This is a genomic window from Nocardia aegles (assembly GCF_052545135.1).
Genome location: NZ_JBQWRI010000015.1, coordinates 1 through 57,671, shown reverse-complemented (window position 1 = coordinate 57,671; position 57,671 = coordinate 1). Strand labels below are relative to the sequence as shown.

General features: G+C 63.9%; 55 protein-coding genes and 1 pseudogene (1 of these 56 running past the window's edge). 40 read left to right on the top strand and 16 right to left on the bottom strand.

Annotation, left to right across the window (positions count from 1 at the left end; translation table 11 throughout):
• The 5 genes from ACT89H_RS27755 to gltX all read left to right on the top strand — a co-directional run.
• Positions 1 to 227 carry the 3' portion of a WXG100 family type VII secretion target gene (locus ACT89H_RS27755; protein WP_445111623.1) on the top strand. 88 nt of this gene lie to the left of the window's left edge, so 227 of the gene's 315 nt are visible here — the last part of the coding sequence; its start codon lies beyond the left edge, outside the window; the stop codon is at positions 225 to 227.
• 1 nt (position 228) lies between these two features.
• On the top strand, positions 229 to 6,471 hold the full coding sequence (locus ACT89H_RS27750; protein ID WP_445111622.1) for a toxin glutamine deamidase domain-containing protein: 6,243 nt from the start codon (positions 229 to 231) through the stop codon (positions 6,469 to 6,471).
• Positions 6,472 to 6,665: 194 nt separating this feature from the next.
• Positions 6,666 to 7,157: a DUF6301 family protein gene (locus ACT89H_RS27745; RefSeq protein WP_445111621.1), complete on the top strand. Its 492-nt coding sequence runs from the start codon at positions 6,666 to 6,668 to the stop codon at positions 7,155 to 7,157.
• A complete protein-coding gene (locus ACT89H_RS27740) occupies positions 7,061 to 8,131 on the top strand; it encodes a DUF6301 family protein (protein ID WP_445111620.1) in 1,071 nt (356 codons plus the stop codon). The genes ACT89H_RS27745 and ACT89H_RS27740 overlap by 97 nt, the downstream gene beginning before the upstream one ends.
• A 699-nt stretch (positions 8,132 to 8,830) precedes the next feature.
• Positions 8,831 to 10,234, top strand: coding sequence for a glutamate--tRNA ligase (gltX, locus tag ACT89H_RS27735; protein WP_445111619.1), 1,404 nt, complete (start codon positions 8,831 to 8,833; stop codon positions 10,232 to 10,234).
• Positions 10,235 to 10,257: 23 nt separating this feature from the next.
• On the opposite strand, the gene ACT89H_RS27730 is transcribed toward gltX, so the two are convergent.
• Together ACT89H_RS27730 and ACT89H_RS27725 are read right to left on the bottom strand one after the other, a co-directional pair.
• A complete protein-coding gene (locus ACT89H_RS27730) occupies positions 10,258 to 10,404 on the bottom strand; it encodes a hypothetical protein (RefSeq protein WP_445111618.1) in 147 nt (48 codons plus the stop codon).
• The gene (locus ACT89H_RS27725) at positions 10,401 to 10,721 is read right to left on the bottom strand and encodes a WXG100 family type VII secretion target (protein WP_445111617.1); all 321 of its coding nucleotides are present in this window, start codon (positions 10,719 to 10,721) and stop codon (positions 10,401 to 10,403) included. The genes ACT89H_RS27730 and ACT89H_RS27725 overlap by 4 nt, the downstream gene beginning before the upstream one ends.
• Before the next feature lie 593 nt (positions 10,722 to 11,314).
• Between ACT89H_RS27725 and ACT89H_RS27720 the strand changes: the two genes are divergently transcribed.
• Positions 11,315 to 11,992: a nucleoside/nucleotide kinase family protein gene (locus ACT89H_RS27720; RefSeq protein WP_445111616.1), complete on the top strand. Its 678-nt coding sequence runs from the start codon at positions 11,315 to 11,317 to the stop codon at positions 11,990 to 11,992.
• Here ACT89H_RS27720 and ACT89H_RS27715 read toward each other — a convergent pair.
• From ACT89H_RS27715 to ACT89H_RS27700, 4 genes are all read right to left on the bottom strand, one after another.
• Entirely contained in the window at positions 11,976 to 12,848 is an 873-nt protein-coding gene (locus ACT89H_RS27715; protein WP_445111615.1) for a PfkB family carbohydrate kinase, read from the bottom strand. The two genes, ACT89H_RS27720 and ACT89H_RS27715, sit on opposite strands and share 17 nt — an antisense overlap.
• A gap of 16 nt (positions 12,849 to 12,864) precedes the next feature.
• Positions 12,865 to 13,413, bottom strand: coding sequence for a hypothetical protein (locus ACT89H_RS27710; RefSeq protein ID WP_445111614.1), 549 nt, complete (start codon positions 13,411 to 13,413; stop codon positions 12,865 to 12,867).
• Between the two features lie 208 nt (positions 13,414 to 13,621).
• Positions 13,622 to 14,023: a DUF397 domain-containing protein gene (locus tag ACT89H_RS27705; RefSeq protein ID WP_445111613.1), complete on the bottom strand. Its 402-nt coding sequence runs from the start codon at positions 14,021 to 14,023 to the stop codon at positions 13,622 to 13,624.
• A complete protein-coding gene (locus tag ACT89H_RS27700; protein ID WP_445111612.1) occupies positions 14,020 to 14,901 on the bottom strand; it encodes a helix-turn-helix domain-containing protein in 882 nt (293 codons plus the stop codon). The genes ACT89H_RS27705 and ACT89H_RS27700 overlap by 4 nt, the downstream gene beginning before the upstream one ends.
• 578 nt (positions 14,902 to 15,479) lie before the next feature.
• Here ACT89H_RS27700 and ACT89H_RS27695 point away from each other — a divergent pair.
• The 12 genes from ACT89H_RS27695 to aspS all read left to right on the top strand — a co-directional run bounded on the left by ACT89H_RS27695 (position 15,480) and on the right by aspS (position 27,386).
• Positions 15,480 to 15,941, top strand: a complete 462-nt coding sequence (locus ACT89H_RS27695) for a hypothetical protein (protein WP_445111611.1) — start codon at positions 15,480 to 15,482, stop codon at positions 15,939 to 15,941.
• Positions 15,942 to 16,335: 394 nt separating this feature from the next.
• Complete coding sequence (locus ACT89H_RS27690; protein ID WP_445111610.1) at positions 16,336 to 16,557, top strand: hypothetical protein; 222 nt, start codon at positions 16,336 to 16,338, stop codon at positions 16,555 to 16,557.
• 263 nt (positions 16,558 to 16,820) lie between these two features.
• Positions 16,821 to 17,069 (top strand): hypothetical protein, encoded by a 249-nt coding sequence (locus ACT89H_RS27685; RefSeq protein WP_445111609.1) that lies wholly within the window; start codon positions 16,821 to 16,823, stop codon positions 17,067 to 17,069.
• A gap of 94 nt (positions 17,070 to 17,163) precedes the next feature.
• Positions 17,164 to 17,502 (top strand): hypothetical protein, encoded by a 339-nt coding sequence (locus ACT89H_RS27680; RefSeq protein WP_445111608.1) that lies wholly within the window; start codon positions 17,164 to 17,166, stop codon positions 17,500 to 17,502.
• Positions 17,503 to 17,530: 28 nt separating this feature from the next.
• A complete protein-coding gene (locus ACT89H_RS27675) occupies positions 17,531 to 17,854 on the top strand; it encodes a hypothetical protein (protein WP_445111607.1) in 324 nt (107 codons plus the stop codon).
• Positions 17,855 to 17,947: 93 nt separating this feature from the next.
• Positions 17,948 to 18,928: a radical SAM/SPASM domain-containing protein gene (locus ACT89H_RS27670; RefSeq protein ID WP_445111606.1), complete on the top strand. Its 981-nt coding sequence runs from the start codon at positions 17,948 to 17,950 to the stop codon at positions 18,926 to 18,928.
• 127 nt (positions 18,929 to 19,055) lie between these two features.
• On the top strand, positions 19,056 to 19,376 hold the full coding sequence (locus ACT89H_RS27665; RefSeq protein WP_445111605.1) for a cupin domain-containing protein: 321 nt from the start codon (positions 19,056 to 19,058) through the stop codon (positions 19,374 to 19,376).
• Between the two features lie 92 nt (positions 19,377 to 19,468).
• Entirely contained in the window at positions 19,469 to 20,611 is a 1,143-nt protein-coding gene (locus ACT89H_RS27660; RefSeq protein WP_445111604.1) for a 3-dehydroquinate synthase family protein, read from the top strand.
• The gene (locus ACT89H_RS27655) at positions 20,598 to 23,219 is read left to right on the top strand and encodes an OB-fold nucleic acid binding domain-containing protein (protein WP_445111603.1); all 2,622 of its coding nucleotides are present in this window, start codon (positions 20,598 to 20,600) and stop codon (positions 23,217 to 23,219) included. Before ACT89H_RS27660 ends, ACT89H_RS27655 begins: the two co-directional genes overlap by 14 nt.
• Before the next feature lie 101 nt (positions 23,220 to 23,320).
• Positions 23,321 to 24,004 (top strand): class I SAM-dependent methyltransferase, encoded by a 684-nt coding sequence (locus ACT89H_RS27650; protein WP_445111602.1) that lies wholly within the window; start codon positions 23,321 to 23,323, stop codon positions 24,002 to 24,004.
• Positions 24,005 to 24,035: 31 nt separating this feature from the next.
• Complete coding sequence (locus ACT89H_RS27645) at positions 24,036 to 25,340, top strand: DegT/DnrJ/EryC1/StrS family aminotransferase (protein ID WP_445111601.1); 1,305 nt, start codon at positions 24,036 to 24,038, stop codon at positions 25,338 to 25,340.
• 288 nt (positions 25,341 to 25,628) lie between these two features.
• Positions 25,629 to 27,386, top strand: a complete 1,758-nt coding sequence (aspS, locus tag ACT89H_RS27640; protein WP_445111600.1) for an aspartate--tRNA ligase — start codon at positions 25,629 to 25,631, stop codon at positions 27,384 to 27,386.
• 120 nt (positions 27,387 to 27,506) lie between these two features.
• Here aspS and ACT89H_RS27635 read toward each other — a convergent pair whose 3' ends face one another.
• Positions 27,507 to 27,635, bottom strand: a complete 129-nt coding sequence (locus tag ACT89H_RS27635) for a hypothetical protein (protein WP_445111599.1) — start codon at positions 27,633 to 27,635, stop codon at positions 27,507 to 27,509.
• A gap of 401 nt (positions 27,636 to 28,036) precedes the next feature.
• Between ACT89H_RS27635 and ACT89H_RS27630 the strand changes: the two genes are divergently transcribed.
• The 5 genes and pseudogenes from ACT89H_RS27630 to ACT89H_RS27610 all read left to right on the top strand — a co-directional run.
• Positions 28,037 to 28,318 (top strand): hypothetical protein, encoded by a 282-nt coding sequence (locus ACT89H_RS27630; protein ID WP_445111598.1) that lies wholly within the window; start codon positions 28,037 to 28,039, stop codon positions 28,316 to 28,318.
• 4 nt (positions 28,319 to 28,322) lie between these two features.
• Entirely contained in the window at positions 28,323 to 29,048 is a 726-nt protein-coding gene (locus tag ACT89H_RS27625; protein ID WP_445111597.1) for a class I SAM-dependent methyltransferase, read from the top strand.
• A gap of 26 nt (positions 29,049 to 29,074) precedes the next feature.
• The gene (locus ACT89H_RS27620; protein WP_445111596.1) at positions 29,075 to 29,656 is read left to right on the top strand and encodes a P-loop nucleotide/nucleoside kinase family protein; all 582 of its coding nucleotides are present in this window, start codon (positions 29,075 to 29,077) and stop codon (positions 29,654 to 29,656) included.
• Between the two features lie 261 nt (positions 29,657 to 29,917).
• A complete protein-coding gene (locus tag ACT89H_RS27615) occupies positions 29,918 to 30,466 on the top strand; it encodes a hypothetical protein (protein ID WP_445111595.1) in 549 nt (182 codons plus the stop codon).
• 123 nt (positions 30,467 to 30,589) lie between these two features.
• Positions 30,590 to 30,895, top strand: a pseudogene (locus ACT89H_RS27610) (GFA family protein); the annotation flags it as partial.
• Between the two features lie 174 nt (positions 30,896 to 31,069).
• On the opposite strand, the gene ACT89H_RS27605 reads toward ACT89H_RS27610, so the two are convergent.
• Positions 31,070 to 31,366, bottom strand: coding sequence for a hypothetical protein (locus ACT89H_RS27605; protein ID WP_445111594.1), 297 nt, complete (start codon positions 31,364 to 31,366; stop codon positions 31,070 to 31,072).
• Positions 31,367 to 31,510: 144 nt separating this feature from the next.
• Complete coding sequence (locus ACT89H_RS27600) at positions 31,511 to 31,831, bottom strand: hypothetical protein (RefSeq protein ID WP_445111593.1); 321 nt, start codon at positions 31,829 to 31,831, stop codon at positions 31,511 to 31,513.
• A gap of 7 nt (positions 31,832 to 31,838) precedes the next feature.
• Between ACT89H_RS27600 and ACT89H_RS27595 the strand changes: the two genes are divergently transcribed.
• The 13 genes from ACT89H_RS27595 (at position 31,839) to ACT89H_RS27535 (ending at position 46,307) form a co-directional block, all read left to right on the top strand.
• Entirely contained in the window at positions 31,839 to 32,210 is a 372-nt protein-coding gene (locus ACT89H_RS27595) for a hypothetical protein (RefSeq protein WP_445111592.1), read from the top strand.
• A gap of 293 nt (positions 32,211 to 32,503) precedes the next feature.
• Entirely contained in the window at positions 32,504 to 32,746 is a 243-nt protein-coding gene (locus tag ACT89H_RS27590; RefSeq protein ID WP_445111591.1) for a hypothetical protein, read from the top strand.
• Between the two features lie 48 nt (positions 32,747 to 32,794).
• Positions 32,795 to 33,850: a hypothetical protein gene (locus tag ACT89H_RS27585; RefSeq protein WP_445111590.1), complete on the top strand. Its 1,056-nt coding sequence runs from the start codon at positions 32,795 to 32,797 to the stop codon at positions 33,848 to 33,850.
• A 944-nt stretch (positions 33,851 to 34,794) separates the two neighbouring features.
• Positions 34,795 to 35,028, top strand: coding sequence for a hypothetical protein (locus ACT89H_RS27580; protein ID WP_445111589.1), 234 nt, complete (start codon positions 34,795 to 34,797; stop codon positions 35,026 to 35,028).
• A 172-nt stretch (positions 35,029 to 35,200) separates the two neighbouring features.
• Positions 35,201 to 37,789 carry a helix-turn-helix transcriptional regulator gene (locus ACT89H_RS27575; protein WP_445111640.1) on the top strand — a complete coding sequence of 863 codons (2,589 nt, stop codon included), beginning with the start codon at positions 35,201 to 35,203 and terminating at the stop codon, positions 37,787 to 37,789.
• Positions 37,790 to 38,151: 362 nt separating this feature from the next.
• A complete protein-coding gene (locus ACT89H_RS27570) occupies positions 38,152 to 38,505 on the top strand; it encodes a hypothetical protein (RefSeq protein WP_445111588.1) in 354 nt (117 codons plus the stop codon).
• Between the two features lie 52 nt (positions 38,506 to 38,557).
• A complete protein-coding gene (locus tag ACT89H_RS27565; protein WP_445111587.1) occupies positions 38,558 to 38,881 on the top strand; it encodes a hypothetical protein in 324 nt (107 codons plus the stop codon).
• A gap of 91 nt (positions 38,882 to 38,972) precedes the next feature.
• On the top strand, positions 38,973 to 39,884 hold the full coding sequence (locus tag ACT89H_RS27560; RefSeq protein WP_445111586.1) for a thermonuclease family protein: 912 nt from the start codon (positions 38,973 to 38,975) through the stop codon (positions 39,882 to 39,884).
• A gap of 98 nt (positions 39,885 to 39,982) precedes the next feature.
• Entirely contained in the window at positions 39,983 to 41,155 is a 1,173-nt protein-coding gene (locus tag ACT89H_RS27555) for a hypothetical protein (RefSeq protein ID WP_445111585.1), read from the top strand.
• 149 nt (positions 41,156 to 41,304) lie between these two features.
• Positions 41,305 to 43,374, top strand: coding sequence for a hypothetical protein (locus ACT89H_RS27550; RefSeq protein ID WP_445111584.1), 2,070 nt, complete (start codon positions 41,305 to 41,307; stop codon positions 43,372 to 43,374).
• Between the two features lie 133 nt (positions 43,375 to 43,507).
• Positions 43,508 to 45,544 (top strand): hypothetical protein, encoded by a 2,037-nt coding sequence (locus ACT89H_RS27545; protein ID WP_445111583.1) that lies wholly within the window; start codon positions 43,508 to 43,510, stop codon positions 45,542 to 45,544.
• Positions 45,541 to 45,969, top strand: a complete 429-nt coding sequence (locus tag ACT89H_RS27540; RefSeq protein WP_445111582.1) for a hypothetical protein — start codon at positions 45,541 to 45,543, stop codon at positions 45,967 to 45,969. Before ACT89H_RS27545 ends, ACT89H_RS27540 begins: the two co-directional genes overlap by 4 nt.
• A 29-nt stretch (positions 45,970 to 45,998) precedes the next feature.
• Positions 45,999 to 46,307, top strand: a complete 309-nt coding sequence (locus tag ACT89H_RS27535; protein ID WP_445111581.1) for a GFA family protein — start codon at positions 45,999 to 46,001, stop codon at positions 46,305 to 46,307.
• Between the two features lie 53 nt (positions 46,308 to 46,360).
• On the opposite strand, the gene ACT89H_RS27530 is transcribed toward ACT89H_RS27535, so the two are convergent.
• Positions 46,361 to 46,984: a TauD/TfdA dioxygenase family protein gene (locus tag ACT89H_RS27530; RefSeq protein WP_445111580.1), complete on the bottom strand. Its 624-nt coding sequence runs from the start codon at positions 46,982 to 46,984 to the stop codon at positions 46,361 to 46,363.
• A gap of 26 nt (positions 46,985 to 47,010) precedes the next feature.
• Here ACT89H_RS27530 and ACT89H_RS27525 point away from each other — a divergent pair, with 26 nt between their 5' ends.
• Positions 47,011 to 48,027 carry a YhaZ family DNA alkylation repair protein gene (locus ACT89H_RS27525; protein ID WP_445111579.1) on the top strand — a complete coding sequence of 339 codons (1,017 nt, stop codon included), beginning with the start codon at positions 47,011 to 47,013 and terminating at the stop codon, positions 48,025 to 48,027.
• Here the strand turns inward: ACT89H_RS27525 and ACT89H_RS27520 are convergent.
• The 5 genes from ACT89H_RS27520 to ACT89H_RS27500 form a co-directional block, all read right to left on the bottom strand.
• On the bottom strand, positions 47,923 to 48,240 hold the full coding sequence (locus ACT89H_RS27520; RefSeq protein ID WP_445111578.1) for an arginine deiminase family protein: 318 nt from the start codon (positions 48,238 to 48,240) through the stop codon (positions 47,923 to 47,925). The two genes, ACT89H_RS27525 and ACT89H_RS27520, sit on opposite strands and share 105 nt — an antisense overlap.
• 30 nt (positions 48,241 to 48,270) lie before the next feature.
• Positions 48,271 to 48,924: a dimethylarginine dimethylaminohydrolase family protein gene (locus ACT89H_RS27515; protein WP_445111577.1), complete on the bottom strand. Its 654-nt coding sequence runs from the start codon at positions 48,922 to 48,924 to the stop codon at positions 48,271 to 48,273.
• 1,152 nt (positions 48,925 to 50,076) lie between these two features.
• Positions 50,077 to 50,964, bottom strand: a complete 888-nt coding sequence (locus ACT89H_RS27510) for a hypothetical protein (RefSeq protein ID WP_445111576.1) — start codon at positions 50,962 to 50,964, stop codon at positions 50,077 to 50,079.
• A gap of 426 nt (positions 50,965 to 51,390) precedes the next feature.
• Positions 51,391 to 52,209, bottom strand: a complete 819-nt coding sequence (locus ACT89H_RS27505; RefSeq protein ID WP_445111575.1) for a hypothetical protein — start codon at positions 52,207 to 52,209, stop codon at positions 51,391 to 51,393.
• Between the two features lie 287 nt (positions 52,210 to 52,496).
• The gene (locus ACT89H_RS27500; protein ID WP_445111574.1) at positions 52,497 to 52,958 is read right to left on the bottom strand and encodes a hypothetical protein; all 462 of its coding nucleotides are present in this window, start codon (positions 52,956 to 52,958) and stop codon (positions 52,497 to 52,499) included.
• Between the two features lie 1,096 nt (positions 52,959 to 54,054).
• Here ACT89H_RS27500 and ACT89H_RS27495 point away from each other — a divergent pair.
• Together ACT89H_RS27495 and ACT89H_RS27490 are read left to right on the top strand one after the other, a co-directional pair.
• Positions 54,055 to 55,014, top strand: a complete 960-nt coding sequence (locus ACT89H_RS27495) for a YncE family protein (protein ID WP_445111573.1) — start codon at positions 54,055 to 54,057, stop codon at positions 55,012 to 55,014.
• Positions 55,015 to 55,410: 396 nt separating this feature from the next.
• Positions 55,411 to 55,578 carry a hypothetical protein gene (locus tag ACT89H_RS27490; protein WP_445111572.1) on the top strand — a complete coding sequence of 56 codons (168 nt, stop codon included), beginning with the start codon at positions 55,411 to 55,413 and terminating at the stop codon, positions 55,576 to 55,578.
• A 287-nt stretch (positions 55,579 to 55,865) separates the two neighbouring features.
• On the opposite strand, the gene ACT89H_RS27485 is transcribed toward ACT89H_RS27490, so the two are convergent.
• Complete coding sequence (locus ACT89H_RS27485) at positions 55,866 to 56,477, bottom strand: hypothetical protein (RefSeq protein ID WP_445111571.1); 612 nt, start codon at positions 56,475 to 56,477, stop codon at positions 55,866 to 55,868.
• 364 nt (positions 56,478 to 56,841) lie between these two features.
• Between ACT89H_RS27485 and ACT89H_RS27480 the strand changes: the two genes are divergently transcribed.
• Positions 56,842 to 57,048, top strand: coding sequence for a TniB family NTP-binding protein (locus ACT89H_RS27480; protein ID WP_445111570.1), 207 nt, complete (start codon positions 56,842 to 56,844; stop codon positions 57,046 to 57,048).
• Positions 57,049 to 57,671: the final 623 nt, after the last annotated feature.

Genomic DNA, 57,671 nt, shown 5'->3' with positions numbered 1-57,671 from the left:
CTGACTTGCGGCGAGTTATCGAGGCTGAAGGTACGTGCTGGGGTTCGGACAAGATCGGACAGTCCTTCGCCAAGGATTATGTGCCCGGTGCGGACGACGGGTTGAAAGGGACAGACGGCCTGGCGAAGGTACTGACGAATCTCGGTGACAGCGTCGTCCTCATCGCCGACAAGGTGCAGGCTCAAGATCAATCGACTGCTGACAGCGTGAACCAGATCAAGCCGTGACATGGGCATAGAGCTACCGGGCGAACTGCAGTGGGTTGCCAAATGGGTTGTCGGCGCCGGTGACTGGCCCGAGGGGGACGAAACCGCCATGCGGCGTGTCGCTCACGCATGGGACGCCTTGGCCACCGTGCTGGACAGCGAGATCGAGGCTGACGCCGACGGTGCGCTACGAGACGTCCTCGCCGCGCTTGATAGCGGGAAGACACATGACGCGCTCGCCGACTATCGGCGGCAAATCGCCGGTCCAGACGGGTCACTGCCCGCGTTGATCAAGCGATGCCAATCCCTGGCCGACAGCCTGAACGACGGCGCCAATGACATCGAGCACACCAAGATGGTCATCATCGGGGCACTCGTTATCTTCGCCGCGCAGGCGCTATGGGCTCTAGGGGTCGCTGCGACAGGGATCGGTGCCCCCGCCGCGGCAGCCGCCGAGGTAGCCGCCCGGGTCGCGACTCAGATCACGATCCGGATGGCGATCAGACAGCTTATCCAACGCATGCTGACGCGGGCTGCGGCCAAAGCGGCCGCCCGTGCCGCGTTGAAGGGTGTGGGCTGGGGCATCCTGCAAAGCGGTGGTGTGGACCTGGGCGCCCGCATTGTGCAGATCGCCGACGGTCACCGTGACGGATTGAGCGCCAAGGACTGGAATCAAGTCGGTCTCGGCACCTTGACCGGAACCGTCGCCGGCGCGATCGGAGGCGGGCTCGGCGCCAGCGGCCTCGGAAGCAACGCAGTCGACGCGGCAAGCTCCAGACTCGGCAAAGCCGCCATCCAAACTGGGGTCGACGGAGCCGTCGGCACAGCCGCTTACGCAGCAGGCACCGCAGCGACGGTGCCCCTGGGCGGCAACTTCGAGTTCGGTGCACCGATGGTGACCTCGTCCGTCGCCAACGGTGCCATTTTCGCCGTCGGCGCGGGGGCCCACCACAACCCCGACTCGGCTGCTCCGAGCATCGACCATGACGCCGCGCAGCACCTCGACCTCAGCAGTCCCCAAGACATTGGCACCAAGCCGTCTCCGACCATCGAGGCAGAGCGAGCGCCAGCAGCTACGACCGAGACCAAACCAAGTCCTTCACCAACGGCCGTCGAGCACTCCCCACTCGAGGCACCGCGATCTCCCGCCCAGCATGACGTCACTACGGCGCCGGCCTCGACGGGCACTGAAGCAGTTCGTCCGGATCACCAGCACGACAGTCCATCGGCGACCACCGCGGACATGACCAGTCGGCCGACAACCCACAGCGACGCCTCGCCCATCCCGACGCAACCGCCCGCGCATACGGACGCGATGCCGTCGGGCCATCACGAAACCACGCCGCCGCCACAGGAACAGCCCTCGGCGTCCCTGACCGACAGTCACAGCAGCGGTACGAGGATGGAACGCCTACCGGACGGTTCCACGCTGCTGTCCGGACACGGCTCACTGGACATCGAAACCATTTTGCATCCGCCCAGCCCCGAGGCGCCTCGCACCCTCGATACGCCGACCGTCGAACCGGACGCGCCGCCGTTGGGCGTGAACGCCCCAGCGTCAACGCCTCACGAGGCGGTTGTTCCCAGGTCGATCAGCGATGTTTCTGACGTCGTCTCCGGCGCACCGACGTCGCCAAGCCACCCGAACACGACCGCGGTCGACCCTGTGACGTCGGCTGCTGTGGCTGATGGTCCCTCGATACCGACAACCTCTTCTGTGAGCCCGTCATCCACTCTCGACCTGAGTGCACCTGCACAGGAGGTCAACCGACCGAGCGCACCCAGTCACGCTGTGCCCGCGGATCCTCCACAAGCTGGACCGCCCGCCTCAACTGCGGTTCCACCGGCAGCCCCGCGTGCTGACATCCCCACGGCGGCGAGACCCGAGGCTCGGGCGCCGCAAGCTGCCGTGCCGGCGCCAGCCTCAACGCCGAGAAGCGTTGCACATGATGCCGGGTCCACTCCCGCTCGGTCTCTTCACGAGTCCGAGCTCCGGCCACAGGCTTCGGAGCTGCGGCCGGAGTCTGATCGGCCGACCACGACGATTCCAGAGCGCAGGCCCCCTCGGGAGGACTCCTCCGTCGCTCGGCCGCATGATTCTCATCAGCCGCCGCGTGATCCCGGCGCTCCGGCTCAACACCCTGCCCCTCGCGAGGCACCGCATGTCAGCGAAGCTCGCCCTGAGCGGGAGCACTACCGACAGCAGGCCGATGACGACAGCCGCCTGACTTCGGTCACGCCGCGCGGACGCTCGAACGAAGATGCCGCCTACGACGTGCATCGGTTCACCGATAACCTGGATGACCCGGTCGCGCTGATCAGCATCCAGGTGCATCTCTCACATGGTGACCACATATCCCCGCAGGAACTACAGCAGGTCCTGGAAAGCGCCCAGCTCGGCGCCGACCGAGCGTTCAACAGCGGTGAGCGACTTCTCAGCGGCGACCGCCTGCTGGTGGATATCGTGCACACCGAGGACCCGGCCGCCGCACACCTGCACATCAATGTCGACCATGCGCCGACCGGTCCGAACACCTGGCACCCGAACGACCCCCCCGACGTCCTCGCTGACCACATCCGCCACCAACTCGGCCTACCCACCGATGCCGGGCACACCCCAGGCCTCGACGCGGTCGATCTGCGCCACATCAGCGACGACCTCGCCCGCGCCAACACCCCGTCCCGGTTCCAGGACCTGCCCCAAACGCGGGTTGTCGGCAACGGTCGACTGAATCACCTCGAGAATCCAGCCTTCCAGGCCGCGGTCGAGGATGCGCTGCGCGACGGCAACCGCTTCCTGGTTGGAGCCGATCCCCGCACCAACCCCTACGGGCAGCTGATCAACGACGGCGGGCCGGAAAATCCGGGGCGCAGCAACAACTGCGTCGAACAAGCGCTGGCCGCGATCTCCTCCTTCCACGGCGACCCGCAGGTCGGGGTCCCGAGGTGGGCCGATGTGCTGGCAGACGGAACACTCGATCGCACCGGAGGTGAAGAGGGGGGACTGGAACGCGCTACCGAATGGCTCGGGGGTGAGTGGCAAAACTTCGATCATCAGGGCAAGACCATCCAGGAACAGTTCGACGCACTCCACCAATGGATTGCACATCTGGGCCCGGGATCGTCGGCACTGATCGTCAACGAATGGCACGCCCGCGACGTCAACACAGGTGAATTGCGCTACCACCCCGACGGCTCGCCGGTGGTCGACGGCTCGCACGCCACCGTCATCGTCTACCCCTACGACGCCAGTGGACCCGTATGGTGGGATCCGCAGCAGCGACTGCTATCAGATACACCACCGGCCTACATGTCCGCGAACTCATCGTCGCTCTGGTTCATGACAAACGGCCCCGATGGAGGAATCGACAGTGCCAGAACAGCTTCAGACGCGGGAGCAAGTGGAACAGTATCTGGCACGCATCTTCCCGACCGATCAACAGTTCCAGATACTGAGGACCGAGTACGGGTGGGTCTGTCGGAGGACGCTGACGCCAGAGGAGACCGCCAAGGGGATGGGACTCGGGCTGGGGAACTACGTGATCAACGCCCAGACCGGGATAGTGACAGCGCATTCGAGCCTTCCCCCGCACGTGATCGGGCAGATGTACGACGAAGCGATCCGGAACGGACAACCGATCCAGGGCAGCCAGGTCTACCCGCCCCAGTGGCGCGTGAGCATCCAGCGCATACAGGAAGATCAACAGACGATCGAGTACCAGCTCGAAGCCCAGTCGATGGCGCAACCCCCAGAACCGACCATCTCGCACCAATTGCTGATCGACAAGCACACCCTGTCCTACCAACCGACCGACACCACCTCGGCGAACGCAGTGGCCTGGGCAGAGATGCGCAACCGGGTGGACGGGACCTGGCCGGAGCACGGGACGTTCGAGTACTAAACCCATTCGGCGCAGCGCCCAACGAGGTACCCACCCCGAGATCGGCGCAGGTGCCGGATATCGCGCCGCCAGGCCACACTGAACCGGGCGGACCAGATAGGGATCCGCACGAGCGGCCCAATGAACGGGACCCGCACTCTTCCTCAGAGGGATCCAACTCCTCACGTGACAATCCGACCCCGCCGGGCATGTACCGCGGCGATGACGGCTTGCTTCACCGGCCGGGCGACCGCGCGGACTCTTATCGAGATCCTGACGGCAGGTGGCACCGCCTCGGCGATCGAGAAGGCACCTACCGCGATAGAGCCTTTCAGCTGAGGGACGGCAGTGGCTGGGTCAGTGATCCCGCGGTCAGAGAAGACATCGCGTTCCTGGCAGACAAGGGTCCAGCCCAAGCGCATGAAGTAGCGAACCCAGAGATAAGGTCGAGGCTCGACGAGCTGGCTGGCGAGGCTACCCGGCAAGACCGCGACCGCGCTGCTGTCGCCGAAGTGGTCAAAGCCCACATGAGGGAGTTCGGTGTCGACAAGATCGACCAGCTGAGCGAGAACAAGCTCGCAGGATTCGTCAAAGACCACGAAGGCCGCATCGTCAATGATCCCGTCCTCAGCGACCAAGAGAAGCTGGCCAAGCTCGAGCGGTTGCACGAGATGCGGGACAACGCCAGGGACTACAACCGCCTCGGCACGGAGAAGGTGCTCACCTCGAAAGAAATGGGGGGGTTGGGGGGCATCGCACATGTCACCGAACGCCCCGAGGCGGTACTGCTGACCCCGTTCGAGAACGCGATAGATGGACGCGACACCTTCGACGTCACCGGTTTCATCAGTCATCCGCCCACGCTGATCGTTGATGAGTGCAAGGGCGGCACTTCACAGCTGGGTGCTGCCGATACCGAAAAAGGACGCGCCCAGCAGGGCTCTCGCGAGTACGCCGAGCGCACCGCGGCCATCGAAAAAAACCTCCAGCGACTGCTGTCGGAAACACCCGAGCAGATGCGTGAGCGTGGCCTGGATCCGAACAGCCCGGAAGGGCAACAGTTCTTGAAAGCTCGCGAGCAGCTGCTCCGCGCCCACGCCGACGGAACGCTTCAGGTCGAATACAACCTTGTTCACGTATCCCGCGACGGCACCATCAACGTCGCGCAATTCAATATCGAACGCGACGGGCAGCCCTTCTCGCCTGAACTGCTCGGTGGCATTGACAAGTCCCGTGCCTACGAGCTCGTCACTGCACAAGAACGGGAACAGCACATTGCACAGGCGATAGAGGCGCAAAGGGCGAGGCTGCTGGAGTCGCTGGACCCCCGCGATCGTGACGTTGTGCAAAACGCCGTCGAACGCGCGCTGGAGGCGGTCGACCCTGCCGAACTATCACAGCTTCGGGCTCAAGCGATCGAAGCGATCGAAAAATTCCGAGAAACACTTGGGCAGGATGTGGGGCAAGTCAGCAGGGAGATACTCAAGGCGCGCCAACAATTGGAACAGGCGCAGGCCCTCGAGGTACTCCGTGGTACTGAGGCATTGAATAGCCTGAATCTCGACCCACACTTGAAGCAGGTTGCCGCAGAACTGCTGCGAGTCGACGTGAACGGCAGAGATCGCGGGATAGCGGCAGGCTTGGACAGTGCGCATCGGGAGGTCATTGCCGCGCTGAAGCAGCACGTATTGGACGCCAGGGACGCCCAATCAGCAGCCTCTGCACGCGCTGTAGAACAGGCGCTCGAGCAGGCCAAACAGCTGGTGTGGAGTCAGGAACAAGTTCCTGGCTTGGACATGGCGAGACTGCTGGAGGCTCATCACCTGATCGAGCATGTGGAACAGGTTCAGCGCATTGAGCGTGAGAACAATGCCAACGTTCTCAACCTGATGAAGGCGGCGCCCGAGCATGCGCAGGAAGTGCTGCAAGCGCTGGAAATCGACCGGACAGATGCGATCGGACAAGTAAGAGACGCTGTCACCAGAGAGGTTGTCCAGCAGCACAACCTGCTTGTCGAGCAGAACCCTGCGTTGAGGATTGCGGAGGGACGGGAATCGTCATTCGACGCCAAAGCGTATTTGCTGTGCCTCGAGCACACCCCGAGTCGCTTCGACCGCGACACGAACGCATTTGTCTATGAGTTGCCCGGCCGGGAACCTATCCATGTCCCCTATGACTCGCGCGCCGCGCATTTGGCGCGTGCCTCACAAGCTATCCAACGTGGGCTCTCTATCGACCACGCCGCCCTGATTCACTTAGCCCGAATAAGCCAGGCTGCTCCTGCTCACGAGGCAGTTCGAACCGTTCCGACGGCGGATGAGCTGCGGGTGCGTCGTCACCACCACGAGCTGGCGCGCGAACGCGGCCTGCAGCGGGAGCGGTGAGGTGAAGGTAAGTAAATATTACCAATATGGAGGACCGCCTACGGCCCCCGCTATAAAATTTAGCATAGTAAGTAAACAAAACTGGGGCGAATAAGGGGAGTATTGAGACTTCTGTTGATGGCTACCAGGAGGAAAATTGACCTGTTCGAGACACGGTGGCAGGGATAAATTCGCACACAATGTAAGGTCGTCCTGTGACTGAATGGCGAGCGCTCACCGATACGGAGATCGTCGAGTTGGCGACCCGGCTCCTGTCCCTGGATTGGTCCTGGCGGATGGCTGATATCCCTCAGCTGGCCGCCGAATTCGGCTGGCAGGTCCAGAGTCTGCGGGAGCGATCAGCCATCCTCGACGTCGGCTTCGGGATGGCGAGCGGCGGGGTGCAAGGCCGCGCCGACCACGCCGAAGTGATCGAGGTGGCAGTGACTGCCAGGACAACTAGTGACCCAGCTGGCCACGCATCGCTGCGCGACGCCTTCGCGCGGATGGTGTCGGCACTTACTGATGAACTGGGCGCACCGTCGAAGCAACTCCCAGGCGAAGAACCCGAAGTCCGGTGGGCTAGGGAGAAGACGACGCTCCAACTGGTATGCCTCGGAACGACGGTCTGCCTGTACTTGGTGACCAACTCGTGGCTTGCCATGCACGACAAGACCGTCGAGCTGCAAGAACAAGGACAGATATGAACAGCTGGGCGGAGTTCGCCGACGGCCTGACACAGCACCTGGCCACGTTGTCTGCTGGGACGGTCGTCATCATCGGTGAGGCAGACCAACCGAAGGAGCGCCGCCGCTTCGTCCAGTTCCGGCAACTCGACACCATGATCTGGGCAGAGCTGCCCGGCGACAGCTGGCTTGCCCCCGACGTGCAGGTCGGAGACTCTGGCAGCCAGATTATCGAGGGTGTTGGCTGGCAGCGACCAGACGCCGACCACTGTGACAACTGGTGGTACGAGTTGCGCTGGCCGGCCTCTTCGGACAGCTATCGGCAGTTGGCGGAGAGGATAGTCACTGGTCTCCGTGACGGTTTTCGAATCACGGATCCGACCACGCTGGTGTACCAGGCATGGAGCGAGCGCGGCGGCGAGATCGATCTGCCGCTTCTCGGTCTATCGACGAGGCAGGCACACACCACAGCGAGCGTTGCTCCGAGCTCGGAGGAGCTCACCGCCGGTTGGCGAGTCATGAGGAGCTCGGACGTCGTCGAACTCGCCCTGCAGCTGCAGTCGTTGGTCTGGTCGTGGCGGATGGAAAACCTGATGCACCTGCTGGCGGAATTCAACTGGCGGGATCCGATCATCCAGTCGAGTGACTGGGTTCGCTTCGACAACGGCCTCGGCCCGGGCAGTTGTGACGTGATCGGCAGCGCCGGTCACGCCGAACGTATCGAAATAGCCTTGACCACACTGGCTCCCGACGATACCGCCGGTCGAGCTGCGGTACACGAGGCGTTCGGAGAAGCCGCGGCCGCGCTGACCGCCACGATCGGAGAACCGACCGCGGAGATCGTCGACTCGATCCCCGAGATCCGCTGGACCGGCAAGGAAACAACACTGCTGTTGACCGACCTGGACCTTATGGTGCGACTGTGCGTGGTCACGAACGCATGGCTGACCCACTACGACGAGGCGAACAACCTGCAGCAACGGCGCACTACCTGACCCACGGCTCCTCAATTCCTGTCAAGACCTATCGAACTTCGAAGTCCAGTAGAGGCGTTCAGTGTCTGGCATGAAATAAAATAACGGTTCACCGAGTCATCGAGCATAGGACCGACGAGGGCGCGTGGTTGGTTGCGGCAGGGAGGTCCCCGGCCCTCTACAGTCCCCCTCGGTGGACCGCAGAGCCGACGGACGCGGCGGCGATCGGATCGGACGGGGATTGCGCCGACTACACGCCCCCGCCCCGCGAACAGTGCCCATTCGCCCATTCGAATGGAGCGTCGAGACGGCTCATCCGTGCCGATGAGCGCACAGCAGGAAGGAGTCGGCCGACTGGTCTCCCGGTATCGGCACCTGGTACAGACGCAAGTCTGGGCACACATCGGCGGCCGCCCGCGATCGACAGGCTAGTCGTCTGGCAGTGGACGCGTGCTTTCCCAATATGCTGACGGCAGACGCCGTGGAGAGCCTGGTGCCTGGATGCACACAGCCAGGTTCGGCGAGCGGCTCGCAGAACGGACCGGCGGCAACACCGACAGCGCGCTGCGGACCGACTAAACCACCCGCACCGCGCGTACGCATCACGATTCGGGCTCGGGCCCCCACTGGTGATTGCCGGATGCTCGGCAATCCCGCGATCGGGTCTCAACCTGCGAGTACCTGGGTGATCCTGGCGAGATGGCCGGGTACGGTTGCCGAGTGACTATTCGTGTTCGTTTCGCACCGTCCCCGACGGGGATGTTCCATGTCGGCGGCGCCCGGTCGGCGCTGTTCAACTGGGCGGTCGCTCGCCAAGCTGGCGGGCAGTTCATGCTGCGTATCGAGGACACCGATCAGGCCCGCAACAAGCCCGAGTGGGTTCAGGGCATCATCTCCGCGCTGGCGACGATCGGGATCTCGGAGGCCGATTCGGCGTTCGAGGGCCCGTACTTCCAGTCGGCGAACGCCGAGTCGCACCGTGATGCGGCGGCGCAGCTGCGTACCGCCGGACGCGCCTACCACTGCGACTGCTCCCGCGAGCAGGTCACCGAGCGCACCGGCAAGCCCGATGCGGGGTATGACGGGCATTGCCGCGAGCGCGGTCTGGAGTACGCGCTCGGCCGGGCGCTACGGTTCCGTACTCCGGACGACGGGGAGACCGTTGTCGCGGACCGGATTCGTGGTGTGACCGCGTTCCCGAACCGCGCGATCGAGGATTTCGTCATCGCTCGCGGTGATGGCACTCCGCTGTTCCTGCTGGCCAATGTGGTCGATGACGTCGATGAGCGGATCACCGAGGTGATTCGGGGTGAGGAGCATCTGTCGAACACCCCGAAGCAGCAGCTGCTATGGGAGGCGCTGGGGCACACGCCGCCGGTGTGGGCGCATCTTCCGGTGATCGTCAACGAGAAGCGTCAGAAGCTGTCCAAGCGCCGCGACAAGGTCGCCCTGGAGGATTACATCGCCGAGGGTTACCTGCCCGACGCCATGGTCAACTACCTGATGCTGCTGGGATGGGGACCGCGTGAGGGCGGCCGGGAGATCCGCCCCTACACCGAGCTGGAAGCCCAGTTCGACATCGCCGATGTCACGAAGGCGTCCGCCTTTTTCGATGTGGCGAAGCTGCGGGCGTTCAACGGCGAATACATTCGCGCCCTGGATATTTCGGCATTCATCGATGCGTGCGGGCCGTGGCTTCGTGCTCCGCGCGCACCGTGGCGGGAGGAGGCGTTCGACGCGAAGGTCTTCGCCGCGGTGGCGCCGTTGGCGCAGTCCCGGATCGCGGTGCTCGGCGAGATCACCGGCAATGTCGACTTCCTGTTCCTGGATGAGCCGGTGGTCGATGAGGCGGCGTGGTCGAAGGCGATGAAGCCCGGCGCTGCGGAGATGCTTGGTGCGGCCGCCACGCGGTTGGCCGGCGCGGAGTGGACGGCTGAGGCGATCCGCGCGGCGATCGAGGCCGCTGCCGGTGAGCTGGGCTTGAAGCTGGGTAAGGCGCAGGCACCGGTGCGGGTCGCGGTGACCGGCCGCACCGTCGGTCTGCCGTTGTTCGAGTCGCTCGAAGTGCTGGGCCGGGATCGGACCCTGGCGCGCATCGAGGCGGCCATCGCGAAGCTTGGGTGACCGCCTCGGATCCCGGTTGTAGTTCAGCGGAGGTCGATCAGCCTGTGCTCGGTGGTGTGGCGGTCCACCTCGACCAGCCAGTCCTCGACCCTGTGACCGAACGTCGCCATCTTGGCCACCGCGTCATCGAGCTGCTCGAGATCGACACGGTAGCGATCACTGTCGGTCACGGCAGATCCAATCCCCTCAGCCCCGTGATCGCGTCCCGGTTTGCCGCATCTCGCATCTCGTATCGGGTAGCGGCTTCAGCTAGGCTCGCCGCGGACTGTTCCAACGCGTCGATCACGGTGCCGGCGCCGCGTTTCCACTCCACCCACGACTCGTCATAGGCACTGGCCGCTACGCCTTGCCACCCATCGGCGAGGAGCTCCCGACCGATCGTGTCGTCGATCGTCTTCAACTCTTCTCGGATGGCTTGGGCCTTGTCCGCGGCAAACCGAGCGGCCTCCCGTAGCCGCGCGACCTCGACGTGGAGTTCCTCGGACATCCCCGTCTCCCCTCCCTCATCAAGCCCAGATCGCCCTTGCACTATAGGACGCGTATCGGGTGTGTGAAGATCTTCCGGCACCACCACGGCCCCGGCTGTAACCGCCCATGTCCGGCGGGCGCGACCACCTGGGGTTCGCGCCAGCCGTGACCGGATTCGTCACGGCGGCGGTCCCGCTATCTGCGACGCAACCGGCGGCACCATCGGCGGTCGAACCACCGACGTGCAGCCCATGTTCCGGCCGGTATCGACACCGGCGACGAGGCACTGCACAAGCGCTTCTGCACAGCGTGCGATCACAGGCCGAGAGGTGGGATTGCGAATGTGTTCATCGAGCTGGCAACTGTGGTGACAGGTGTGCCATTGCGTACCCGGTCCGGTATGCGGATCTTGATCGTCGAGGGGCAGGGCGTTGCCAGTCGCTACCTGCGAGACACGGAACGACGCACAGACGTCCGTCGGTGTCGACGGTGACCGGTTGCGAGATCAGCAGCTCATGAAGCGGCGCAGGGCGGCGAAGTTCACCTGCCGGGCCTGCTGCTGGTTGGTACCGTGGTCGCACCGACGTGGTTCTCGTGGCAAAGGAATCCAGGATGAGGTCAGGCTCCGAAGTCTCCGTGACTGAGCTCGCGGCCGACGTAGTTGCCCGCATTCCGAACGGGCGGCGGTACGTACTCGGAATAGCGGGACCTCCCGCGGCAGGCAAGTCGACGCTGTCGCAGAACCTGGCCGCAGCCGTCCGGGCCGAGCACGGTATAGCTGCCGAGATCGCCCCGATGGACGGGTTCCACATGACCTCCGCCGAGTTGGACGTGGTCGGTGCCCGGCACCGCAAGGGCCAGCCCGATACCTTCGACGTCGCGGGTTTCGTCGGGCGGCTGAAACTGCTGCGCGGGGCGCCGCTGGGGCAGCGCGTCCCGTGGCCGATCTACGATCGCGGCCTGCATGACCCGGTGCCCGACGCTATTACCTTCGCCGCGCAGCGCCTGGCGGTCGTGGAGGGCAACTATCTGTTGCTCGATCAGCCCGGCTGGATCGAGGTCCGCGCCCAGCTCGATGAGGTGTGGTACCTCGATGCCGAGGACAACGTCATCGAGCGGAGATTGACCGACCGGCACCTGCTCGGTGGGAAGACGATCGAGCAGGCGAAGACCAAGATCACCGGCAGCGACATGCCGAACGCCCGCTTGATCGCGGTCACACGGGACAGCGCCAGTACTGTGCTGCGCGAAATCGACGGGCGCTACATCATTATCAGGGCAGATCGTTAGCCCAGTTGCGTGTCCCGAAGCTACGGCACGACAGCGTCGACACCGCGGATGCGCGGGTCAGCGCGTCGACGAGGTCCCGGCTCTGGCTGTAATAGGCGCAGAAGGCGCCGTGCAGGATGTCGCCGGCGCCGAGTGTGTCGGCGGGCCCGGTGATCGGGGTGATCTCGATGCTGCCGTGCTGGCCGTCCGCGGCGAATAGGATCGGGTACGGGCCTTGCGTGACCGCAGCGTGTTTCGGCCCCGCCGAACGTAGGTAGTCGATCAGCGCCGTGCGGTCGCCGTGGAAGCCGGGCGGGGAGAATGCCGCGGAGCAGATCGCGATATCGGTCAGCGGCAGAAGCTGATCGTGGATCGGTTTCCAGCGGCCGGCGTCGAGGACGACCGGCACGTCGAGGGCGTTCGCTTTGCGCGCGATGCCCATGGCCAGCTGGGGATGGTGACCGTCGACCAAGACGATCGAGGCATTCTCGACGTAGTCGGCGAGGTCGGCGGTGTAGGGCGCCTGTATTCGCGCCGCGTCGAGGCCGACGATGGTGCGTGAGCCTGCCTCGAGCGCGACCACGATCGAGGATACCGGCGGTTTGCTGCTGCTCTCGGGTGTCGCGTCGACGACGTTGACGTGCTGGCTGGTCAGATCGTGGCGGACGAGATCGGTGAGTGGGTGGCGGCCGAGCGCGGTGATCAGCGTCGTGGGCCTGCCCGACACGATCGCGCAGGCCACTGCGGCGTTCGCGGCTGGTCCGCCGGCACCGAGGAACTGATCCCTGGCTTGGGTTTTCGTGTCCTCGCCGGGGTATCGGTCGACGGCGTAGGCGATATCGAGGGTGGACAGACCCACGAACAGCGCGTCGGGCACGGGGGCTCCTTTCGGGTCAGCGGGTCAGCAGGTGTTCGAGGGCGGCGGTCTGCTCGGAGTAGGTGCGCACGCTGAGCACGGCCGCGAATTCCTGGTGTGCCGCGTGGTCCTGAAGACCAGCCCAGTGCTTGGCCAGATACCAGCTGGCGTCGGTCGTGCCGTAGGGGCCGAGTCCGGCGCAGAAGAACCAGTATCGGTCCGGGTGTAGCTGCGGCGCGGGACGCACGCGGGCGATGAGTCCGATGTTGCGGTTGTCGTCGGAGTTGTAGGAGTTGCCGTCGGCCAGTTGCAGGTACTCGAGATATCCCCCGGCCGAGGGCGGGTTGTCCTTGATGGTGAACAGCGGATCTCGAGTGGTCTCGAGGTACATGTGGGTGCAGTCGTTGGAGCTGAGCCCGAAGGAGATGTAGGGCCGGTCGCAGGCCGCCACGACATCGCGATCACACTGTATATCGACGGCGAGGCCGTCGTGGTGCTGGACCATCGACATCACATACCGCATCCCGCGGACATCGTTTTCGGCCAGCGCGACCGGCACGTCGATGCGGTGCGCGGCGTTGAACACGCTCCTCCAGCTCTCCGGGAACGGTTGCGGTGCGCTGTTGATACAGCCTGACCGGGCCACGGAATCCGCGGGCCCGGTCAGTGGGTCGAAATTCGGGAGGCCGGCGGCTAGTCCGGCTTCTCTCTGTTGTGTTCGTTGAAGGGTCGCGCCGCGCCGATCGGCGGGGCGGTGGCGCTGGGCTGCCGCGCCAACTCCGTTGGCTTGCCTCCTAGACCCCAGTGAACTGGTCCTCTGCTGCTTTCCACTGGTCGGCCAGGTCATCGAACTCACCCTCGGTCACTGCCTCGGAGAAGTACAACCACTCGGTCGGCGTGTAGTCCAAGGTGATGCCGTCGGCGGATTGAAGCGTGGCTGATCCATCAGTGTGGACGGTGATAGCGGGCTCCGAAGGGGCTTCGGAGCGGCCAGTTACAACGTCGAGAAACTGGCGCCACTGGGCGACGGTCACGGGGATGATCGGCTGCGCCTCGGGGTCGTTGCTCGGGTCGCGCAGATATTTGCTGTCCCTGATCAGGATCGTCGTGCCGTTGGCTTTGACCTCCACGCAGCTCCCCCCGCCTCCGTTGCTGCGGCGAGCCTTCCGCCAGGTGGCGGCGTCGTTGGTGGTCATCGTGCAAATCCTTCCAATGCTGAGGTAATGAGGGTCTTGGAGTCCGAGGCGCTGAGCGCTTTCTTGTTGATGTCGCGCCAGACCTGCTCATATGCGGTGAACTCGCCGTGCTTCTGCAAGTACATCGCGCCGGTGAGCGTATCCACATAAGCAAGTGGCGGTTCGATGGGTTCGCCGCTCGGATCGTCCGGGAAGCTGAGTAACTGGAACGAGGTTCCCGCAGTCATGCCGCCGTGAACACCGGCGTCCCAGGGCAGGATTCGGACCGATATGTTCGGCTTGCTGGCCATCTCAAGTATGTGCTCAAGCTGCCGGGTCATGAGTCCTATGTCTCCGACCGGCCGACGTAGCACCGCTTCGTTGAGCACGGTTTCGAGGCGAAGCGGCGTCTCTCGGGTGAGTACGCTCTGACGCTCCATGCGGACCTGAACCCGTTGCTTGAGCTGTTCCGGCGGGTTGAATCCGGCTGGGACGCTGTACAGCAGTTCGGCGTATTCCTCGGTCTGAAGCAGACCGGGGACCAGCTCGGATTCGTAGATCCGGATCGTGGTGGCGGAGTCCTCCATGATGACGAACAGGCCGAACCACTCGGGTAGCTCGGTGTTGGTGTAGTCGTGCCACCACGATTTGGAACGGCCGTTGCGGGTCTCTGCGGCGAGCGCGAGCAAGAGCCGCCGGTCTTCCTCACTCGCCTCGTAGAGGTCGAGCAGGGCTTTCATGTTCGGCACGGTGTACCGCACGGCTTCGTGACCGTCTTCCATCCGCACGATGGTCGATCGGCTGATACCGAGCGCGTGGGAGACCTGATCTTGGGAGCGTTTGCCCCGCAGTCTGGTCAGGCGGCGGCCGATGTGCCGCCGGATGAGCGCGGTGCCCACCGTATCCAGTGCCACGTAAGCCCTCCAATCACGCCGAAGTTGTGTCACGCAAATTAAACAACGACACACCTTCCGCTCACAAGACTACTCCGCGCCAGGCTGACGCAGGTCGAAGCAGAATCCGTCCCGTCTGGGATCAAATGGCATTTTCTGACACAGACTGATTTCGAGCATTGTTTTCTCGGTCCGAGTGTAGAACACTTGCGTTGTGGCCGGAGTCACCCCGGCGCTCCGCAAACAGGCAGGGGATGCGATGGCTGTGAGGATCGAATCGGGTGGGTTTTTGCTGGTCAGGCCATCGAGCCGCCACGTAGGGGGGTGGTGCCGGTGGCCCTCCAAGTAATCCCCCAACGGCTGATGCTCAGCGACGTAACGACTCACCAGGCGCGCTATGTCGGCGGGGATATCTGGGAGCTTTCGTGCCTTCCGGGTCGCCAGCTCACCACCGAGCAGGCCGCCGCCGCGCTTCGAGCCGCTGAGGAATCGACGGCCCTACTCGCATGGATGAGGCCGCGAGCGCTGGAACTGGGCTTGACCGAACGCGAGCTGTTCGGGTTCGTGACCACGGGGGAGTGTGATTGGCCCCGGCCATCGGCCCCCGATGCCCCGACCGTGCGGAGCCGACTCGGGCGGCGGTGGTCACTTGGCGGGGGTGCGGCGTGAACGTCAGGCCGCTGATCTACGGGTACCTGCGTGCTGATCTGGCGCAGCACGCGAGCCAGCTCGAGGAATGGGAACGCCAGATTCGCGAGTTCGCCAGCGCCGAAGGTTTCGATGTCGGGACCGTGTTCCGTGAGCCGCCGGACCGGATGTGGTCCGCGTTCGCCTCGCTGATGATCGAACTGAAGCGCTCCGAGTGCCATGACGTAGCCGTGCCGGCGCTGTCGCACGTGCTCCGGCTGGGTTCGGCGTCGCCGAACGGTCTGGTGGAGCTTCTACGCGCTGAGGCGCACGCCTTTGTGTGGGTCGCCGATCCGGCCGCGAGCCGCGTCGGCTTGAATGCCACGGAGCCGCTGATGCTCCGGCGGAATGGGGGATGACGAGTAGATGCGTTCGCTTTCAACAGTTTTGACGCTGACTGATGTCATTGCGGAGGTAGGCGGGCACCGGGAGGTCTGCCGCCGAGTAGGGCAGTTCGCGGCCTCTGGTGAGATCGCCCGCGCGGCGGTGGTCGCCGCCGAACTGTGCCTTCACGTGCCGGTCCGCCGGATCGGTACGGCCGCGGTAGCGGCCGCCGTCTGGCGGAGGCGCTGATGTTCGAGGATGGCGCGGACAGGCCCGCGACGGTGATCGACACCGCCGAACTCGTATTGGTGGCCACCGACACCGCCAACACCGGCGGCGAGACCCGGGCGGCCTCGGCGCTGCGGTTCTGGCGGCTGCCGATCGAACCGGGCGCGGGGCGGATGCGGGCCCTCGTTACGGGCGCGGCGAATGCGGGCACGTCGCCCCTGCGCCGGCTGCGCGTGCGTGCTCCTCGACGGCACGGTGCTGCTCGAAGTCACCTTCCTGGACGTCGAGCCGAACGACTTCGAACCCGAGCTGATGCCCGCCGGGGCGGATTGGTCCTGGCGGCGAGACAGCAGCGGCCGGTGGTGCTTGTGCGACCGGATCGACCTGCCCCCGCGACGTATACACGAACGAATTACGCAGTGAGAGCGAGGAATAAGTGATGGGCGCTGTGATGGCGACGACAAGAATCAGCGAGGTCGATGGAGATCGGGCCGAATGGTCGATTCTCGGTTCTGTGGTGCACGTGCGGGCGGTTCGCCTCGCCGACGGCACCGAGACAGCGTTCGAGCCGCCGTTAGAGCTGGGCCAGGCGCTCACGCAGATGCCTCGGAAGCTCTGGGACGAAGTGCTTTTCAGATACGGCCTGGCCCGGCGCAGCGCCCAAGACTCGCAGGGGGGGTTCGGTCATGATCGCCCCCGGAGATCCCGGTACGCAGCTACCTCTACAGATAGAGCGGGACGATTCGCCACCCGAGATCAACGTTCAGGAGATGCGAGCGCTGCTCGAAGGGCTCAAGCAGTGGGATGGGACCACCAGCCAGGCTGAACCCGCCGGGGACGGTGAGCAACAGGATATCCGCTCACTGATGGACGAGTCGATGGCAGCGTTCGCGGAGCTGGGCATCCGCGTCGAGTACCGGCCTCGACCTCGCTGACGCACGGTGCGGGCCGGTCGGCGTCGCAGACCTGACGACCACCCTGGTCATTTCTGAGTCCAATCAACCAACCCACCGCAGGGAACGAACCATCATGAGATCATCAGCAGCCTTGGGCTACATCCGTCACGACGAGTCCGGTACACGTCAACCATGGGATGAGACAGAGATCCGACGCGCCGCCCAGGATTGGGGCTACAGCCTGATCAAAATCGTCGTGTTCGGCGACGACACGGACCATCCGGCGATGCGCCTGCAGAACGTGGCACGCAACATGACCCGGGTGCACGGGGTGGAGATCTCGGCCGTGCTCACCCCGAACCTCGAGCATCTCGACGGTGACGCGGGGCCGGTCATCGAGTGGTGTGACGAGGTGGTCACCGTGGCGGACGGGGCGAGCTACAGCCGTCTCGGATCAGATGTCATCGTCTAATGCCGGGTGGCACCTGGGCCTGGTCATCGTGGTCACGCTGGTGTTCGCCGGGGCGATTTCTCGCGCCGCGTGGCTGATGTACAAGGATCGGCCCGATGACGAGCTGAACGGTCAGATCACATCAACATACGACCCCGCCGACTACGCCGACTTCGGTGTGAGCGCCGCCGAGATTCTGTCCAGGCTCGGGCTTGAATACGACGGCGGTGTCGGCGCGATGCGAGTGCCGGGTCCACGAATTCGTCGTTCTCGCCCCAGAACTGGGTATCGGGGACACCGACACTGTGGGCATGTGCGATGGCTTCGTCGCGGTCCGGCGGCGTTTGAAAACCCTTCGGTGTCGCATCCGTGATGTGAGAGACTGAAAACGCCCAATCATGAAGGGGCGCAAGGTGAAAGAGCACCATCTAGAGCTGCTGTGGTTCCGCGCATCCGGGAGGTATATGTGAGTTCGCCGAAAATTTCTCAGCTCGATGATGTGCTAGAGCCGCGCGGTGCAGCTGCCCTGTCCCAGATCGCCGACGATGCTGGGTTCCGCGAGCAGCTGTCGACCGACCCGGGCGCCGCGCTCGACGAGTCCGACCCGACGAGCGGCGAGAAGGCCCGCGTGCCTGGTCCTTCGGTGGTTGAGCTGGAAGTCTGCTCACGCTGCAACCGGGCGTGCTCGTATTGTCCGGTCTCACTGAACCCTCGCCCAAAAGTCCCTGTACGCATGTCGGACGAGGTTTTTCGTGCCGCAATCGGTCAGCTCGCGGACATCTCGTTCTCTGGCCGAATCTCGTACCACCTCTACAATGAACCTCTGCTCCGCAAGGATCTACCGCGACTCGTCCAGCACGTCAATACTACGATTCCTGATGCGTTGCAATTATTGAACACAAATGGCGATCTTCTCGATGATGGAAAGTATGCCGAGTTGCGGCGAGCCGGGATGGATTACTTTTATGTCACCCGCCATTCCGAAGGTCCGTACCCTGATCGAGAATTCCAAATTGTTCAGTATTCACAGGATCTGACGCTGACCAACCGCGGCGGCACTTTGGAGCATCTGCCGAGTGCATCGGCGCAGACCGCCCGAACCCCCTGTTTCGCTCCATCGGAGATGCTGATCGTCACCGTCGCCGGTGACGTGCTGCTGTGCTATGAAGATGCCGAGCGTGGGCATGTCTTGGGCAATGTATTGGACTCATCGATTTCCGAAATATGGGTCACTCACCGATTCAATACGATCCGCGCACGCTTGCGGGCCGGGGATCGTTCGGTCTTTGCCATGTGTAGCGCTTGTTCTAATGTGTCACATCACCGTCCTGGACTGTCCGCGTTGGAAGATCCCGTTCTGAGGTCGGCCAATCTGGATCGTTCGGACGCCGACGCGGTGTCGATTCTCAAGCAGCGGTCTATATCCGCCAGGCTGAGCGGCATTTGACGACCTTTAACCAGAAGCGTCACGAGTATGGGAGCCGAGTATTAACGAGTCAACGACAACAGGCGCACGACAATTCTATTCGTCGCCCGTTATCTGCAATCTGTACAGTCTCCAGCTATCGCCCGAGGTGGCCCATTTCGGGGACGGCGAAGTCCTCGCGAAACGTATCGTCACCGGTGCGGACTTGGCTGGGGGATGTAATTTCATCGATTACGTCGAGATCCCGCCCGGGGTATCCATCGGCGACCATCGCCACACGGAGGCCGAGGAGGAGTTCTATCTTTTTCTCAGCGGAGCAGGTTTGATGCGACTCGAGGATGATGTATTCGAGGTCGCCGCAGGAGACCTCGTGCGAAATAAGCCCAACGGTCTTCACGGATTGACGAATAACGGTCCGGAGATAATCAGGTTGTTCGTCTTCGAACTGGCCGTCCGCAGTACCCACTAACCACGTAAGGCGAAATCGTGAATACAACCACGGCCGTGGGGCGTGCCCCGAGGGCGGCGACATTGCTCAGTAGGAATGGTGACACTCTATCGATGCGTTCCACGCTGGAACGTCACCACAGTGTTACGTTCAGCCGATCGATACTGAATCCGAACAACCCTGTGTTGCGTGACTGTATAGATTGCCGAGACGCGCTGATCGTCTGTACACCGTCGGTCGATCGACTTTATGGGCGACAGATTCACTCATATGTTTCCACCTTGTCAAAAGGGGCACGTTCGAAAATTGTCGTGGTGCCTTGCACGGAATCAACCAAGTCGATCCACGCGGCCGTAGAGGTGTGCGAACACGCTGCTGCGGCCGGATCGGGGCGAACGTCGCCCATCGTCGCTATCGGTGGTGGTGTTTGCACTGATGTGGTTGGCCTGGCTGCCGCGCTACACCACCGAGGTGTACCGCACATCAAAGTGCCAACCACGCTGATCGGCATTATCGACGCGGGAATAGGCATTAAAAATGCTGTCAACCTCGCAGGCCGCAAGAGCGGATTGGGGACGTTCCACCCTCCCGAGCACTCGTTGCTGGACCCGGCGTTCTTGCGCACGCTTCCGGACCGTCACATACGAAACGGCATGGCTGAGATCGCTAAAGTCGCGATCATCGGGGATCGCTCATTGTTCGATCTGCTGACCGAGCATGGCCGTGATCTAGTCGACTCGCGCTTCTCCTCGTTGGATGACTCCGCGGCCGTGGAAGTGCTCCGGCTCTCCGTCGCTGGAATGCTGTCGGAGCTGTCGTCCAACCTCTTTGAAACCGCCGACTATCGACGGCGAATGGACTTCGGTCATACTTTCAGCCCGTATACGGAAGTCGCTTCTAATTACACGGTCCTGCACGGCGAAGCTGTCGCCATGGACATCGCTCTGTCCACACAGATCGCCAATAGTGTCGGGCTCCTGTCGGACGACGACAGCGACGACATTCTGTCGCTGCTGGAAGCCCTCGGGCTTGCTCTGACCTGGCCGTCAACCTCGATCGACGACCTCTGGGCGAGTCTGCATGCCATCACCGAACACCGCAATGGAGACCTTCATCTGGTGGTGCCGGCAGGGATCGCGTCGTGTCAGTATCTCGGGCTCGACGTCATCGGCCCCGCTTTGCTCAGTAACGCACAGATGAAGTTGTCCCGGCGAACGCTCGCCGAAGAGCTGAGCAGTCACCATGCTGCGAGCTGAAGAACCACACCCCTACCGCACGCATCGCTGTGGCGAGATGGCGACCCTGCACAGCGACCGTCAGGTCCGGCTCGCAGGACGGATCGTTGCGATCCGAAACATGGGCAGGATGGTCTTCCTCGTGCTGCGCGACGACACAGGCGAGATCCAACTCGTCGCCCGCGGAGTCGAACTCTGCTCTCAATGTCAACAGCTGGAAGTCGGTTGGGCCGTCAGCGTGGACGGTCGCCTGATCTCCAGACGCCCGCATGAGGTCAACCCCAACCATCCGACCGGCCACATGGAAATCCACGTCGCGTCGATCAGGCTGGTGGCCAGGACCCGCGAGAGGTCGGTGTCTGGCTCGGATCTGGGCCGCGTGCGCGTCGAGTCGGCAATTCGGGAGGTGCTGAAATCCCGCGATTTCACCGAACTGGGAGACGATCTGGCAATCGCGGACGGTGTCGAACTCGAACGGGTGTACCGGATACGCACGATGCTGATTGCCGAGCACACGGCACCGGCGGGGTGCCGGCGTACCAGGCTCGCCGAGATCGACTGTGCGTTCGCTACTTTGGAGGACCTGACCTCCGTAGTGAGGGATCTGGCCCTCACCTGTGGCCAATCCCTATCGGTCCACAGGTGCGCAGATGAAAGTCCGTTTGGGGATGAAGGCAGCATGGCTGCCCAAGGCATGACGATGCTGGTAGGACTGCCCACCGCCGGGCACCCGCTATTTGCCGGTCACGATGTCAGACTCACTGCGTTGGCGGAGCTGATGAACGGCCGCGGCGACCCCGAGGTAGCCCAATGTGTACTTCTCCTGGCCACAGGGCGGGTCGTAGGGGCGGGCGCGGTCCGAACCACCGCCGACGCTGCATTCGGGACCGATGTCGTTGACCCGCTGGTGCGCAGCGAGATCATGGATCGAAAGGCGAGCTGGGATCGGATGGCTCCGCCGGCGGGCGCCTGGTTCAGCCTGGATCTGACTCGGATGATCGAGGGTGCGCAGACGGAGAACCCGTTGAGTGCTGCCCAGGCCGGTCACGACTTGGCCTCACTCCTGCGGATATCCGGATCATCGGCATCGGATCCAATCGGCACTGAGGACTTGGAGCTTTCAGCGCGCCGCATCGAACGCTGGGACATCGAGGCATCTGCCGCGATGGCACGTTCCAGGACTGCGGCCGTGAACCGTTCTGGCAGACGCGGTTTCGGCGATCTCCTCAATGACTTCGCGATGAGTGAGGACGTGTGCGAGCGGCTGTTCGATCTCTTCCCGGCCGTCGGCGACAAACTTGAACACCTGCCCGAAGGCGAACGGTTCGAATGGATCTGGTCGATTCTGGGGAGTGAGTCGGTGCGCGGCGCGCTGCGAGATACGCGCGCCCAGGACGTGATGCGAAGGGCCGTGGAACTCCGGATCATCACAGAACCGCGCCAGATCACCTATATTGACGTTGGCTCCCTCGACGGCTTGCATCGAACTCTCGACCTATATCCGACCGATGGGCCCGCCTCGATCCTGCCGCTGCTCCGGCAGGTATTGGCACACTCACCCGCATCCTTCACGAGTCTCGTCGAAGCGCTCGCCGGTGGGGATGCCGACACCGCGGAACAGGTAACTCACCTACTAGCCGCGGACGGCTCGACGATGGTGCGCGCCGCAGCCGAGCGATGGTTATCCGCACCGGCTCTGTTGCCGATCGTATTGCGGGCGATGCATGAAAGAGTTCCACTAGGTTCGGTGGCCCAGGTAATCCGAGGGCTCGGGCAACGGATCTTCCCCAATCAGCCAGTCGAGCCACACGAATTGCGCACCGCGTTCATCGGGGCGAGCGAGAAAGAGATTCCCGAAGTCCTGGATGTCATCGGTGAATCCGAACCCGGCGAATTATGTATCGGAATCTTGCAGCACCTATTCCGTCCGGTAAGTCAGACTTACATCCAGACGCGAGACACACTCCGACTCACAGCAGATTGCACTCACCACGTATCGGCGAGCGGCCTGACCCCCGGCGGGGAGCACTGGTCCGCCGAACAGCGATGTTACACGTTCGGGGTACCCGGAAGCGCTGGTGGTGCGATCAGGCTGTATCTGTCCAAGAACAGGGCGTCCGCGCTGGCAAAGGCGTCCGTGGGCATCTGCACGGCCGGCGACCTCTCGCTGTATCACCGTTCCGATCACCATCACCTCAATATGGTCGACTCCTCCCACGGCGTGGTTATCGGCAATGCCCAATTGCATGTGCTGACTATCGAAGATCGACAGGTGTTGCTGATTCGATCGGTGAACATCTCCAACGCACATCTGGCGTCCGGCGCTACCCGTTGGCTGGTCGAAGCAACACTGCGCGCGTGTGTCGAGTTGGCCGCGCACAGTGGACTTGCAGGAGTTCATCTAGGCGAAGGACTCTGCTTTTGGCATCTGGATTCCAGCCGACCGCAAATACGAGCCGTGCTGGATTCGCTTCGTCAACAACTGCCGTGCCACAACCTCGATGCCCCATTCTTCCTGTTTCGATTCGGACAGGTCGACGTCGAAATCACCAAGACGTACCGCCTTTGGGACAGACACCGTACCCACGGCCAACCCCCATTGCACCAACTCCTGAAAGTAGCGACATGATTACCCCTCCGACGCTGGACCCGACATCCGCGACCCCCTACGGAAGGTTCGCCGCCGCGTATACCGCGGGTGCCGAGCGACGCTTCAGCGAGGAAATGGCAGTGTTCGCGTTGCAGGCAGCCAACGTCGGGCCGGGCGGCCCCTGCACCTCCGTAGTCGACGTCGCATGCGGGATCGGGGCGGCCTGCGAATACTTCGCGACTACCGGCCTACGAACAATCGGTGTCGACGCCTCCCCTGAGATGCTGGAACAGGCACGCAACTCCGCCAAGAACAGAGGACAACAGATCGACTACATCGAACAAGACATGCGCCACCTGAGCGTCGCAACCAAGGTCGACCTGGTCACCTGCATGTACGACAGTCTGAATTTCATGCTGGTCATCGACGATCTCGAGCAAGCCTTCGACCGTGCGCGCCGGGCGCTGCGCGATGGCGGCCACTACGTCTTCGACATGTACACCCCACGCGGACTAGCCGAAGTCTGGGCATCCGTCGACCAAGTTCACACCATGCATCCCGAGCACTTCGTAGCTACACGCACGGCCTGGAATCCACAGCAGTCGACAAACACCAAGACTCTGTGGGGATTCGATCTCATCGACGGCCAATGGCACCACTGGACCGAACAGCACACCATTCGCGCCTACCCCTTCGACGAAACCGAGAAGGCATTGCGGACCGCGGGTTTCCAACTGCTCCGCGCCGTCGACTGGGCCCGACCACAGCCCAAGCCTGTCTCGGAGTCGACAACCCGAATTGCGTTCGTAGCCAGGGCCAACTGACCGCGGGCCAGGACAGGAAGGACTCTATCCGATGAGTGAACAATTGGCGATCTTAGGCGGACATCCGGTCCGACAGCGCGAGTGGCCGAAATGGCCCCGCTCTGATCACGACACACTGACGGCGATTCGAGAAGTACTGGAGTCCAGTCGTTGGGCCGTCAGCGGGGCCAACGATGGCCGAGTGTGCTTCGAGCGCAGATTTGCCCAAGCCTTCGCAGACTTTAACGAGATCCGCTTCTGCACACCCACCGCTTCGGGGACAGCGGCACTGACGATCGCGCTCCAGGCGCTTGGCGTCGGCCGGGGCGATGAAGTGATCGTTCCAGGGCTGACTTGGGTCGCCTGCGCATCTGCTGTGGTCAATATCGGTGCTGTGCCCGTATTGGCGGATATCGATGCCGCCACACTGGCTATCAGCCCACAGCGTGTGGCCGAGTCCATCTCCGACAGAACCGCAGCGATCCTCATCGTCCATCCGTTCAACAGCGTCGCGGACCTCGACGCCTTCACCTCATTGTCCCGCAGCAGCGGCATACCGCTCATCGAGGACTGTGCCCAAGCGCACGGTGCGCGTTGGCGCGAAAGCCGAGTCGGCACATTCGGGGATGTCGGGTGCTTCAGTATGCAGCAGTCCAAGCTGCTGACAGCTGGAGAAGGCGGCGCTGCGATAACGGCAGATCCCGCACTGTACAGCCGTTTGGAACAGTTGCGATCCGACGGCCGCCTCTTTGCCGCCGACTCCAGGCGAGGCCAGCTCGAACTAGTAGAAGTCGCAGATGTACAAGGCCGCAACGCTTGCCTATCCGAGCTACACGCCGCGGTGCTGTCAGACAGGCTGACGCACCTTCAGAGCGAAAACGACGAGCGATCACAACACGCGAATTATCTCTCTGACCAACTCGCCGAAATCGACGGAGTAAATGCGATAGAGCCGGACCCGCGGGTAACATACAGGACTCACTACAACTACGCGATGCGCGTCAGTAGAGAGGCATTCGCAGGCAACACAATCGACGCAATAGCGCGTGCATTAACCGCCGAACTCAATACACCGGTGAACCCGGTATACGTGCCGCTGAACAGACACCGATTGCTTTGCCCCACCAGAATGCCCCGCGGCGACATGACCGACATCGAGCTTGCGCGCCTGGACCTCACAAAATATCGATTGCCCGAAGCCGACCGCGCCCGCGAGACCTGCATGACACTGACGCAGCCCGTCTTTTTGGATAGCAAGGAGGGGATGCACGAGATTGTCACCGCAATTGAAAAGGTGAAAAACCAAGCCGGAAATTTGCTCAGAACCTCCCAAGCCGACTCCACACAGGCATTTTGACGAAGAAACCAAAACCGGCTTCTGTTCTGCGCGCCCACAGCGCCTCGTTCGAACCCGCGCAGAGAGCGAACTCGACGGCACAGCCGGACGTTGTCGCGTCATGGAATAGCGTCGTCCTCGTAATCCTGTAGCGCTCAGCAAGGTTCGACGGATCGTCCTGTGTTCCGCCACCCGCGCGCAGACCAGGCCGGCCGGGGCCGATGCTGAGACCAGAGGCCGCGTTGACGTACGCTTTGGGCTTGTCCTAAGCCATGGGGCGACTGACCTCGCTCCCCCAATCATGGATGGATGATGCACCCATACCGCTCCCACACCTGCGCCGAGCTGCGTTCATCGGATGTCGACCGCGATGTGCGGCTGTCCGGGTGGCTCCACAATCGGCGCGACCTCGGAGGCGTGCTGTTCATCGATCTGCGAGACAACTACGGCATAGTCCAGCTTGTCGTGCGGCCCGGCTCCGCAGTCTTCGACCAGCTCAGCCATATGCCCAAGGAATCAGTGATCCGTGTCGACGGGCGAGTGCTTGCTCGCGCCCCGGAGAACGTCAACCCGGGAATTGGATCGGGCGAGATCGAGGTAGAAGTCTCGAACTTCGAAGTCCTCGGCACTTGCGAACCGCTGCCGTTCCAGATTTTTCCCGAGGACAAGGTAGGCGAAGAGACGCGCCTTCGCTACCGGTTCCTCGACCTGCGCCGTCAACGGATGCACGCCAACATCCTCCTTCGTTCGGCCGTCATCGCGGCCATCCGGCAGAAGATGACCACCCGCGGGTTCTTCGACATGCAGACCCCCATCCTCTCGGCTACCAGCCCCGAGGGAGCACGCGACTTTCTGGTGCCTTCACGGACTCACCCCGGCAAGTTCTATGCCTTGCCGCAAGCTCCGCAGCAATTCAAACAGCTACTCATGATCAGCGGTTTCGACCGGTACTTCCAGATCGCGCCGTGTTTCCGCGACGAAGACGCCCGCGCCGACCGCTCACCCGGCGAGTTCTATCAGCTCGACATCGAGATGAGCTTCGTCGAACAAGAAGACGTGTTCCAGATCATCGAGGAAGTGTTCGTCGAACTGTTCACCGAGTTCGCGCCCGACCGCCGGACCACCGCACCGTTCCCCCGCATCGCCTACCGCGACTCCATGGCCCGGTACGGAACCGACAAGCCCGACCTGCGCGCCCCACTCGAACTCGTCGACGTGTCACACCTGTTCCGCGACAGCGAGTTCAAAGCCTTCTCGAACAAGCATGTTCGCGCACTGGCGGTCCACGACTGCGCCGACAAACCACGCTCGTTCTACGACCAGCTCGGCGCATTCGCCATCGAGCAGGGAGCAGCCGGGCTGGCCTGGGTGAAGATCGGCGACAACGCTGCGCTGTCCGGCCCGATCGCGAAGTTCCTCACCGACGAAGTCGCTGGACAACTGATCTCCGCAGTCGAAGGAAAGCCCGGCACCGCAGTGTTCTTCGGCGCCGGCGCCGAAGCCGACGTAGCGAAGATCATGAGCGAGGTCCGGGTGGAAGCGGCCAAGCGCGCGGGCATCTTCGAGGAAAACGTGTTCCGCTTCGCGTGGGTTGTCGACTTCCCGATGTACGAGAAGGCCGACGACGGCTCGATCGAGTTCAGCCACAACCCGTTCTCGATGCCACAAGGCGGAATGGACGCGCTTCGCAATCAGGAACCACTCGACATCCTTGCATGGCAGTACGACATCGTATGCAACGGCATCGAACTGTCCAGTGGAGCGGTCCGCAACCACGACCCCGAAATCATGTACGAGGCCTTCCGCATTGCCGGATACGACAAGGACCACGTCGACAGCCAATTCGGCGGCATGGTGCGGGCCCTGCACTACGGTGCACCGCCCCACGCCGGTATCGCGCCAGGCGTGGACCGAATTGTCATGCTTCTCGCAGATGAACCCAACATCCGCGAAACCATCGCGTTCCCGCTCAACCAGAATGCACAAGACCTCCTTATGGGCGCACCGACCGACGTCGAACCAGTACGGTTGCGTGAACTCCACCTCAATCCGCGCAAGCCGCAGTGAGAAGACCAGGTGGTCGTGAACGCGCGATGCGCGGGCCAGCGGGCACCATACCGCCGCGCGCACCGCTACCGCGCGGTTCGTTGAGGAGTCGTCGGACAGCCGGTCACGCATGAGCGGCGGCTATCCGGCGTCCGGACCAAAGGACAGATCCGGATCGCCTTCGACGGCGCCGAATTCGGCTTCCAGTCGACCGATGTAGCGGGCCAGCTCTCGCGCGTTGAGCGCGGGGGTGTTTCCGGTGGTGTCCAAGTAATCCCCAACGGCTGATGCTCAGCGACGTAACGACCCAGGGTATCCGCGTCCGGTTCCGGGACCCTCGCTGACACATGGCGGCGCAGGTCGTCGTGACCTGACCCGACCGCGCGGGAGCACTGACCCGGTTTGGCGTCCGCGTGGCGCGTTCTCGGGCCGATGACGATGGATTCCGCGAACGACCCGAAGCCCATCCTGCATCCGCGTTATGCGCGGTGGGGCCTCGGCCTCCCGACGGGTGGCCGGCTGGCCCAGAACTGATCGAAGGAGCGAGGGCCGAACACTTCCGCGATGTCGCCAGTGTTGAGTGGCGTAGGCGGCCCACCTCGGGGAAACCACCAGCGCCTACCACCAGGCAGGTGCCACGCTGCCGGGGCGCGGCCTCGACCGTCTACTCCTTGAGCCCAACCCCGTTCACCCTCGCCCGCCGCCACCTGTTCCGCACTTGGCCGAGCACCGACCCGCAGATCCTCCACTACCGCGTGTGGTTCACCGAGTTCGACGCCCGCCTCGACCAGCTCATCGACACCGGCTGCCCGGCACCTGCTCACGTTTACGAGGCCGCTGTGCGGGCCCTACACGACGGCTTCGTCAGCGGCGAATCCGCCGACTACGGCGTGCTGGACGCACTTCTGCCCGAACACCATTCGTCCCACCGTCAACCCATGAAGGTCAGGTAGCCCAATGCTCACCGACGACACCGTTACCGCCTCCTATGACCAGCATGCGGCCGCGTTCGCCGCCGAAGCCGCCAAGAGCCCTTACAACGCCCACTACGACCGGCCCACCGTGCTCGACCTGCTCGGTGATCTCACCGACCGCGTCGTCCTCGACGCCGGATGCGGGCCCGGCCTCTACATCACCGAACTACTCGCCCGCGGCGCCCACGTCATCGCCATCGACGCCAGCGCCAACATGATCGACCTGGCCCGCCGTCACACCACCGGCCAGATCACCCTGCGACAACACGACCTCACCCAACCCCTGTACTGGCTGGCGTCGAACTCCGTCGACATCGGCCTGCTCGCCCTGGTCATCCACTACATCGACAACCGCATCACCCTGCTCCGCGAACTCCATCGCGTCCTGCGCCCCGGCGGTCACCTGATCATCTCCACCAGCCATCCCACCGCCGATTGGCTCACCACCGACGGCAGTTACTTCGACACCGGGTGGATCGAGCAGAAGTGGTCGTGCGGCATAACCCACCGCTTCTGGCACCAACCGCTGCAAACATGGTGTCCCGAATTCACCACAGCGGGATTCGTCATCGACGCGATCACCGAGCACCAACCGTCCCCGGAGATGGCCCGCACGCATCCGGCCGAGTACCAGACCCTGACCCGGCAGCCCGGCTTCATCGCCTACCGGCTCACCAAACCCTCCACCGCCGACACCCGCACCCGCTGACAATGAGTGACCTGCCACAATGCCGCATGCCCACTTCCGCGCAGAACCCGGTGATCACCGTCGTGAGCGGCCCTCCCGGATCGGATAAGTCCACCCTCGCCCACACCCTGGCCGAGCGCGCCGGCATTCCGGCGATCATCCGCGACGAGATCAAACAGGGCATGGTCGCCGCCACCACACCGCCGCGCGACGGCGACTACGAAGACCTCAACATCCCCGTCCTCCACGTGTTCTTCGACGTGCTGACCGTGCTCGCCCGTGGTGGTGTCAGCGCGGTCGCCGAAGCCGCGTTCCAGGACAAGCTCTGGCGCCCGAACCTGCTGCGCGTGGCCGAGTTCGCCGAAAACCGCATCATCCACTGCAACGCCCCCCAACAGGTCCTCCACGACCGCATCACCGACCGCGCCGAGCACGACCCGCACCGGCGCGCCCACAACGACGCCGGCCTGCTTGCCGAAATCACAGCCGGAACCCGCACTGTCGCGTCCTTCGTGCCGGTGAACATGGACGTCGCGCAGATAACCGTGGACACCACCGACGGGTACGAGCCGGGTCTCGACGCCATCGCGCGGTTCGTCACCGCGCCCGGCCAGCAGCCCGGTCGGTGAGCTGATCCGATGATCGTGGGCAACCGGCTACCAGCGGTTTCGGTTAGCTCGAACCAGATTGCGTTAATTGAACCATCCAATACCATTGCCGGGCCGATGATTTCGGCACCGGCCTGAGCGTGCAGGACAGCCATCTGTCCCATCAGCAGCTCGCATGGGCACGATTCCGGACGGGGCGATCGAGGCGGTGTGGTGATGAGGAACCGGTACGCGGGCGGATGTTCGTGGTGTTCGGTATGGGTCTACGCCGAAGGCGGGTTCTTGTCCGGCGACTCGGACTCCGGCTGGAAAATCGAATGCGCGACCTGTCACTGGTTGTCAGAGACTTTCTCCAACGGCGTCGATCCAGACGAGTTCGACTGGGAACTACCCGCACCGACCGGCTGCGCCAAATCGGTCCGCATCCGCGTGCTCGGCCTGATCCGGCCCTGCTGGAAATGCGGTCTCGCCACCGTCTGTGTTTGTGGCATGTACCCCGACCGTCCCGCCCGAGGCTATTGCGGGCTGTTCACCACCGAAGATGACAACGCAATGTCCAGAGCAGCCCAACTGCTGCGATCAGCCGGCTGCACGGAGATCGAGGCGACGATCCAGCGGACGCACAGCAAAACACGCCGCACCGTAGTCCTCGCTGTCTGCTGCACCGGATGCGGTGCCATGCAAGGCAACTTCATGGTCGGCGAGACAGCCCTCTCCCTGGTCGCTGGCGGCGGAGTCGATGCCTTGGACACCCTCGCCGTCGCCAACTGCCCTGCCGCCGACTGGCAGTACATCGTGCACCACCCACTACACAGCGTCATCGCCGTGTAGCACCTCGCCAAATCCGTCGGGATGTCGCGAGCACTCCCGCCACCGAGAAGCACTGAACGACCCAGCCCACGCCCCGGATATGGATCACGCTCCGTGTGAACAGAAGCACTTGACAGGGAACTCTGTTCGTGTCCCCATTGCCAGCGTCTGTCCGGTGGCCCGGTGATGTCGTGGGTCGACTTTCCCCGCGCCGGGTTCAAGTGGACCGGGCCGGGCGGGGAACCAGTCTGGTACAACACCTTCGAAGATTCCCAGCGCGGTTTTTGCGGAATCTGTGGCAGCTCGATCGCGGCCCAGGACGACGGCGACGCGGAACTGATCGGCGTCACCATGATGAGCCTCGATGATCACAGCGACCTGGTGCCCGAGCGACAGAGTTTCCGACCGAACGCTGTCCCGTGGCTTCCGATTGTCGGCGCGCAGGACTGAGCGAGTTTAGGTCCGAGCCCGTTCAATCCGGCAGGATGCGCGGGGCTCCCGGTCACGGCTCTCGACCTCGAGCCCCGCGTGCTACCGGTGGGCCCGGCGACGCCGGACAGTGCGGCGGCCTCGCCGAAGACACCCGGGACCGATCGTACTGACGTTCTGCGAGCCCTCCGGCGATCATCTGGGCGAGCACGCGGCGGACAGTGTGCCGTCGGACCCGACGAGTTCGGCGATCTCCTTGAGCCGGTACGGCGTCGAGGCGGGGCGCGTGGGAAGGTTCGAAACTGCTTGGAACACTTGCAGGTCTCCGAGCTGGTGGGCGACCTCGATCAACGACGGGAGCATTTGCTCGAGCATTGCGGCGTCGGCGCTTCCGGGGCCGCGCAGGGCGTATTCGAGCTGGGTGACCTCGGCCACCTCGGCGGCGGAGCGGGCCAGCAGCGCAATCAGGTTGTCGCGGCTGTTCGGATTCACCTCTTCAGAGACACACCACTGCCGTCGGCGTGGAAGCGGAATCCGCCTGGCTTCGGAGCCCCTTTCACCGCCGCCGCACACTCCGAGTCGATCAGCACGGAAACCCATGCGAGCCAGCCCCGATGTGATTGTTCGAAGTCGTGTTCAGTGCTGACGTGCGGATTCGGTTGCGGTTGAAGGGGGCTTCGAACATTGGCGTGTCTCGTACTCGTGTTCAGTACGGTGTTTTGACTCGTACTCGGCTTCAGCACGGGGGTTGTCGGGATGGCCGGGGATTCGTCGTTGTCGGATCGTTTGCCGACAACCGCGATCCGCGCGCCGGAGCCCCTCAAGCCAAGAGCGGTCGACGAGAAGTTCGCCCTCATCATCGGTGACGGTCAGGTGTGCGCCGTCGCGGAGATCACCGGCGTCACTGACCACGGCGACCGCATCGCGGTCGAAGGCGATGTCCTCGAAGAAGGGCATCCGGTGCGTGACGCCTGGATCGGCCGCCCCGCCCCCCGTGGTGAACAACTCGCAGAACCCGGTCGGCTACATCACCCTGGACGAGGAAGCCGAATTCACCGAACGCCCCTGCGGCTGCGGCTGCGGGGCGATCAGCACCCGCGATTTCCTGCCCGGCCACGACGTGCGCTCCATGCAGGACCGGGTCAGGGGCATGTTCGCCGGATCCGCCCTGGAATTCATCCACGGGGTCGATGGCATGGCCGACGAACACGGCGTGCCCGTCCTCGCCATCCGCAACCCGGCCCCGCGACACCACCACCGACCCAGCGGTGGAACCCGTGCCCGCCGCCGCGGGGATCAGCTACGATTCGCTACTTGCTCACGCGGGCCCGACTGATGGGGAAACCCATTGAGCGGCAACAGGCTCGGCACGCACATCAAGTACCGGGAGTTCCTGCCCTGCCCCGGGGGCGTGCGACGGGGAGTACCTGTCCTAGCCACCGGGGCGGCTCACCGACGACCTCGAATGGTGCAAGGCGACGGGAAAATGTCAGCAGGCGGGCGACATCGAAACGTCAGTAGTTCGCGATCACGGCGATCGGATTGACCTGCTGGCCGCTGAGTTCGGTTCGTGATGGGATTCGGGTTGTTCCATCACGGGACATGGCTTCCGGAGGAGACAATCTGACCATGTCCGCGCCCAGGCCCCCGGTGGCCTACAACGCCCCGGAACGGGCCCGCTACGTGGTCGAACGGTTACAGACTTCGGACTCGGTACCGCCGCTGGGGGAACAGGATTGGACCCGAATACGCCAGCGACTCGAGGAGGCCTACACCCAAATCAGTGACCTACACCTGGGCGACCTGCCGTGGGCACGAGCGCGCGTGGCGCTCGGCGCGCTGATGATTGCGGTGCTGGTCATCGGCTTCTAATGGCAACTGGACTTGATCTGGCGTGCCGACGGGGTCTCCTATCGCACCGTGCTGATCCCCGTGCTCACAGCGCTCCCCGCCTACGCCGTCCTCCAGGTCCTGGCGGGGCTGGTGTTTCTAGCCGCCCATCTGTTCGGCACAGGTTTCGCCCGCGATCCCCGTGCAGCCGATGTGCGGGGTGGCCGTATCTACTTCGGGTTTGCTGTGATCGGGCCGATCATCTGGGCGCTTGTGTCGGTCTTCCACTACAGCTGGCCACAGGTCGCCGTCATCGTGACGGTGGAGTCGTTGGCTTGGGGTTCCCTGCTTCCCGCACTTACCGATCACGTCAGAATTTCGCTGACGCGGGCAGCCGATCCGCGGGATCTGCTTGTCGTCGATCTTGCGGCCTTCCTTGTCGTTGCGTCGGTGAGTTTGGAAAACGACGGCGAACCCAAGCAGTGGCTGTTTCCACAGCCGAGCTGGGCTCAACAGTCAAGCTGGGACCGGATGGCCTATTGGAATGGCCTCTTCGGCAAGGATAATCCCGACAGAACTCTTGATCCGATCGTTCCGGTTGTCGGGCTCAGCGCCCAAGTTTTCGCATGGCGGCACAACCACCGCATGCGGGTGCTGTTCGCCGACGGCCTCGAATCCGCGGCCGATCGCACCGAATCCCACCTGTCCAAGATCGCGATCGGCGGATCTGCGGAGATTCGATCCGCGGTCCGCCACACCGCCGCCAAGATCGGTGCGACACTGCGGAAATACGCCGTCGACATCGTCCTGGGCGGTACCGAACACGACCGGGCACTGCCCGGCAAGCTCACCCAGGCACTTACCGATGCGGCGTGGGGCCGCTGGGCTTCGCTCGGCAGCGAAGACCCGACGCCGGTCGTGAGGCGCTTAGTCGGACGGTTCGGACCACGCCTTGCCACCGCCGCCGCGCTTGTCGCGGTGGGAATCCTCGCACCGATCTGGTTTCACGCCGAATTCGGCGAGGCAGCCGGACAGTTCCGCACCGCGGTGTTCACAACCGCGGCCCTCAGCCTGACTGAAGCTCCGAGAGTAATCATCGATCAGCTGTCGAAGCAGGCTCAGTCCTTTATCGACCGCCCCCATTGACTGGGATTCCGCCAAATGCCCTGACCGAGCATCGAGAGGTTCCGGCCCGTGGCGGCAGGCGAGGAATTCTACGGTCCGGCGAGCATGGACATCGTGGTGACGGTCGGCCGGGACGACTACTTAGCTCGCGCTCAGCGATGCCGCTGAATGTGCGGGGATGAGCCTGGAGGCCCTGGTCTCCGCCTGTCATCCTCACATCGCCGCGCTTGCCAGTCCGACAGCCAGACGCCCGTAGACAGCTGCCTCTTCCCCAGCGGGCGTTGTACGGCTCGCCAGCCCCTGCCGGGCGGATGGCGGAGGGCCCACCGAGGTGGTGCTGCGGCGATGTAGTGCGCGGCTTGTGACACACGAGTGTCGATGCCCACCGGACCACACGATAGCGTTCGATACCCACCCCGCCGAGACGCCTTCTACGCCACCGGCATTCCGTGCCACCCGGCCTGACAGCCCGTGCAGACGAGACCGGAATACTTTGTGGGCCAATAGACTGGATGACAACTGCGGGGGCAACCGTAATGTGATGGAACAACTGCTCACCATGACAGGTCATCTCGGAAGGAATCACCATCGCGCAGGCCCCGCGCGAATGGATCCTGCTCTCGTCGATCCACGTGCTGCTCGTGGCGCGCTCGGACCAGTTCCCGGGGTCTGCCCACTGCGATCCCTGTTCCTCGCTGGCGGCCGTCGAGGGCCTGCTCGAAGCCCCTCGAACGCTCCGGCGAGTCCAATGGTTGCGGCGGGCCCGGCCCGCCCGTGCTGCCGCTTGGCCTGCCGATGGTGGTGGATCTGCTTGGACTGTCCGTGCTGAACGTGTGGGCGGATCGCATCCCGATGCACCGGTGCGCAGCATGCGATCGACCGTCACCGCGAGGGGCCGCGCCGGGGCCGTAGTGAGGTAGCGGTCTACTCGGCGGCCGGGCAGCCAGCGACCGCAGAATCGGGATATGTCTGATGAGTTGAGCGAACACGAGCAGCTACTTCGCCGCCTGCCGCTGCCGTACTCGCTGGCATTGCGGCTACGCGACACAGGCGTGGACTCCGCGCTGATCAGTGAGTATCTCGGGGTCGAACCCGAGTCCCTGGCGGGCGTGTATCGCATTGCCGAAGCGAAACTCGCCGCTCTGCGCAGCGCGCAAAACGCGACGGCCCGGGACGAGCCGGGGCCGCACATGGAGTAGCTCTGTCGAATGCGTCGTCGAGCAACGGCGATCAGGGGGAGGTGGCAGGGACTCGTCTGCGGTGTCGCGGGTCGTCTCCCGCCCCCTGCGTCGCTCCCACCAGAAACTGCGGCTCGCACCTCGCGATTACCCACACGGGGTGCGGGCCGGGTTTGTAGAATCGGAGAGTGTGATGCAGGAGTGGCCACTGATCGGTCGCTCTGAGGAGCTGGCGTTCATCGAAGCTGCGATGCGTCGGCGCGACAGAGCCGGCGGCGTGGTACTGGCCGGTGGCGCGGGGGTAGGGAAAACCCGTCTCGCTCGCGAAGCAGCCGAGCTGCAGCGGCGACGAGGCGCGCAGGTGTGGTGGGTGACCGCGACCGAGTGCGCGCGAGCGGTGCCGTTGGGTGCGTTCGCAGAGTTTGTGCCCGATCTAGGTGACCCGCATACGCTGGTGCGCCGTGTGGTGGATCGGATCGCGAGTGGGCCTCACCGGGTCGTGGTCGTGGCCGATGACGCGCACTTGCTCGATGATCTGTCGGCGCTGGTGGTGAATCAGCTTGTGCTGCAGGGGCGGGCGAGCGTGGTGGCGACCGTCCGCACGGGTGAACGAGTACCGGATGCGGTCGCGGCGGTGTGGAAGGACGAGCACCTCGACCGGCTCGAGATCCAGCCGTTGTCCGAACAAGAAACCGAGGCCGTCGTGGCGGCCGCGCTCGGTGGGCGCGTCGACAGTGCCACGGTGCGCCGACTGTGGCGACTCAGCCGCGGAAACGCGCTGTTTCTGCGGCAACTCGTCGTCCCGGGCGCGTTCTGCCAGGACGGGGATGTGTGGCGGTCAGCGGGTGAGGTCGAGGTCCCCGCAATGCTGTCCGACATGGTCAACACCCGGATGCTGACGCTGTCCGGCGACGTCCGCGCGGTGGTCGATCTGCTCGCGCTGAGCGAGCCCCTTCCGGCCGACCTGCTCGACGCGGCGGTCGGAAATGGTGCCGTGGAGCGGGCCGAGGACGTCGGGGTGGTGTCTGTCGCAGCAGAGGACGCACGGTGGGACGTCCGATTCACGCATCCGCTGTTCGGAGAGGTCCGCCGTGCCGGGATGGGTCTGCTGCGTGCGCGACGGTTACGCGGTGAGATCGCGACGGCGTTGACAGACAGGAATTCGCCGCGACTCGATCTTCGGCTGCGGCGGGCGATGTTGCTGCTCGAGTCCGATCTCGCCGCCGATGTGCCGTTGTTCGTCGAGGTCGGCGAGCGCGCGCTCGGATTGTCCGATTTCGGACTGGCCGAGCGTCTCGGGCGCGCGGCGGTGGCCGCGGGCGGCGGATTCCCCGCGCAGGCAATCGTGGCATTCGCGGCGTTGTGGTCGGGGCGGCCCGAGGTCACCGACGTCGAACTCGCCGTGTTGGCCGACCTGGCCGTTGACGACGAGCAATTCGTGCGTGCAACGGTGACGCGGGCTACCAACCTGGCCTACATGCTTGGGCATCCCGACCAAGCCCGCGCGATCTTGCGCCAGGGAATCGACCGGGTCGCGGCACCACCGCTGCGGGACATTCTGCGCGCACTACGCGCGATGATCGACGCTTCGGCCGGTGCGCTCGACACGGTGTGGACAGTCGCCACCGAAATCCTGGCGGCATCCGGCTCCGACGATGCGGCGGTGCTGATCGCTTCGGCCGCCATGGCTCTCTGGGCGTCCACCACCGGCCGTGACGAGCTGTCTGACTACATGGCCCGGGGGACATCCGCCAGTGAACGAGTGGCCGAGTTCGCGAACTTCCTGGCTCCCTTGACCGTGGTGTACGTCAGCGGCCTCGTCTGGGCGGGCCACGTCGACCGGGCCAGCACCGCCGCCGCACGATATCGCGCGTCGGTCGAGGATTCCCCCTACGCCCAGGGCGGCTACCTGGTCGGCATCACCCTACTCGCCCGCGGTGAGCTCGATGCCGCTCGCACCGAATTACAGGACGAGTGCCGACGCTTGGCACCATTGGGAAGCTCCGGTGGTGGCGCGTACTACGGGGCATTGACCGCGTTGACCCGCTGCCTGGCGCTGCTGGGCGACCTCGACGCCGCGCGCAGCACCCAAGCGCAGATGCGCCGCCACCGAACGCCCATCGCCGCATTCCACGAACCGCTCGACCAGCTCGCCGACGCCTGGGTCGCCGCGGCCGAGGGCAATGTCAGCGCGGCGATCACCCTCGCGCACAACGCCGCCGCGACCGCGCGGCGACTGAGCCAACACATGCACACGGTCATCGCGTTGCACACCGCTGCCCGATTCGGTGACCGGACCGTCGCGCCCGAGCTCGCCGAGCTGGCTACCCACGTGGAGGGGCCCAGAGCGGTGGCCGCGGCCGCGCACGCTGCGGCACTGGCCGCGGACGACGCCACAGCTCTGATTGCGGCGGCGAGGGCATTCGAAGACATGGGTGACCGGCTATGCGCGGCAGATGCGGCGGCCCAGGCCGCCGACTCGTATCGTCGCCACCAACGTCTCGGGTCGGCGAACCTCGCGGCCGCGCGGGTCGTGCGCCTGGCGACCGAGTGCGGGGCACACAGCCCGGCGCTGGCGCTGGCGGCCAGCCCACTACCGTTGTCGGATCGCGAACGCGAGATCATCACCTTGGCGGCCGGGGGACTGACCAACCAGGAGATCGCCGAGCGGCTGACCGTCTCCCGCCGCACTGTCGAAGGTCACCTCTACCGCGCGAGCAGGAAACTCGGCGTCGCCGGCCGTCACGAATTCGCCGCGATCCTCGGCCGCGACGCCAAGTAACCGGCCGCGCGGCCGTTCCCGTGCGAGCGGCGCAGGGTGGTGCGCCGCATCGAGTAGGTAGTCACGCGGTCGGCGTCGACTTCGAGTACCGACATACTCGCGCCGCCCGGCTCCACCGGACCGATGCTGTCTGGAGACAACCGTTCGAGATCGTGGGAGATGGCGATGGCGAGCGCTAGCTGGCCCAGGGCATACCCGGCACCCCACCCGAGGCGGCGAGACAGAACCACCCGCCAAGCTCGGTGTTTGTGCTGTACCGCAGGCCGAGCAGTCGGTCGATACCAGCACTCATCGTCGGTGTCGCCCACTGCAGACACCCAGTCCTTGGGACGTTTGTTCCTATAGTTCAAGGAGGTCGAATAATGGCTTTCGCCGACGACTTTGCCGCCGCATTGGCTACTCGATCGATCAATGTCGACGCGAGCGGGTTGCCTGATCGTGACACGATTCAGCAAGAGTTATCCAACATCCAAGTCTGGCTGTCGGATCTCGATGGCGATATCCGTGAGGGGCTTGACGAAGCGAGCGCCGAATTCACTGTGTGTCATGTGATCTCGGATCCGGAAACCGACGAGAACGGTGAGGTGATCGGTGTCAATGTCGCACCGAACCTCAGCGCTCTGATGGGAGCGTTCGATCAGACATCGGGGCAGCGGCTCTCCGAGATGTTGCGGTCCTCCCAGGACGCATTCGCCGAAGCAGACGCGGTGGTCTGACGGTACGCAATCATATCTATGCCGCTTTAAGCGAGATTAGCGAGAAACTGAAATGGCGATCGAAGAATTTTCAGACTGCGTTGCGGGTCGACTCGATACGACGGGTGACTTCATCATCACCGAGATGAGGAATTTCGGCGATGAGAACATCAAGAGATTCCTGGCATGGTGGAACAGCCTCAGCTCGGGCAATCAAGGGCTAATTCTCGCCATAGTGAACGGAGTGGGGTTGCCCGCTGCCAGGCAGATACTGATCAAGGTGTTCGGCGCTGTAGCCGCCGAAGAGATATTCCTCGCACTCGGAACGCTGCTGGCATCCTTTTCGCTGGGCGCGCTCCTCACCTCGATGGCCCTCTGCGCTGGTCAACTCCCATAACACCGAGAAGGTGTGGGTCACCACGCCGACAGCTCCGTCGACGTCCTCCACGACGTCGCGCGGACAAGACGAACGAATGCTAGGAGTTTCGATGCTCGATCCAGTGCAGATCCTCTGGACGCCCAGTGGCACGACCATGTCGTCGCTGAATACCAAGGCCCTGCTCGATATCCATGACGGCGACACCCCAAGCATCCGGATGCCCGTCCGAATGCTGTCCATCGACACCCCGGAGGTGACCGCGGGATCGGCCGACGGTGCGTTGAGGATCGATGAGAAGTTCGCGCAACTCGCGCAGTGGATGCAGCAACGCCCCGGCGATGTGCCGGTGTCGCCGCAGCTGGCCGAGTTCCTGCTTCCGAAACTGACCACGGGCAAGGCCGGCACCCTGCAGTTCACCCAGGGAACTGCCGCCACTGACTATGCCAAATCCAATGCGGCACAACGACTGACGTTGCCGGGCGGCAATCAGCGCACGATGTTCGTGCGCACCGCCGAACCCCCCTTCGACAACAACGCACGATTGCTAGCCTACCTGGCACCGAACTACTCGAAAACCGAACGCGCCGCATTGACACGTGAGCAGCGGTCCACCTTCAATCTCGACATGGTGCGCGCAGGGTGGGCGGCCCCGTTCGTGATCTTCCCCTCCATACCAGGTGAAGACGATCTGCCGCTCCTCCTGGGTGCCGCCGACGACGCGGTCTCGAGCCGGCGCGGGATCTGGGACGACCCGGCGACCCTGCTCGCCTATGAGTACCGCTCGGTCGAACGCCTGTACAGCATCGCCAAAGCGATCGTCGTGGACAAGCAGACGGTCCCCGATCCCCACGGGTGGCGCGAAAGATACTGCGCGGACATGCGATCACGAATCCTGGTCGGCCCGGAAGACTACTTCGAGATCGACCCGATCTACCGACTGTGGTTGTGGCCGGCCGATCTGCGGATGGGGATCGCGCAACTGGGGCTGACTCCCTCTCCCCGCCTGGTCGGTGTCGGCTGATACCGCAGAATCCGCGCCGGATGCCGCGACGCAGGATGTGACGGGGCCCCGCACGATCGCGCCGAAGCCTGAATCTCATCTGAGGCAAGGGAAGTGAAATGCCAACTCGTGTCACACCCGGAGGCCCGATTTTCGGACCGGACGCACTGTCGCCGGGGCGCGGCCTCGCCGACGACCGCACAGCGCCCCTGCTCGTCTATCCCGATGTGTCCAATGTCGGCCTACGTCTAGCCGGTCAACCGACCCGTTACTATGTGCAGCCCGGCCGTGCCACGATCGCGCCCAGGTCCGACACGGCGGAACTCGATTTCTCGATGACGTCGTTCGTCAGGCATATCCCGCCACGCGGAACGAGCGACTACGCCGGCGGCACTGCGAAGTTCACCACCACGACGGCTCTGCCGACCTCGGCCCAAGAATCGATAGTCGAGGCGATCATGAGCGCCGCCCATGACGACCTACCAGGGAGAATCCGCCCGCTGTTCCCCTACACGAACGGCGACCCGACGCCCGAGCTGCTGACAATACCGATCGTGCACACGGTCGCATTTTGCGCGATCAGAAAGTCCGAGGTCGAGCGGGACCCGCGCGGATTCAGCGTACAAACCGATACCGCTGGCAGTATCGAAGGGCAGGTCCGCGCGACGTTCCTCGCCTCCTGCGGGCCCGTCGAGGCGCAGGAGTTCGAAGCCAGCCTCACGACAGGCATCGCGCTGCCGCTGATCGCGGGCGCCACGCTCACCGAACAGTTCGCCATCGCAGACTCCACGCTCACCATCGACCTGGACATCGATACCCACGGCCTTCACAACGCCTTCGCCGACATCGCCTCGAAGGAACCCGCGATAACGGCACACGCCGCCACCGCAGTGATCTTCCAGTCGATCGCGGACGGCAACACGATCCGTGTCGAGGCCGCCAGGATGGGTCTCGAGCCATTGGATCCGCGCACGCGACAGTGGGTCAGCCAATGTGAGGAAGTCAAGAGCGCAGTCATCGAGGTCGTGAAGGACTTCTTCGACGTCCATCCGGAGCCACCCGGCAGCGCACCGCCCAATGATCCCCCCTGGTGGAAACTGATCTTCGGCACGGCCACGCCGACACTCCGATCGAAACCGGATATGCAGCTGCCGCGAATCCACCACACAGTTCCGATATCGGGGCAGGTCTCGGCCGATCACACCGTCGAATGCGGTTTCGACGAGCTCGCCGCAGCGGCGAAGGTCGATAGCGCCGCGTACCTCACACGCATCGACATCGGCCCCGGGTGACGACAGTCGCCGCGCGCGATCAAAGTCGGAGTCACTGTCACATGCAGCTACACCGAACAACGAATCTCACGATCGGCCAGCGGACGACGAGGACCACCGAATCTCTGTCGCACCGCTGCAGCACTTCATCTGAAGGCAACATGCCCGAATTGGCTGAAATATTGACTGCTGTCGAGCAGATGTTCGACCAATTGCTCGGCACCGCCACCGCGCGATGGCTTGTGGCACGAACCGGACGCGTCCTGCTGGCAGTGGACGTCTTCCATCTTCCGCCGGACGCCGCCGATCTCCCGAACCTCGATGGCGCCGGTTTCCTACCGAACATCGTCTCCGGTGCCCATGGCGACTTCTATCAACCGAACGTGCAGCTCCTGGCCGACAGCGATCCGGAATTCGCATTCGCTGTGACCCAACAGGGATTCGACGAAAACGGACATCCCTTCAATCATGCAATTCTGACTTTCTCGCTTCGGGCAGTGAAACCTCCCAACCTCGATCACATCCCGTTCAATCCCCCGGTGCGGTCAGTGCCGGGCCTTCAGGTCATGGCCACCCTCATCGTGCCGTTCACGACTCGAGGCGGAATGGTCGAAAGACCTGATTTCCGGGCCAAGGCCGAACAGAAGAAGAGCGACGACACCTTCGTCGTGACGTTCGAGCTGACCGGATCCAACGTCAAGGCGGCGTACGCGCACCTGACCCAAGACCAGCCGGATGACCGTGACGGGATGGCGCTACAGGTTGCCTGGGTCTACGACGCGTACCAATTGGCGCTGGTCAACCTCGACCCGTTCGTTGCGCCGGCATCGAGAATCACCTTGTTCGGGGATGGCGTCCAGGGAACCTCGGTGCCGGTTTCCCCGCCTCCTCCCGGAGGTTTCGCGTACTTCCCGGTGACCGCGCGCCGCGAACGAACCACCTCGATCGGGCCCGCATTCCAAACCGATGCCCACCGCAGTCGATTCACGATCACCGCCGGTGGAAGAACACGAGCAATTATCGATGCCGGCGACCTGGAGGAGGCCACGCCCCGTTCGGAGTACCGGGAGCTTACCTCGTTGGGCGATATACAGAAGCGGTATCCGTCGCTGCGGCAACTGTATTTCGGTCAGGTGAGTGGAACGGTGGTCGCGATACCCGCCGCATACGGGATCGTGCGAGGGAGCACCGGATTGGCCGCCACCTGCGATGCGGTGGTGGATCCGTCACCGGACAGCACCTCCGGGTGCCGGTTTCACTTCACCTTCACCGTGACCCCCTTGGCCGACCCGGTCGATCTGGCAGCTCTCGCACTGGATTTGAGCAACACGCCCGAGGCTGCCGGGCGCACGCTGAAGCTGATACTGCCGTCCGGGCTCGACACACGGCGAGCACCGTCGCTCGAGGGGCTGACTGCCGGAAAAGTGGGATTCGGTATCGGGGCAGCCGCGCACACCGTGCAGATCAGCGTCGACATCGTCGACGATCCCACCACGCCGGCGCCCACGCTGGCCAACCTGTTCCTGCAGCAACTGGCAGCCAAGGGAGCAGCGCCGTTGTTCGGTACCTTGTTCGTCCGCGTCGATGACCTACTGCCACACCCTATTCCGACGCAAGTGCTGTTGAACCTGCGGCAGACCGCAGGCACCGACGACCTGAGCGTGGGGTTCGAACCGGAAGACCGCTCCGCCGAAGTGACCAACTCCTGTCCCTTCACCCTGATACTGCACCGCTACGCGAAGGTGAGCGCTTCCGCGGCGACGACCGTCTCGCTGCACGACCAACTCCTGACACCCGGCAAGTTCAGCACCCTTCCCGTCGGCGACGAGGAGGTCACCTCGGTCGCGGTGTCACACAGCATGTCGGTTCCGGCAGTGGTGACCAAGGCCCAAATGCTCGAATACCTCACCTTCAACACCACAGTGGTGTCGCAGGTGCAGCATCCCCTCGATGTCAACGCCACCGCGGTGGATTTCGCCGCAGCGAGCATCATTCGCATCGAAGTCCGGATTTCGCTGACCGAGTTGCCCGGTCTGCCGATCCCCGCGATGACCGTAACGTCCGCGCATCCCGTGGATTTCGTGCACATCCAGGTTCCGGTCCAGGTCGCGATCACCGGACTCGGCTGCACGGTAACCCTCGTCATCACGACCGCGACCGGTCAACACAGCAAGACCATCACCCACGATTTCGTCGACGCGCCCATTCTCACCCTCACTAACACAACCATCGCTCCATGACAGCCGGAGCATGAGTAAGGAGAACGACGGCGAGAATCCTCGAATACTCGCACCACAGCATTTACGGGATACGACACTGAATATACCTCGAGGCGAAAAAGGGATTGTCGCCTCGCATTGAGAGGAGTTAGAAATGGCTGATTTCGTGTCCGGCGTCGGACCGCTGTTCGGGCCGAACTTTGTGACGGTCACCGTCAATGACAACACCGGTAAATCGTATGCCGTGCAGGTGTATCCGGATGCCCACAACCCTGAACTGCGCGCGGCCGGCCAGCCGACGCAATACTACTTTCAACCCTCGCAGGTGTACCTGGCGAGGAAACACGATTCACCCGACGACTTCGACTTCCAGCTCACCCTGTTCAAAGGACTACTGTCCGCCGAGGACACGATCACCCCAGCAGAACTCGCCGGAACCGAAATAGGCGGCGGGTTCTGTACTTTCTCGACGACCTTCGCCATACCGCCCGTTGTAATCCAGCGAGTCATCGACAAGCTGAAGAGGCGAGAACACGGCGACCCGGGGCCCCGGATCGGGCCATTCTTCAATTTTCACAACAATGATCCCGAGCCCACCCTGGGCATGGTGCCGATAACCAACAGCACAGTGGTGTGTTCCGTACCGGACCCCGCAGTGGTCGGCAACTTCCTCAAAATCTCCGCCCAGTACAGCGGGAAAGGAAGTATCGAACAGAAAGGTATTACGAGCTTTTTGCTGAGTTGTAATACTGTCGCGGCGGGCGCTATCGCCAGCGCACTGAAGCAGGGTGCCTCCCCGCCGTTCATCGTCGCGAACACACTGCAGGAGGCGTTCTACATCAACGGCGTCACCGTGGATATCAGTGTCGACATGGACAAGGTCTACGACTCGTTCTCGGCGGCGGTGTCGGTCGGTAGCCTCTTCGGTATCAACGCTTTCGAGGCAGACTTTGCCTACTCCAACTGCCTGACCTCGGGCGCGATCACGACTCATATCACGCAGAACGGGGCAGTCCTCGATCCGGAAACCAAGAAGTGGGTCGACCAGACTGTCGAAGCGATGCGCAAGGAAGCCATCGGCCTGGTCAAGGAATTCATATTCGATTGGGATCCATCGAAGAACGACTCCAAGGCAGCCACCGACCGCAGCTGGGTCAGCGAGCTCTTCGGCGGCTCCAAAGTCTCGATCAAATCGAACTACCAGCGCCGAAGCCTCAAAGTGAAACAGCAGCTGGTACTGGATGCCACCTACGCGGTCAGTCACACCGTCAGCGGTGACCTCAACGACCTGCTGCCCGCGGTACAGGCCAACCTGGGAAAGTACCTGTTCATCGTCGACGTCGGTGAGTTCTTCAAGAAGGTACAGGTCGCAGCCCACAGCGACATCACCTTCACCAGCACACTCGTCGACGGCACCGACCTGCGCGATCCGGTCAAGTCCGCCCAGATCGAGGTCGCCTATCCGAAATTCCCCGGAGCATTGGGCGACGATGGAAAGCCCGATTTGATCATGCGCGGCAACGGAAAGCAATACCCGCGGAACTCCGCTGCGCCGCTCGGGGAGGAGAAACCCGCCGTGTGGAAGGCCGACAATGTCGAAGACTACTTCAATGTGGCGTTCCTGCGATTGGACAAACCGTTGCAGGGGTGGCCGGCTGGGCAAGTGCTGATTCGCCGGAAGATCGTTTTCGACGGCCGTGACCCTCGCGTCAGGCTCACCCGGGCGATCGCACCGCACGACCCGGCGATTGCCGAGTGGGAGGAACTGACCACTGATCTGCGACCTATCGTCACAGCTAATGCGGTCGGATACATATTCATTCGATTCTGGATAAACAAGCAGCCGTTGTCGTCGTGCGTGAGCGTCAGCATCACCCCCACTATCGGCGTCGACACCTTCCTGCCGATCACGGTGACCAGCGACAACACCAAGAACGCGGTGTGGGAGGTGTTCTCCGACAAATACGTCCAGGAAGACAAATTCACCTATACCATCGAAGTGCAAGTGGACGGGCCGAACTTCGCCGACGAATCAGTGGTGTACTCCACGCCCGTACCGATCACGGTGAGCGCGCCACCGGGGATCGCCACCTACATGCCGAAGCTCAACGTCCGCCTCCCCGAGGTCCCCGACGACAAGATCGACCTCGTCAACAGCTATGTGAAGGCAGCCGCCAAGGCAAACCAATGACGCACACCGGTATCGACATCCTCGGCACGCCGGGGGATATTCCGGTCGGTACCAGCGGATTCGGGTGTGGTCACCCCGTCGCGGACGAGGAACATCCGCTCTACGTCGACAGCAATTGGACCAGAGGAGGCGAAGCTGAGTTCGCGATCCTGCAAGTGGCGCAACACGTCACACACGTCTACGTGATGACCACGCGGCGGACACTTACTCTCGAGACGCACGCCATGGCGCTGGCCTACGGTGCTCGCCGCGCCGCCCTGCGGATGGCGGCCCCCGAAGAGTTCGTCGCCGCCGCGACCGCACTGGCCGACCTGCCCGACGCCGGGCCGCCCGAAGGCCGCTACCGTCAGCACTTCAGCGACATGCGAAACCTCAGGGCATTGCGTCGCAATTGTGCTCGCGCGAGGATGACCCGGTGCGCCTGAACAGAAGCACTTGACGGGGAACTGTGCTCGTGTCCGCACTGCCAGAAACTGGCCGGCGGACCGGTCTCGGCCTGGGTCGATTTCCCCCGCTCGCCACGTTCGCCTGGACCGGCGACGGCGGCGAGCCGACCTGGTACAACACCTGGCCCACGACCAAACGCGGGTTCTGCCCCACCTGTGGGTCGTTCGTCGCCGCGATCGACGAGGGCGGCGACGCCATGGGCATCACGATGATGGCTCTCGACGACCACAGCGGCCTGGCCCCGGTGCACCAGTCCTGCAAGGACAACGCCGTAAAGTGGCTGCCGGTCATCGAAACCGTCGACGCCGACGCCTGATCGTGCCGGTCGGTGGCCGCGCCGAGCAGCCGTGCCCGGCGCGACCACCGGGTTCACATGACCGTAGTGCGATAGAGAAGACGCTGGTGGCGGGTGCGATCACAAGGGGATGCGGTGTGCATCGTAGCCCGGTTGTCCCAGATCACCAGATCCCCCGCCGCCCACCGGTGCGAGTAGACGTACCCCTCGGCGGTGGCATGGTCGTGCAGCTGATCGAGTAGCCCCGCCGACTCGGCGTCATCGAGGCCGACGATGTTGCGAATGATCATCTCACCCAGCAGCAATGACCGGCGCCCGGTCTGCGGATGCTTGCGCACCAGCGGATGCACCACGTCGGGCACCTGCGCTCGCTGGGTTTCGGTGAGCGGCACCTTCGCCGGATTGCCTGCCGCTTGACGCTCGAACAGATGCACCATCGAGTGCACCGCCTCGAGCCCGTCGACACAGATCCGCAGGTCGGCGGGCAGGTCCTCATAGGCCGTGGTTGTGTCGGCAAACCGCGTTTCGCCACCTGATTCCGGTGCGATCACCGAGTACAGCAGCGAGACCGCGCTCATCGCCGGTCGAAACGACAGGTCGGTGTGCCACTCCTGTTCGTTGTCGCCGTCGTAGAGCCCGATCGGCACGCCGTTGCGATGGATGTTGCTGATCGTTACGATCTGGGCGAAGCCCGGCACCGTGTATTGATCCTGTCGAGACGGTTATGGCGCAGCTTCCTCAGCTGGAACTCAAAGCCCGAATTGCCTGTGTCGCAGATGTTTTAGCCTCGCACCTGCCCGCCGATGTCGGCGCCTCCACATCCCTCCTGGTCGCCGCTCTGCCTCCGCACGACGATGCTACCTTCACCGGGAGCGACTTCGGTCTCTACACTTACGCGCCGTACTCCGATTTCGTCGCCCGCTACGGCTGCACCCACGAAAACCTCGATTCTTCGCTCGAGGCACTGAAACAAATGACCAAATATTTCACCGCCGAGGATGCGCTGCGGTATTTCCTCAATGCCTTCCCGGGCGAGACAATGAAAGCCGTCGCGGGATGGAGTCGCGATCCCGATTATCACGTCCGCCGTCTTGCCAGTGAGGGAACGCGCCCCAAACTCCCATGGTCGCCTCGAATTACTGTTCCCGTTGACGCCGCGATTCCGATATTGGACGAACTTTTCTGCGACGATTCCCGGTTCGTGACCCAATCTGTTGCCAATCACCTCAACGACATATCCGCTACCGACCCCGAGCTGGTGCTGACCACGCTGGGCCGGTGGCGTGAGTCGGGAAAGCAGCGCCCAAAAGAAATGGAATTCATACTCAAGCAATCGTTGCGCACACTCGTCAAAAAGGGCTACCCAGGCGCATTCCAGTTTCTGGGGCTCTCGATCGCCCCGGCGATCGAGGTGGCCGAGCTACGTCTTGACGCCACGGCGGTGGCCATCGGAGGAGGCCTCGGCGTCGACTGCACCTTGCGGGCCACCGGCACCACTGCAGAACGCGTCGTCATCGACTATGTCCTGACCTACCCGCGGCCCCGGTCCGGACAGGGAGAAGCGGTGTTCAAGGGGACCACCGTGGAGCTTGCTCCCGGCGAATCGCGCACAGTGTCGAGGACCCAGCCCCTGAGATCAACGTCGAGCCGCAAGCTCGCCCCGGGCGCCGGCCGGTTGCAGATCCAGGTCAATGGTCGCCGAATCGCTGAGGCCGCCTTCGAGCTGCTGCCCGACCGATGACGACGAGATGGTGGTTGCGCGGGCCAGCGGCAGCGTCGAGCAGCGAAATGCGCCCGGAATCCGCGTCACCTCGGAGTAGTCGACCGGGATGACCTCGATGCCGCGGCCGTCGAGCTCCGCGGCGATGCGCTCACTGCGCTCGGCAACGACCACCACCCCTGGAGCGAGCGCCAGGGTGTTCACCTCGACTGCCGCCGCCTCAGCGCCGGTCACCGGGATCAGATCGAACTGCGCGGCAAACCATCACATTTGTGCATCGTCGAACACCCGTGGGTTCACCAGCGCCACGTCGGGGGCGACGATGTTGAAGTGGTCGTCCAGGTGCACGATGCCGCCGCAGGCGAACTTGATCGGCCGGACGGTGCGGCGGTTGCCGAGCTGGTTGAGCTGGTAGCGCAACGCATCGACCCCCGCCGGCGAGGTCTCCTCGCTGAGTCCGACCAACACCATCCCGTCATGCAGCATGACATCCCCACCCTCGATGGTGCCCGCGTCGAGGTAGGCCACACGTTCGATACGCTCCACCAAACGCCGAACTCCGGCGAACTCCCCTTGCCGCCGCCGCGAATGCAGACGGGACACCACGAACACATCGTCGATGACGAACCCGATATCACGGGTGTAGTGCTGGCAATAGGAGCCCGGCACCTGATCCGGGAGCAGCACCTCCACACCGTGTGTGCGCAGAAGCTCGATGAAGCGGTGCTGCTGTGCCCGCACACGGTCAAGCGAATACGAACCCCATTGGCTGGTCTCGTGCTGGCGCGCCAGCACCGGATCGAGCGACCCGGACAGATCCAATGTGACCGGTCCAGCGTGACGCATCACCACCGAGCGCAGCTCACCGAACTCGCTGTCCACCCCGATCCGTAGCCGCTTCAACCGAACTCCCGTCACTCGCTCACTCTCGAATCCGCCTCTGCCCCAGCTAATCTACGCCGCAGGTCTACGATGGGACGGGTGCCGCCCGCCAACCGGCCAGAAACTTAGACACCGCGACACCCAGGGCGCCAGCAGGCCTCAGATACGAGCGAATCCTGTGCGGGAACGGCGCGGCCGAGACCGCTGGGCGGGCCCAGCACCGCCGGACCCGCCAGAATCCCTGCCGCGATCTTCCCGATCACCGCCGGCTGACCGACCTTCTCCGCCAGCACACCCAGTGCCCGCGCCGCCACCATGATGACAACCAGACCAACGAATACGACTACGAGCTGATCGCTCGGCACGCTCGAGCCCCCTTGCCGCGCTGCGACGGGCCGATGCCCCGCCGCAGCACATCCATCCTCGATACTTGTTCCCGCTACAACGACTGTGGTGCAGTGCAACTCGACTGTCAGTTTTCGAAGTCGGCTTCAGTGATGTTCGAAGTCGCGTTCAGTCGAAGCTGGTCTGATCAAGAACTGCTGCCTCGCCACCCGGGTTTAAATCAGGACGCAATCACAACAACAGCTCTGGGCGGAGCCGTGCCAGGTATTCTGCCGTCACCGTCGATGGCGTTGGCCACCGACCACGAACTGTCCCAGCAAGCTGTGTCGGTTGGTCCATAGCGAACGTGCAGCCCGCCTGGCTGGGGGTAGGAGTAGACCATGGTGGGCAGGGGTCGAATCCGGCCGATTGCGGCACACCCTGTGGCGTGGCTGGCCGCACTCGTCTTGGTTATGGCACTCGGCGGTTGCAGCGGGAGCACGGGCAGCCATTCGTCAGGTGCTTCGGTGCCGGTCGGGACAACGGTTCGTCAACGACGACCGCGTCTTCGGGGTCGCCGGGGTGCGCAGAGGCTGCCATCGCGACCAATCTGTCTGCGGCGGAATTCGCAGCGGCCATGGTCGAGTGGGCTCACGGGTCCAGCTCCGCGTTGGTCAAGGACGCGGTCGCGTCGACTGCCGACGCTGAGTTGCAGCGACTGAAGATCGCTGGCACTGCTGATCTCATTGCCCAGACTCCGGCCGGCGGGCAAGGTAACTTTGCCCGCCGGGTGTGTGAGGGCATGTGCAAGTTGCACCCGGAATTCAGCTCGGGGATCCCGCGCCCGTATCTGCTGTTCAACGGCTACGAACTGTGCACGATCGCCAAGACTGTCCCGGGCGTGGACGCCTTCAAGTCAGGCACGGGACAAGCACCGGCGGATCTCAAGCAGAACGCCGCCGACTTCGCAGCCGCCGCGCATGAGTTGTTGTGTCCCCCGCTGTAGAGCGGCGTGGGCGCCGGATGGACACGGCGTCTTCGATCCTCGCGTCGCGGGGGCAATGCCATCAGCGGGGTCAATTCCATCGGACGAAGGTGTAAGGTGCTGATCGCGCCCGGTGGACAGTTGGTCTTCGCCGGATGCGCGCTGCCGTCGGTGGCGACAGTGTAGATGTCGCCACCGTAGAAGAAGGCCACACGGGTACCGTCGGGGCTGACCATGGGTTTGTCCACCACAGTGGTGTTGGTCGCGGGCAGCAGAGGTGCTGATTCGCCGACCTCGTTGTAGCACAAGGGATCACTCGTTGTGGCGCGCACCAGTTGGGTGTCGTGGATCGCGACGTAGGTGGTCGGGGATATCCACGCGGCATCACCGGTACCCACCGGCGAGCACACGACCGGACGTTGGCCTGCCTGTCCGCATCCGATCGGGACGATACCGCCCTCACCGGTACGAATGTAGGTGACGGTGGAGAATGCGCCGCATTGGGTGACCATGTGGCCGCCGCTGGTGGCACCAGCGGGCACACGGTAGATCTGGTAGGCGTTGTCCGGGGTGACCGATTGGTAGTAGAAGTCGCAGTTGCCGTGGAAGCCCAACGCTTGGAAGTTGCGGGTCGCGGTGCACGGCTGGTTCGACTCGCCCGCGGTGATGTCGGTGAACGCACCGGCGGCGTCGATCCACCCGGCATGCTGTTGTCCGCCAATGAGTTTGGTGATGGCATAGCGCTGCAGGTCCGGGGCGATGTCCATGTCGAAGCTGGTCGACAAACCGCCCAGCCCGAGATGTCGAAGGTCCGCAGCGGGGTATACCCGCCGGTGGTCGGGTCGATGAGCCCGAGTGTCAGGCGTGTGCTCGAACCTCGATTGTCCGCACCGCTTTTCGTGACCACCAGCAGACCGCTCCTGGACGGGGCCGGGGTGCTGGGCGGTGATACGGCCACGCCGGTAAGCGCCGGCGACGGGCCGGAGGTTGCGGGCACCGCAGCCGGGTGATCCGCGGAGGTACAGCCACCGGCTAGCAGCACCGCCACCGCACTCAACACCAGGTACGCACCGCAGCGGCGACCCAGCTGACGCTGGGGTCTGAGGTGATGCTTCATCTGGACCCCTTTCAGGGCTGAATGTATGGCATGAGGATCGTGCCCGGCACAAGAATGGGCAGGCTGGCGTGGTGGGCTAACGCCAGTCCGCGAGGAAGATATCGGCGGTCGTGATGCCAGTGACGGCCAGTTTCTTCGGGGCCTTCGAGGCGATGTCTGAGATGAACAGGTCGGTCTGGGCGCCTTGGACGGACAGGAAGGCGATCTGGGTGCCGTTCAATTTCGCTACAGGGACGCCGACGCCCCGGTCTGTTTGCGGGAGAAGATCGGTGGCATCGGGGCCGCGGTGGCGGGGGCAGTCGTCGTTGCTGAGGTTCGAGGACTTGTAGATCATGTTCTTGTCCAGGTCCTGGAAGATGTAGGTCGACGAGTCGAGCCAGGCATCGGCGCGCTGGGTGCACAAGGCAACGGGCAGAGCGAATTTCCCGTGGCCGTCGGGCTTCTCACCGGGATACAGGCCGAGGCCGCGGTCGGCGGCGACCAGCCGTGAGGTGGCGGGCTGGCCGGTTTGGACAGCGCGGACCTCCTTGGTGTTGAAATCGCGGTAGTAGTAGTTCCCATCGCCGTCGAAGAACTGCGGTTCCTGGTGAATCGAGCTGGCGAAATCGCTTTGCTGTCCGGTCACGGCGGCGGTGACGTCGGTGAAGGTGCCGTTGCGGTCGACCCAGCCGGTATGGATGTCTCTGTTGATGCTGCGGGTCGCTGCGTAGCGGATCCCGTCGGGTGACATCACATATCGCGACGGGCTGTCGAGCAGACAGACGTGGTTGGAGTCATCGGATTTGAAGCCGTACTGGCGTTGGTAGACACCGGACGCGGGATCGATCGTTCCGACGGTGATTGCCTTGGTGTAGCAACCCTGGTCGGTGAGCGCGTGAATCTGGCTGGTGAACACGACCAGCCCCGAGAGCGCCGGAGCTGCGCTCGTCGACGTCGAGGGCTGCGGCGTGCTGGAGGCCGGCGAAATGGCGGGCCGCGACGATGGGCTGGCGGGGGGTGTCCGGCGTGTTTGCGCAGCTTGCCGCCAGCATGCACATCATGGCAGCGAACAGTGCCCGACGAGGGAAGCGAAGAGACATCAAGGCCGTCCGGTTTCTGGGATGTGGATGAACTACAGCGGGGACGAGCGGATCGTGGTCTGCATCAGGCAGCACCATGGAGCGGCGGGGTCTGGCGGGGCCGCTATTTCCGGAACTGCTGGGGGCAGAAATAATCGGCCAGGGCGTGAAAGTAGGTGGTTTCCCAGTCGGCCAGGGCCGGATTGCCTTCGACCGCCGACGCGTACCGCTGGATCATTTCCTCGGCGGTCTTGCTTCCGTTGACGCTCAAGCATGTTTCTGTTGCGAGCTTGGCCAATGCACCGTGCGGGCTCAGGTCCGTGCCCTGCCCGGAAGACCAGGCGGCAGAGCACACCGCGGTGACGAATTTGGCGTAGTTGCCCGATGGCACCTGCACAAGGATCGGTTCCATCATCGAGCGATACCCGTCGCTGCTGAGGCCGAGATCGATGAGATCCTGGAACGATAGATTTTTCGAGGTCGAATCGACACAACGGCCGCCACCGGCTTCGGCGGACGGGCCGGTCGACTTCTGTGCTCCGGATGGCGTGCCGACTGCCGCAGTCTGAGTGTGCCCGTCGCCCACCGATCCTGAAGAGCAACCAGTGACGCCACCGACCAGCACAGCAGCGACAACTACGATCCACGCAACCCGCGACTTGTCTCCATGAACAGCAGACGATCTGTTCCATCGACCTACATCGCTAGACCTAATCATGCGTAGATCATGCACTGAAAATGCTTCGGCCCCCGCCCTTCTGCGTGAGGACGTGGGCCGAAGCGATGATTACGTGTTTCCTACTGCAAGGAAGCCAGACATGTGTCCTGAGCCTGACCAGGACAAGCGACGTGACTATGGCCGTGTATGTTGCAGCTACCAGCGGGCAGTCGAGGCATTCGGTGTATTGGACCGGAAACGCTGCGGTCCGGATCCACGATGGTACCGGCCGGTGAGCGCAGGGCGAAGGCGTTGCGCAGCGCTGAGCACGCCAGCGACGCGGTCATCCGGGAGCCGGTGCTGTAGCCGACGATCCGGCGATGAACCGACACCCCCGGATCGTCGGCGTGAATGCCGAGTTCGGCGTTGATCAGATTCGCGTCCTCCTAGTCTTGTTGCGACACGGGACTTTGCGCCACTGCACAGAACCTCTGCACGGACGAGCCAGCGCCCGGCAGGTCACCGCGGCGGGGATCTTGGCGGCAAGGTCGAGGACCGGCGGGACCGCCGGTATTGGATGCACGGCAACTTCACCGCCGTTATTGTTCTCACCGAAAATCGGCGTCAACAACCTTGGTTCGATGTCGTGGTTGCGTTATCGTCGAGCGACGCGAGGAAGTAGGGGCACATGCGTTTCAATCCGCCGCCAGGCTGGCCGCCGGCACCCGAAGGCTGGACACCGCCGGAGGGCTGGGCGCCGGATCCCACCTGGCCGCCGATGCCGCGCGGGTGGCGGCTGTTGATCGATGACGTGGGTACCGACCCGAGCACCGCGCATTCCCATCAAATCCCCTCTGCTGGGCAGGCTTCCGGCCACGACCCCGAGCTTTCGCCCGCTGGCGTAGCCCCACCGCGCGAGCGCCGAGCCGCTGCGGTCCCCGAGGCGGCTACTCGGACTGGCAGACCGCGTCGCGCGCGGTTGCCGGTCGTCGCGATCGCGGCGACCGCGGTTGTCGTTGCGTCGATGGCTGCAGTCTTCTACGCGCATCGATCGGGTTCGGCGGAGGATTCCGGTTCCTCGCGGCAGGACGGCGCGTTCATGATTGCGTCGATCGCCCTATCGGGACCTGCCGAGTTGGCGGTCGACCCACAAACCGGCACCGTGTACGCCACTCAGGTGGGAGGCAAAACTGTGTGGGCCATCGACAAGGTGACACGGAAACCCCACACGATCGACATCAAACTTGACGACAAGCCGGATGGCATCGCTGTCGACCCCGCCACGCACAGCCTGTATGTCACCACGACTTCGTACGGGCAGGGCGGAAACGGATCGCCCGAAGGGGTTCTGTTGATGATCGACCCGGCTGCGCACGCAATCACGGCAACGGTCAAACTCGGTGGCAAGTACGCAGGCGCGCTCGCCGTCGACGCAGCAGGGCAGTTCGCCTACGTCGGTACCAGCAATGGACTGGCGGTGGTGGACCTGCACGCCCACCGCGTTGCCACCCTCATCACCAGCTCCGATGTCAGGACCGGTGTAGCGATAGACCCAGGAACCGACACCGTCTATTGCGCCGACTACACCGCGGGTGCCGTACTCGTGGTGGACAGCCGAACCCGAAACGTCTCCGCGCGCATCAGCGTTGAGCAGAAGGTCGCGGGCCTGGCCCTGGACTCCTCCACACACACCATTTACACCACCGACGATCAGGGAAATACGCTGGCCGCGGTCGCCGGTTCGCGCCACGACAAGATCCTCGTGGGCTCCGGACCGGGCGGCGTGGCCGTCGACCCTTCGACGCACAGCGTCTTCGTCGCCAACTTCAAAGACGGCACTGTGTCCGTGGTCGATGGTGCCACAAGAGCAGCAACCTCGACGATCGCAGTCGGAAAAGGACCATACCGGGTGGCCGTCGACACAACGGCACGCACGGTCTATGTTTCGACTACCGCTGGCATCAAGGCGATAACGCCAGCATAGTGGGTGTCCGCCGACCCGCCAGGCACGGAGCAGGTGGACTTGGCCCACCCACCACCCGCCACCCGCCAGCAGGAGACCTGACAGGATGGATAGCTGATGACACCGGTGGATCAGCACCACGAGCTCGGCAACGAGGCAGAATCTTGTCGCCAACGAAATCCCCTACGTGAACGACCCATCCATGGGGCCACCAGTGCGGCACTGAAAGCGACCCTCGCCGTATTCGTTGTGATCGGTTCGTTTGCCCCCACTACGGCCTGCTCGAATTCCGAATCCGGAAACGCGCAGCACGCGCTTACGGGGATAGCGTCCACCCGCGTGGAAGCTGAGCAAAACCCTTGTCAGGCAAGCGGATACACGTTCGAAAGCACCCGCGGCACGACTCCCTGCGAGATCATGACTGAGGCGTGGATCGACTACCGCCTCGACTTCCCCACCGGCGGCCCGCGCACTGTGACTCTCAAGGACGGCACCACTGCGTCCTGCACCGACACCACGCGAGCGGCCGACGGCGTCAAGGGAACCTGCGAGTACAACGGATCGGAATTCCTGGCCCGGTTGTAGACGCGGCTATGACGGAACACTCGCCAGTGGGGCTGCGGGCACGAACAACAGGCGACCGTCTTCCGCTCGCCGACGAGGCAGCAACACAACCCTTTTCACCTGTTCCTCGGCGATTTGCGCCGCCGGTGACAGACGTTCTCGCAGATATTACCGATCATCTCGCCTTGCTCGGCCTGGTGTCAGATGCCATCGCATGGATTCAGAGCCGCGAAATCGCGGCCGACCAGATCGTCCGCCGATCCTCAGAGCAGGACCTCGCGATACTTTATGTGCTGATCTGTTGCCGCTCAACGGGTTTCCCCGTCGTCCGAGCTCTCGCAGGCCAGCAGCGAATCGTAGCTGATCGCGGCGGGCGCGGGGACGGACCTCGGCGGCAGATCCGGGGCTGTGGTGGTGGTTTCGCGGGATGGAGTGCGCAGGGCGAGGACGGGCAGGCCGTGTTCGCCGGCCATGCGGTCGACCCAGCGGATGAACTCCAGGGCGGATCCGGCGAACATGCGCCGGACCCGGTCCTGCATGGCGCGCACGTCATGGCCGGGCAGGTCGTCGCGGGTGCTGATCGCGCCGCATCCGCAGCCGCAGGGGCGCTCGGTGAATTCGGCTTCCTCATCCAGGGTGACGTAGCCGACCGGGTTCTGCGAGTTGTTGACCACGGGGTCGGGGCGGCCGATCCAGGCGTCGCGCACCGGGTGCCCTTCGGGCAGGACCTCGCCTTCGACGGCGATGCGGTCGCCGTGGTCGGTGATGCCGGTGATCTCGCCGACGGCGCACACCTGGCCGTCACCGATGATGAGGGCGAACTTCTCTCGGGACAGGCGCTCTTTGTTGGCTTTCCATACGCCTCGGCCTGCCGTCCATGCCTCCTGCTCGGTCATTCTCGGGAAGTAACCGATGGCCATGCGTCCCATCGGATCGTCCGTGATCGGTTGATACCATCCCATCTTGAACCGGACTGCCATGGTCCTCGGCGTCACGTTCGGGCAGCGGGTAGGAGTCCCCGCCGCGGCGCTGGCCGGTGCACCCGCCGCCGGGTGCGTTGGAGTCGTTGTCGTCGTGGCTGGACCGGCTCGCCCGCCGCCGCCGTTCGGTGGGCCCCGCATACGACGCGAGCAGCAGGGTGCGCTGGTTGATGGTCTCCTCAGCGCCGCAAGGCGACCCCGGCACGCAGCCGGGACCAGACCCTGCCACCGCACCGCCGCCACCGGCGGCGGCATCGGGTGTTGGGCTGGTGGCTGTGGCGCCGTTCGAGGTGATCGAGCAGTGGTGAGCATCGGTGAACCTGTTGATCTGTCGCATCTGCATCCGTCGGCGCAGCGGCCGGCGATGCTGCCGGATGCTGAGCGGATCCAGTACGTGCGGGCGGATCGGTGGATCGGCTACACCCGCGCGACCGAGGCTCTGGCGCGGCTCGGGGGGCTGCTAACGATGCCTGGCAAGCAGCGGATTCCGAACCTGCTGCTCTGCCGGTAACCGATCTAATCGGCCCGAATCTCGGTGTGCTGGTTGGCATCCGGGATGTTCTCGATGAGGATCCACCCCCGGCGGTGTTCACCGCGCTGGCCGAGCGCACCGGTGTACTGACCGGGCAGGTGCGGGCGATGACGCTGCCCGGGTGGGTGCCGTGGTCGCCGCAACGGGCGCCCGGGAATCCATGGGCCCCGCCAGCGTCGGCGACTGGTCACCTCGAAACGCGGCGCCTCCCGCGGTGCCAGCAGCACCGAATACTGGCGGCGGCGACCTTCTCGGCCCGGTAATGCAGGGCTGGACATTGCGCGAACTCGACCGTGAGGTGCATGTCCATCCCGATCACCGCGCCTGACTCCAAGCGCGACAGCCTGCGCCGGGGCAGTGCCACACGGGCAGTACTGTCGGCGCAAGCGGGAGCTTCGCCCGCATGGGGATGCTGTGACATCATGCACCTCAGCATCTGCGCCAGACCCCGCGCTCGGAACTGCCCTGCGACTGAATCGCACTGCCCGTGCACCGAATTTCGGTGCCGCGGCTCCTACGGCGAGCCCGCCCGGTGGAACACTGGCGGTATGGAACTCAACGGTGCGCTGGTCACGCTCGCCGACCTCGCTCCTCTGGCGCTG

What these genes read in the sequence shown, in the direction of transcription:
- ACT89H_RS27485 (WP_445111571.1), bottom strand. Translation starts at nt 56,477, where the DNA reads ATGGCCATCGGTTACTTCCCGAGAATGACCGAGCAGGAGGCATGGACG.
- ACT89H_RS27545 (WP_445111583.1), top strand. Translation starts at nt 43,508, where the DNA reads ATGGCTGATTTCGTGTCCGGCGTCGGACCGCTGTTCGGGCCGAACTTT.
- ACT89H_RS27620 (WP_445111596.1), top strand. Translation starts at nt 29,075, where the DNA reads ATGCCCACTTCCGCGCAGAACCCGGTGATCACCGTCGTGAGCGGCCCT.
- ACT89H_RS27660 (WP_445111604.1), top strand. Translation starts at nt 19,469, where the DNA reads ATGCGTTCCACGCTGGAACGTCACCACAGTGTTACGTTCAGCCGATCG.
- ACT89H_RS27725 (WP_445111617.1), bottom strand. Translation starts at nt 10,721, where the DNA reads ATGTCCGAGGAACTCCACGTCGAGGTCGCGCGGCTACGGGAGGCCGCT.
- ACT89H_RS27645 (WP_445111601.1), top strand. Translation starts at nt 24,036, where the DNA reads ATGAGTGAACAATTGGCGATCTTAGGCGGACATCCGGTCCGACAGCGC.
- ACT89H_RS27540 (WP_445111582.1), top strand. Translation starts at nt 45,541, where the DNA reads ATGACGCACACCGGTATCGACATCCTCGGCACGCCGGGGGATATTCCG.
- ACT89H_RS27685 (WP_445111609.1), top strand. Translation starts at nt 16,821, where the DNA reads ATGATCGCCCCCGGAGATCCCGGTACGCAGCTACCTCTACAGATAGAG.
- ACT89H_RS27555 (WP_445111585.1), top strand. Translation starts at nt 39,983, where the DNA reads ATGCCAACTCGTGTCACACCCGGAGGCCCGATTTTCGGACCGGACGCA.
- ACT89H_RS27495 (WP_445111573.1), top strand. Translation starts at nt 54,055, where the DNA reads ATGGCTGCAGTCTTCTACGCGCATCGATCGGGTTCGGCGGAGGATTCC.
- ACT89H_RS27680 (WP_445111608.1), top strand. Translation starts at nt 17,164, where the DNA reads ATGAGATCATCAGCAGCCTTGGGCTACATCCGTCACGACGAGTCCGGT.
- ACT89H_RS27575 (WP_445111640.1), top strand. Translation starts at nt 35,201, where the DNA reads ATGCAGGAGTGGCCACTGATCGGTCGCTCTGAGGAGCTGGCGTTCATC.
- ACT89H_RS27590 (WP_445111591.1), top strand. Translation starts at nt 32,504, where the DNA reads ATGTCCGCGCCCAGGCCCCCGGTGGCCTACAACGCCCCGGAACGGGCC.
- ACT89H_RS27510 (WP_445111576.1), bottom strand. Translation starts at nt 50,964, where the DNA reads ATGGACATCGCCCCGGACCTGCAGCGCTATGCCATCACCAAACTCATT.
- ACT89H_RS27625 (WP_445111597.1), top strand. Translation starts at nt 28,323, where the DNA reads ATGCTCACCGACGACACCGTTACCGCCTCCTATGACCAGCATGCGGCC.
- ACT89H_RS27600 (WP_445111593.1), bottom strand. Translation starts at nt 31,831, where the DNA reads ATGCCCTTCTTCGAGGACATCGCCTTCGACCGCGATGCGGTCGCCGTG.
- ACT89H_RS27750 (WP_445111622.1), top strand. Translation starts at nt 229, where the DNA reads ATGGGCATAGAGCTACCGGGCGAACTGCAGTGGGTTGCCAAATGGGTT.
- ACT89H_RS27740 (WP_445111620.1), top strand. Translation starts at nt 7,061, where the DNA reads ATGCCTCGGAACGACGGTCTGCCTGTACTTGGTGACCAACTCGTGGCT.
- ACT89H_RS27720 (WP_445111616.1), top strand. Translation starts at nt 11,315, where the DNA reads ATGAGGTCAGGCTCCGAAGTCTCCGTGACTGAGCTCGCGGCCGACGTA.
- ACT89H_RS27570 (WP_445111588.1), top strand. Translation starts at nt 38,152, where the DNA reads ATGGCTTTCGCCGACGACTTTGCCGCCGCATTGGCTACTCGATCGATC.
- ACT89H_RS27580 (WP_445111589.1), top strand. Translation starts at nt 34,795, where the DNA reads ATGTCTGATGAGTTGAGCGAACACGAGCAGCTACTTCGCCGCCTGCCG.
- ACT89H_RS27525 (WP_445111579.1), top strand. Translation starts at nt 47,011, where the DNA reads ATGGCGCAGCTTCCTCAGCTGGAACTCAAAGCCCGAATTGCCTGTGTC.
- ACT89H_RS27560 (WP_445111586.1), top strand. Translation starts at nt 38,973, where the DNA reads ATGCTCGATCCAGTGCAGATCCTCTGGACGCCCAGTGGCACGACCATG.
- ACT89H_RS27490 (WP_445111572.1), top strand. Translation starts at nt 55,411, where the DNA reads ATGACTGAGGCGTGGATCGACTACCGCCTCGACTTCCCCACCGGCGGC.
- ACT89H_RS27705 (WP_445111613.1), bottom strand. Translation starts at nt 14,023, where the DNA reads ATGACCACCAACGACGCCGCCACCTGGCGGAAGGCTCGCCGCAGCAAC.
- ACT89H_RS27690 (WP_445111610.1), top strand. Translation starts at nt 16,336, where the DNA reads ATGCGGGCACGTCGCCCCTGCGCCGGCTGCGCGTGCGTGCTCCTCGAC.
- aspS (WP_445111600.1), top strand. Translation starts at nt 25,629, where the DNA reads ATGATGCACCCATACCGCTCCCACACCTGCGCCGAGCTGCGTTCATCG.
- ACT89H_RS27565 (WP_445111587.1), top strand. Translation starts at nt 38,558, where the DNA reads ATGGCGATCGAAGAATTTTCAGACTGCGTTGCGGGTCGACTCGATACG.
- ACT89H_RS27655 (WP_445111603.1), top strand. Translation starts at nt 20,598, where the DNA reads ATGCTGCGAGCTGAAGAACCACACCCCTACCGCACGCATCGCTGTGGC.